The following is a 56,559-nucleotide window of genomic DNA, read 5'->3' as shown; positions in this document are numbered from 1 at the left end:
GCCCTGCTGTTCGCCGTGCTCGGCCATGTGGTGGACTGGCTCTCCAGCGTCTCTCCCGCGGCCCTGTGGGCCGAGCGCCGCACGGAGCTCATCGGCATCACCGTGTTGCTGCTCGGCTCGGTGGCCCTGGTGGCGCTGCAGACCAGCGTCAAGCACCAGGTGCTGGCTATCAACTTTCCGCTGCGCCTGCGCTGGAATTTCCACCGGCTGATGCTCGGCCAGAGCATGGCCTTCTATGCCGACGAGTTCGCGGGCCGCATCACCACCAAGATCATGCAGACCGCGCTGGCGGTGCGCGACATGATCTTCACCACCACCGATGTGGTGGTGGGCATGGGCGTGTACCTGGTGACCATCCTGGCGTTGCTGGCGGGGTTCGACGCCCGGCTGTTGATGCCCTTCGTACTCTGGATGGTGGCCTACGGCCTGGCCTGCTGGTACTTCGTGCCGCGCCTGGGCAAGGTGGGCAAGGCCCAGGCGGATGCGCGCTCGGCCATGACAGGGCGCATCACCGACGCCTACACCAACATCGCCACCGTCAAGCTGTTCTCGCACACGCGGCGCGAGTCGGAGTTCGCGCGCGCCGCGATGGACGCCTTCAAGCTCACCGGCTATGCGCAGATGCGCCTGGTGAGCCAGTTCGAGATCGTCAACCACATCCTGGTGGTGGGCATGATCCTGGGCGCCTGCGGCACGGCGCTGTGGCTGTGGTCGTTGGGCCAGGTGGGCGCCGGCGCCGTGGCCGCCGTGACGGCGATGACGCTGCGCGTATCGGGCCACGCCCACTGGGTGATGTGGGAGATGACCACGCTGTTCGAGAGCGTGGGCACCATCCAGGACGGCATCAACACCCTGACGCGCCCGCGCGCCGTGGTGGATGCGCCCGATGCCAAGCCGCTGCAGGTGACGCAGGGCGAAGTGAAGTTCGAGGATGCGACCTTTGCCTATGGCAATGGCCGGCCGGTGATCGACCAACTGAACCTGACCATCCGCCCCGGCGAGAAGATCGGGCTGATCGGCCGCTCCGGTGCCGGCAAGTCCACGCTGGTGAACCTGCTGCTGCGCTTTCACGATGTGCGCTCGGGCCGGGTGCTGATCGACGGGCAGGACATCAGCCAGGTCACGCAGGACAGCCTGCGCCGCTCCATCGGCATGGTGACGCAGGACACCTCGCTGCTGCACCGCTCCATGCGCGACAACATCCTCTACGGCCGCCCCGACGCCAGCGAAGAGGACCTGCAGGCCGCCGCCCAGCGCGCCGAGGCCTCTGAATTCATCGCCACGCTGAGCGACCTGCAGGGCCGCACGGGCTACGAGGCGCATGTGGGCGAGCGCGGCGTCAAGCTCTCGGGCGGGCAGCGCCAGCGCGTGGCGATCGCGCGCGTGATGCTCAAGGACGCGCCCATCCTGCTGCTCGACGAGGCCACCAGCGCCCTCGACTCCGAGGTGGAGGCGGCGATCCAACAGAGCCTGGACGGCCTGATGCAGGGCAAGACGGTGATCGCGATTGCCCACCGCCTGTCCACCATCGCGGCCATGGACCGGCTGATCGTGCTGGATGCCGGGCGCATCATCGAGGAAGGCACGCATGCGCAGCTGCTGGCGCAGGGCGGCGTGTATGCGCGGCTGTGGGGGCACCAGAGCGGTGGCTTCCTCGGCGAGACCGACGAAGAGGAATCCAGCGCACTGATGCCTGGGTGACAGGCGCGGGCATGCGTGTCGCGCAGGCGGCTGCTCACCGCCAAGGTGCCCCCTAACGTGCACGGCACGGCGGCCACTCCGGCAGCCCATTCTTTGTGGAGATCCCTGCATGATCAAGATTACGGCCCTGTACCGCTGGCACGAAGGCGCCCGCTTCGACCACGACTACTACCACGGCGAGCACATGCGCATCGCGCGCGAGGCGCTCGGCCCGCTGGGCCTGGTGCGGCTGGAGAGCGACCGCGTGATGTACCCCGGCCCGCCGCGCCCCGGGCAGGTGGTGGCACTGACCAATGCCTTCTTCGAGACGGTGGAACAGGCCCAGGCGGCGGCGCAGCAGACCGCGCCGGTGCTCACGGCCGACGTGCCCAACTACACCGACATCAAGCCGGAGTCGTACATGGCGCTGATGAAGGCGCACCCCTTGGGCGCCTGAGCCTACATGCCGCGCCGCTCCTTGGCACGGTAGACCTCGATGGTGCCCACCGCCGCAGCCTGGTTGCCCCAGCTGTTGCGCACGAAGGTGGCGACGGCGGCCACATCCTCATCTGTCAGCACATGGCGAAACGGCGGCATGCCATGGGGGCGCGGGTTGCCGGCCGTGGCCGGCAGGTAGCCGCCCTGCAGCACCACGCGCACCAGGTTGGTGGTGTCGGCCAGCACCACGGCGCGGTTGCCGGCCAGCGCGGGGAAGGCGCCGGGCCCGCCCTGCCCCTGGCCCTGGTCGCCATGGCATTGCGCACACTGCTGCTCGTAGACCTTGGCGCCGCGCGCCATGGCCGATGCGGCGGGTGGCGCAGCGGGCGGTGGCGACACGGTGTGCTGCGGCAGGTCCTGCAGATACACCGCCATGGCGCGCGCATCGGCATCGGTCAGATACTGGGTGCTGCGAAACACCACCTCGGCCATGGGGCCCATCACCGAGCCGTGGGGTGCGACGCCGGTCTTGAGCAGGGCCACCACGTCCTGTACCGGCCACTCCTTCACGCCCGCCTCGGCCGCGGCATTGAGCGCCGGGGCATACCAGTTCTGCACCGGGATCAAGCCGCCGTTGAAGGCCAGGGCTTCCGTCGTGGCGCCCAGGGCGTTGCGCGGCGTGTGGCAGGCCGTGCAGTGGCCCAGGCCGTTGACCAGGTAGGCGCCGCGGTTGTACTCGGCCGTCAGCATGGGTGCGGCCACCGCCGCGCCCGGCGCAAAGAACAGCGCCCGCCAGACGGCCAGCGCGGCCTGCGTGCTGTACGGAAAGCGCAGCGCATGCGGCCGGTTGGCCTGGTCCACGGCGGGCTGGCTCTGCAGGTAGGCGTAGATGGCGTCCGAATCCTCGCGCGTGACCTGGGTGTAGTTGGGGTACGGGAACGCCGGGTACAGCAGGCGCCCGTCGCGCGAGCGGCCATGGTGCATGGCGCGCCAGAACTCGGCGGACGACCACTGGCCGATGCCGCTGGCCTTGTCGGGCGTGAGGTTGGAACTGTGCACCACGCCAAACGGTGTCTCGATGCCGCGCCCACCCGCGAACGGCGCACCGCCCTGGCTGGTATGGCAGGCCATGCAGTTGCCCACGCGCGCCAGGTATTCGCCGCGCGCCACCCGCTCGGGGCTGGAGGCAAAGGCCTCCGGGGTGGAAGGAAGCGGCTCCTCGCCGCGCAGGTTCAGGGTGATCACGGCGGCTGCGGCAATGCCCAGCGCAGCCAGGGTGAAGGAAATGGAGCGCAGGAGGGTGCGTGTTTTCATGGCATCCCCCTCAGCCTGCGGCCACGGGCACGCCATCCACCCCGCCGCAGCGCACGGGCAGGGGCTGGGCCAGGCGGGCCGCTGGCTTGCCACCGCCCGGCACGGGCTGGGCGGCCAGCCAGGCGGATACGGCGCTCACGTCGTCGGGCGTGAGCTGGCGCGCGATGTCGGCCATGCAGTCGGGCGCATGGGCGCGGCGCTGGCCGGTCTTCCAGGCGCCGAGCTGGCTGTTGAGGTAGTCGCGCGGCAGGCCCAAGAGGCCGGGGATGAAGGGGTTCACCCCCGTCATGGCCTGGCCATGGCACTGCACGCAGGCCGGAATGCCGCGCGCCGCATCGCCCTGCTGCACCAGCAGGCGGCCTTTTTCCAGCGCAGCGGGTGGCGCCTGGGGTGCGGGCGGTGGGGCATAGGGCACCTCGAGCGCAGCGAAGTGCGCCGCCATCTCGCGCAGGTAGTCGTCGGTCAGGTGCTCGATGAGGCTGGTCATCTGCGGGTAGCTGCGCCGCCCGTCGCGGAAGTTGAGGAGCTGGTTGGCCAGGTAGCCGGCCGGCTTGCCCGCGATGCGCGGAAAGTAGCCCTCCGGCGTGGCGCGGCCTTCCTTGCCGTGGCAGGTGACGCAGGCCAGCACGCGCGGCGCCATGCCGCTGGCCACGGGAGTGGCGGCCACAGGGACTGCTGGGGTCGCCGGTTGCGCCACCGCACAGCCCAGGCTGGCGGCCATCCACAGCGGGACAACAAGGGGACGCAGCAGGCTGCGCAAACGATCGATCATGGGGAGGCTGCTTCTTTTGGGATTGCAAAGGACTTTACGCCCGACCTCAAAAACAGTACAGATTCAGTTTCGGGTTAAAAATACGGATCAGTTTGGACCAGATCAAAACATCCCCTGTATGAAACGCTACGAGCGCCACGCCGATGCCATCGCCCAGCTCATCCACAGCGGTGCGCTGCGCCCGGGCGACCGCGTGCCGTCGGTGCGCGAGGCCAGCCGCACCCGGGGCATCAGCCCCTCCACGGTATTCGAGGCGTACTACCTGCTGGAGGCGCAGGGCCTGATCCATGCGCGCCCGCGCTCGGGCTACTACGTCAGCACGCACCTGCCCACGGAAGCCGGGCAGACGACGGCTCCGGCCGAGCCCCTGCCCTCGCAACCGGCGGCGGGCTCGACCGGCGTGGCCATCAGCGACCTGGTGTTCGAGGTGCTGGGCTCGGCGCGCGACCGCGGCCTGGTGCCACTGGGTTCGGCCTTTCCGGGGCTGGAGCTGTTCCCGTTCGAGCGGCTGGCGCGCTGCCTGTCGGGCGGCATGCGCAAGCTTGACCCCTGGAGCATCGTGCAAAGCCTGCCGCCCGGCGACGAGCGCCTGCGCCAGCAGATCGCATTGCGCTACGGCCTGCACGGCACGGCGGTAGACACGAGCGAGCTCATCATCACCAACGGCGCCATGGAGGCGCTCAACCTGTGCCTGGAGGCCGTGACCCGGCCGGGCGACATTGTGGTGGTCGAATCGCCCACCTTCTACGCCGCACTGCAGGCGCTGGAGCGGCTGAACCTGAAAGCCGTGGAGGTGGCGACCCACCCGCGCGAGGGCATCGACCTGGCTGCGCTGGCCCAGGCCCTGGCGCGCCACCCGGTCAAGGCCTGCTGGCTGATGCCGAGTTTTCAGAACCCGCTGGGCAGCCTGATGCCCCAGGAGAGCAAGCGCGCCCTGGTGGCCCTGCTCGCGCGCCACCAGGTGCCGCTGATCGAGGACGACGTGTATGGCGAACTGCACTTTGGCCCCGAGCGCCCGCCCCCGGCCAAGGCCTTCGACACCGAAGGCCTGGTGATGCACTGCAGCTCGTTCAGCAAATGCCTGGCGCCCGGCTACCGCGTGGGCTGGGTGGCGGCGGGCCGCTTTGCCACCGCCGTGCAGCGCCTGAAACTCATGACCACGCTGGCGGCAGCCACACCGTCGCAGCAGGCCCTGTCCGAGTTCCTGGCCCAGGGCGGCTACGACCGGCACCTGCGCCAGCTGCGGCGCAGCCTGGCCCGCCAGCAGGAGCGTGCGCTGGCCGCCATTGCGCGGCATTTTCCGGCCGGTACGCGGGTATCGCGGCCCGAGGGCGGGTACTTTCTGTGGGTGGAGCTGCCGCCGACGGTCAATGCCCTTACCCTGCACCGCCAGGCCCTGGCCCAGGGCATCAGCCTGGCGCCCGGCCAGATCTTCTCGGCCGACCAGCGCTTTGCGCACTGTGTGCGCATCAACTACGGGCACCCGGCGCAGGACCGGTTCGAGGAAGCACTGGCCACGGTGGGGCGGCTGGCAGCGCAATTGGCGCAGGGTTGAGGGTCCATGCCGTTTTTTGGTGCGATGCAGCAGCACATCTGCGCCCCCCGATCAGAAACCTGCACGACAAGTTCTTGCATTTAGCTGACAAATCCCCGCTGGCGTTGGATACACCCAACTTCGGGTTCGCCCCTCTTCTGGCATGGCTATTGCACGGCATACTGACCGCCGCCCGGCTTGCGGGCTGCGCGCTGCGCAGGCCCCACCCGGGCCTTCCGTGCATCCAACACCGCCCACCATGCCACCACCCCAGCGTGTCCCGATCCTGACCGTGGAAGACGAAGACGACTGGATCGTCTCGTTTGCGTTCGGCCCCCAGGGCACCGACCGCCTGACGCTCAAACGCACCCCCCGGCTGGAGTTCATGCTGCGCCCCGAGCAGCGCGGCGTGTTCGTCGGCGCCGGCATGGGCACCCGCCCTGCCCCGCTGGTCGCCGTGCAATGGGGCAGCAAGAGCGTGGACGTGGTCTCCACCGAGCGCCGCTACAGCCTCGACATCAGCAAGGTGGACGGCAATCTGCTGGCCGCTGCGCTGCAGGTGCTGGGGAAGATGAACTTTGACCAGAGGTTTCAGCTGGCGGGGGTGTGAGGCACCCGCCGCGAATCCTTCATGCCACTCCCGGGTAGCTTCAGCGCGTCATTTTGAAGAGCGCATTCACCACAGCCACCTGGGATTCGTCCAGCGATGTCGCCGCCACGGTGCCAAAGGCCATGCGGTCGTCGATGGGCCAGATCTGACCGGGGTTGTTCGCGGTCACGTCAGCCGCCAGTGCGGCAGCACGCAGGCTGCCGAAACGGGCATCACTGCGGCCATCGATCTGCTGGTCCAGCGCACCGGCCAGCGAATAGGTCACGTTGCGGATTTCCATCAGGTTGCGCGGCATCGCCACATAGGTGCCGACCGCAGCGGCCGGCTCCGACCAGTTCAGGCTGCTGAAGCACACCTGAACCTCTTGTGGGTTGCCATTGCTATCCAGGTAAACGTAGCGGTCCTGCTGCCCTTCGGTGCGCCCCGTGGGGATACGGATGCCCGCAGCCAGGAAGGCATTGAGCATGTCAGCGCCGCACAGAGGCGTGCCGACAGGCGTCACCGCACCATTGACCCGGCCTGTGGGTGTCAGCGCGTTGTCACCGGGCGGGCGACCCACGCCGTTGAAATACGCCTCGTAAGCCAGTTGCCAACCCTGGATGAAGTCCGTGGACAGGCGTTGGTTGGCAGCAGAGCGCTGCAGGTCGCGGCCCACGGCCACGGCGCCGATCAACAGGCCGATGACGACCAGAACGACGCTCAGCTCCAAGAGCGAGAAACCACGCTGGCGGCGCACACGGGTGCGGCAACTGGATGCAGTGTGAAGTGAGGTCATGGTAGGCGACTCGGTAAGCGTGAAATCAATGGCCAATCGCATCGGCTGCCAGTGTGTTGTTGTTGATCGAGATCGACAGGTCTGTCATGGCACTCGTCCGGGCGGCAAAATCAGTGTGCACCCTCTCGGCCTCATCCAGTGAGGCAACCGCATCAACCTGTGCAAATGCCGCCAGTCCGACGCTGATCCCCGCCGCCACAATGCCCGCCGCAGCCAGCCCGATCTGGAAGGACCTGGCGCCGGCACTCAGCGTGGTGTCCCCCACGGCGGACACCATTTCCTTGGCGGCATCGAGCACGCCGGCGGCAGCACCCGCAATGCCTGCGGCAGCGGCGGCAACGTCTGCCTCGGCGAGTTTGACGGATATGAACAACTGGTCACGGTAGTCGTACAGCGAGCGTTCCAGCACGAAGGCACCCATGGCCGCATTGAAGTGGGCGTGGGAGATTGCGGACAACGCGGCACCGCAATTCAATTCGGCAAACAACTCTGCGTGGCTGGCAGCCATGACGATGTCGTCGTAGGTGTTGGTGACGCGCGTTGCGGCTGCCTCAAAGGTCGGCGCAGCGCTGGTCGCAGTGGCATTTGCGCCATCAAACGCTTGCCCTTCACCATTGGCATCCAGCATCCCCGGAGCAGCGATCACGAACGCCACCGAATGCCTCACGCCACCCAGCGTGGTGGCGAGGCCTCCGGCAGGCGCAGGGATGACGACACTCCCCAGGTTCAGCGCAAGACAGGCGTCGACCAGCGTGGTCGACTTGCCTGCCAGCGGGCACGGTGGATCGTTGGCGGCATCGCACAAGGGATTGAAGATGGGAGCTGCAGGCGGCGCGGATTGCGTCGCGGGCTGGGTCGCCCCCAGCAGGACCGCCGTGGACTGGGGAATGGGCGGCGCGGTGGCGTTGGGACCATCCGCATTCTGAGGCCGGGGCTTCGGCGTGCGGATGCGCAATGGGTTCATCCGGTCACGGGCAACAGCCAGATCCTGGTCCAGTTGAGCGGTTGCCGCATTGGGCTGGCGGTAGACGCCATAGCGCAACGCCTTCGCCTCCAGGCTGGGAATCCCCAACGCTCGCCACGGCAGGAAACCCACCTGGCGCAGCCCCGCGCCGTCGGAGCAAGCCTCCACGCCATTGGCGTCCGCCGCAGGGCAAGGCAGGCGGTAGTTGGCATGCAGGAAGCCCACAAGGGCATCTCGCGCCTGCTGCTGGGCCGTTGTCTGCACCGACGTGACGCGCTGGCGCTCAGCCAGCTGCCAAAGGATCACCGCAGCGGGCAGGATGATCCCCAGGGCCAGAAGCACCACCGACAGTTCGACAAGGGTAAAGCCCCTCACTTTGCGCTTCATGGATTGAGCCCCTTCTCGTCCAGATTGATGGCATTGGTGAGGGCATTCGTGAACGACTCATAGACCTGGATGGCGTAGGTGTCCGCAGCGATGCGCTTCTGCCGCGAGACCTCCAGCGCTGCATTTGCCTCATCAAGTTCTTGGGCCGCGAGCACGGTTTCAGCAATCGATGCGGCCAGGTTCACTGCGGCAATCGCAACGGTAAAAGCGGTCACCCCCTCGGTGTTCGCGGCCGACGCAATGCTCAGCACCCCCCCGGCTGTCGCAAGCGCCAGGCCCATCGCGGCAACCGCCACACCCGTCTCTGCGCTTTGAACAGCCGACTCTGACGCGGTGATGTCGAACAATCGCAGAGACCAATACTCCTGCATCACCCGTGCGGTGTCGTAAGCGGCATAGGCCCCCTGCGCCGCCGCCTGCATTTCGCTCAGGCGGGCCGCGCATCCAATGCGTGCGCTCAGGTCAGATGGACCGACCGCCAGGCTCAGATCGTCGAAATCGTGGGTCTGGGGGCGCCCTGGAAAATCGAATTTCCACGCAGGATTGGCGCCTGCGGCATTGTTGCCATCGAAACGGTTGTTCTCACCGGGATGAACGAGGACGTAAGCCACAGGAATGGAGTCCGTCGCATTCCCCGCAGACAGCGCACCTGTCGCCATGGGGTTGGCAGCGTACTGGCGCAGCACGGCGCACCAGTCCAGGCCGTTGAACACGGCGCGGCGGATGTTTTTTGCCCTGCCAATGGCATTGGTCGCATTCGCCAAGGCGGAGGTCACGCCTGCGCTAGGTGTAAGCCCCGCCTGGTGCGCGGGCACAGCAAGGCCGGTGAACTCGATATACAAGTCCGGGGAAGCCAGTTTTGGGGCGGTCGTGGTATTGAGCGCCAGGTCCATGGACCCACCGCGGTTGACGCCATAGTGGATCTGGTTGAATTGGCTGCCCAGGCCCAGGGTGCGCCACGGCAGGAACACCGCGTCGGCATCGCCGCAGGCCTGGACCCCCTGGGCATCTGAAGCAGGGCACGGCATGGTGCTGTTGGCAAGCACGAAACCTTCCACGGCCGCCTGGGCTTCCGCCAGTTGGGCCAGCATGGCGGGCCGCTGCAGAGGCTCACGCGTGGAAACGACCCAGCGCCACACCAGGACGCCAAGGATGCCGATGACGGCCATTGCCACGGCCAGTTCCACCAAGGACAGGCCGCGCTCCCGGCGCAGAAGAAAGCGCTTCATCGGGTGCCTCCCTTCTGGTCGGCGCGCAGGAGGATTTCCATGGCCCGTTCAATCGGCATGGGCGTAACGGCCCCATTGTTGGTGATGTTGCAAGGTGGCGGGTTGTCCTGCTGGGTCTTGAGCTGCTGGTAGAGGGCCTGGGCATCCGTTTCCCGCTTCTGGGCCACTGTCAGCTCGCTTTGCAGAACCGCGAGTTCTTTGCGCAGCCTGATGGGCAAAAGGAATTTCGCGTTCGGGTCAGGGCTAGTCCTGGACCAACCAAACAGATCCACGACACCAGACAGTACATTGGAGGAAGTGTTGACAGGCCCCAAGGGGCACAGTCCATTGCTCAAAGAGCAACCCTGCTGGATTTCAGTGGCTCCGTTGAAGCGCCGGTAGAGTCCGGCGTCAACCAAAGCGTTGTAGGCCGTTTGGAAAGCCGTGGCCGCTGGCCCCAGGTTAGCCTGGGCGGTGGCCAGATCGCTCTGAGCGGTGGCAAGGTTGGTCTGGGCGTTGTTGCGCTCAGTCACGGCCTTGTCGTACTCTGCCTGCAGCGCCACGGGGTCATTGAGCAGCGTGCGCTGCGAGGTTTTCTCCAGCATGGTCTTTTGCAGCGCCGCCTTGGCAACGGGATCGGTCGCGGCGGCAATCTGCACATTCAGCGCGGCGATGTCCATATTGAGTTGGGTCAGCAATGCTGTTCTGTTGGTGATCATGTTCCCGTAGGACGTGACTTCACCGCTCCAGGATGTCACCGCAGCCTGGTAGTCCGCGATCCGGTAGTCCGCGTTGGTTTTGGCCGCCGTGTAGTCGCTCCAGGTGGTGGCTGCCGTCTGCAAGGTCGCCACCCTGTCATCGATGTTCGTGGAGGTGGCGCCCGCTTTCACATACGCGATCAACAGGTTGATGGCATTGGTCCTGTTGGTGTCTGCATTGTTCACGTCATTGGTTTTGCTCGTGACCGCAGCCTGTTTCGCTTGCCTGGCTGCGATGGCATTGTCCCACTCGGTCTTGGCCGCATTGACCGAAGAGCTGAGGTCGATGGTGGGGCACACCGCGCTCAGGTCGGCACTGCCATCGGCCAAGGCCAGCGCGTTGCCGGCCATCACGGCGGCGACCACGTTCGCCGCGATGGACGCAATATTGAGGTATATCACCCCGCCCGACAGCGCCGCTGCCGTCGCATGGATTCCGATCGCCGCGCAGGCATTCACGGCCAGGCCCAGCGAAGCTGCACAGATCACGGTGTCGGCAACGGCATTGCCGGCGTCCGATATCGTTTCCAGAACCAGGGCCCCTGTTTCCACGGCGGTAATGGCAGCGCCCAGCGCAGCAAACGCCACGGCCTGTATGGCGGAGGCGATGTTGCCCTCGCGCATGTCGTGCACCTGCGTGATCACATCCACCCCCAGGGCCATGGTGTTGATGGAGTCGATCAACGGGTAGCAATGGAATGCGGACAGCAGGCTGGCATGCGAGCGCTCCAGCACGATGTCGTTGTAGAGAGCCAGCACTGGCCGGCGGCCCGGGTCTTCGACCATGCTGTCGCTCCCGGTGTTGGCTCCGTCAAACAGGTTGCCGTCGCCATTGGCATCCCCATTGCCCGGATGCACTAACGCATAGGCCACGGTTCTGACAGGTGTCGAGTTCACCTCCGCCATGCCGGCAGCTGGAGCGATGGCTCGCCCTGCGTCCAGCCGCTGACAGAAGTCCGGCAGCGTGAGGACGTTGGCGGTATAGGTGCCGCCTGTGGCGGTGGTCTCGCGCATGGTGGCGAAGGTGCGACCGGTTTCGTCATACTCCAGCGGCCTCCAGGAGTCGTCCAGCACCGTCAGGCTGTTCGTGCCTGTCCCACGCTGCACGAGGTAGCGCAACTGGCCCACATCCACACCAGCATCGATACCCGCCAGGGCCATGGTGACCGTTGGCAGCCATCCACTTTGGTTGCCGGCGCCACAGTCCGACACGCCATCGCGGTCGATGTCAGGGCAAGGCAGGCTCCCGGCCACCGTGACGTATGCAACGAGGGCCCGGTCCGCTTGCGAAAGGGCCTGGCGCTCCTGGCGGGCGGTGTTCACGGCCGAGCGTTCGCGCCACTGCAGGTAGCCGATGGTTGCAAGGCCCGCCATCACGGAGATCAGCAGCAGCACCTGCACGAGGCCGAACCCGCGTGAGCGGCCGGGCGCTCTGCGTGCGCGGTGGGCTTTGGAGTGGTTTGTCAGCATGGGAGGTATCTAGGCAAACGCCGTTACGGCAGGCTTTTGCGCAGCCAGCCGGCGACCTGGGCCGGGGACTCAGCCACGACCACATCGTCGGAACCGAAGCGCAGGGGCGCCGAGGGGCTCGCAGCACAAGTGCTGACAGGCACGTGGGGAGCATCAAATCGGCTCCCGTCGTTGTCCTTGTCATCCAGCGGCACGATCACCCAATAGGCAGCAACCATGACCAGGTTGCCAGCGCAGTCAATGGCGCCAGCGGGCCCGCCATCTCCGGTGAGGTAGGTTCTGGCCGTTGCCGCCGTTTTCCTGGATGCCGTGTTCAATGCCGCAATCAAGTCTGTGGTCTCACGGTAGTTGGGGCTGGCACTGGCATTGGGGTTGGAAGGATCAGGCACAGGGTCCCCGGTCCGCTCCTTCACCACGGCAAGGTCTGCATCAGCGGTATCCACGACATTGGGGTCACGGAACACCGAATAGCGGGCACGCAACAGCGGCACCGGAAGCTCCAGCCCCACGCTCACATAGGGGAACCAACCGACCTGCGTACCTGTGGTGCAGACCCCTGCGGTCAGTGCCTCGTAGCCAGTGCCGGCAACGCTGCTGTCAGGGCATGGAAGCCGCCCGTGGCGCAGCGCAAAAGCGCGGACGATGGATTGCAGCTGTTGTGCTTCGGCCCGGCCCCGTTCGATCTGCTGTTGCGCGGTCACGGTTTCGTACCCGCTGAACGCAGCCCACGACATCAGCCCCGCCACCACCAGCGCCACGGCAAGCTCCACCATAGTGAAGCCCCCCTGCGCAACACGTTGCGCGGGGGGGTTGCCGCGGGGTGCGGCACAGGTCATTGCGCCTTCCCTGCGGGCGTGGCCCGGCGCGCATAGGTCTGCACGTTGGCGGCCGCAACGCTCATGGCTTCGCTAACGCGGGGCAATTCTTCAAGAATGACGCGACGCCGGGCCACGTCCTTGGGGTCCAGGCTGTTGGAGATGGTCTTCAGTTCGCGGTTGAGCGCCTGGACCTTGGCACTGCCTTCCAGCATCACCCGCAATGCCTGAAAGTAACGCGGATCGAGCTCACCCTGCGACAGGGACTCCAGCTCGTTGAGCGCTGCAATCACTTCGGTGGGCGAGGCGTCAGGCCCCTGTGCCGTCAGCGCAGCAAAACGTGCGCGCACCTCATTCAACCGTTTGCGGCGTTCCTGCGAGCTCATGCCGGAAGCTGGGGCCACAACCGCACTTTCAGCCTGCACCGGTGCTTGGGCAGCGGGCGCGCCAGCCATCGCCAGATCCCGGCCCTGTTCCTTCACACCAGGAACGGTTGCTGCGGGCGATGCCGCCGCGCCTGCCGCACCAGCAGCTACCGGCTCGGGCGCGCCCGCGCTCCCTGTCCACACGCCTACGGCAAAAACCAGCGCCAGCACGAGCAGGCCAGCGGCACCGCCGATCAAAACACCCTTGCGCATCATTGCTCCGTCCCGATTTTCATACCCACGCCAGCAAGGCGGCGTGGAGCAAGCGACTCACACGCCCATAGCACGCTGCAAAACGCCGTATCAGAGGCGAAAAGGCGTTCAGCCTTCATTGCCCGCCCCCCAGCGTATGCCCGACGGACTGCCGCACCAGGTCATACACCGGCAGCAGCAGCGCCACGATGAGGAACAGGAACAGCCCACCAGCGATCAGGATGATCACCGGCTTCAGGATTTCGGCGAGCGACTTGACGACCACTTCCAGGCGCTTGCGGTAGTCCGCAGCCAGGTGGGCCAGTTGCTGGTCCAGGCTGCCGGACTCCTCGCCCACCGAGATCATGCGCACCGCCATGGCCGGGAACCCGCCCACGCGCCGCATCGACGACGACACCGACTCGCCACGCGACACCGATTCGGCCACCTGGATCAGGCGGGTGCGGTAGTAGCGGTTCTTGGTGGCGCGGCCCAGAATGCGCAGGCTGGACACGAGGTCCACCCCTGCCCTCACCAGGATGGACAGATGCTCCGTCATGTGCGCCATGCCCGAGGACACCAGCAGCGTGCGCGAGATCGGCAGGCGGTGCAGCAGGTTGTAGGTGGCCAGCTGAAAGCTTTCCGAACGCTTGAACAGCACCGTGCCGACGATGACCACGATGGCCACCACAAGCAGCACCCAGGGCAGGTGGGTGGAGAGCATGTTCGCGAACGACACCAGGCCCTCGGTGATGGGTGGCAGCTTGGCCTGCATCTGCTTGAACAAGCGCGCCATGTTGGGCACCACGTAGTAGATCCAGAAGATCGCCACGCCGATGATGGTGCTGAACACGAAGGCCGGGTAGATCAGCGCGGTCTTGATGTCGCGCTTGATGTTGATCATGCGCTCCACATGCTCGGCCGCCTCGCCCAGCATGCGGTCCAGCGTACCCGTCTGGTCGCCGATGGAGACCAGGTTGCGCACGGTCTCGGGGAACACGTCGGGGTGGCGGTTGAAAGCCTCGGTCATGCCCACGCCGGCATTCAGGTCGTCGAGCATGTTGCGGGCCACGTAGGCCATGGCGCGGTTCTCGCTGGTGTCGCTTTCGTCCACCAGGGTTTGCAGCGCATCCAGGGCCGGCACGCCGGCACGCATCATGAGGCCCATGTCGCGCAGAAAACCCGCCAGGTCTTCGCCGCGCACCTGGCGGCGAAACACGTGCATGAGCATCTCGGAGAAGAACGCCAGCCAGGCCGGAAAGCGGAACAGGCTGAGCACCGTGCCATCGGTGTCCGACTCGATGCGCATGCGCACCGACACCTCGCGCTTGACCGCCAGGCGCAGCAGGCCGGAACGCACGCCGCCATGCGGCAGCAGCACGCGGTAGTAGTAGGTATTGAGGGATGAGGCCATGGGTGGTGTCCGCCGAAACGACTCAGTCCTCGCCCACCGTGCGCAGGATCTCTTCCATGGTGGTCTCCCCCGCCAGCACGCGGTTGCGCGCCAGGGTCAGGATGGGGCGCATGCCCGCACCCATGGCGCGCTGGCGGATTTCCGCACGGGTGGCGTCGGAGGCGATGGCGTCGGCCAGGTCGCGGTTCACAACCAGCATCTCGTACACCGGCAACCGGCCCAGGTAGCCGCTGTCACGGCAATGGTGGCAACCCGCGCCGTGGAACACCTGCGGCGCCGAATCGGGGTTGGTCAGGCCCAGCCAGCGGCGCTCATCGTCGGTCGCCAGGCGCGGCTTGGCGCAGTGCGGGCAGATGCGGCGCACCAGGCGCTGGTTGATCACCGCCACCAGGTTTTCGGCAATGGTTTCGGTGTCCACGCCCAGCAGCTTGAGCCGGGGCATCACGCCGAAGATGCTGCCCACGTGCAGGGTGGAGAGGACCAGGTGGCCGGTGGACGAGGCATCGAGCGCGGCACGCGCGGTCTCGGAGTCGCGGATTTCCCCCACCAGGATGATGTCCGGGTCGTGCCGCAGAAAGTGCCGCATGGCATTGGCGAACTCGTAGCCCGCGCGGCGGTTCACCTCGGTCTGGCAGGCCACGGGCACGCGGTATTCCACCGGGTCTTCGACGGTGAGCACGTTGCGCTCGATCAGCGGCTGCATGCGCAGCGCGGCATGCAGCGTAGTGCTCTTGCCCGAACCCGTGGGGCCGGTGATGAGGATCAGCCCGTGGGGCTTGGAGAAGGCCTTGGCCATCACAGCCACGTCTTCCTCCAGAAAGCCCAGGTCGGCCAGCTTGTCCAGGCTGCTGCGCTCGGGCAGCAGGCGCAGCACCATGCGTTCGCCGAACTCGGAGATCAGCGTGGACACACGGATCGTGAAGTTGTGCTCCATCACCTGTGCGGTGAAGCTGCCGTCCTGCGGCAGGCGCTGCTCGCTGGCGTCCATGTCGGCCTGCAGCTTGACGTAGACCACCAGGCGGTCGAGCGCGGGCGACAGGGCGAACACCGGGCGCAGCACGCCGTCCACCCGCAGCAGCACCGAGCGGCTGCGCGCCGTGGGCGCCAGGTGGATGTCGGTGGCGCGCTCGCGCACGGCCAGGTGCAGCATGTGCTCGAGCAGGCGCGCGGGGCTGTAGGCGCGGTCGATGTCGGCTTCGAGCTTGCGCACCTCGCTCTCGACCAGGCGCGTGGGCGGGTTGTCGGCAAAGTAGTAGTGCTGCTGGATGGCCTGGGCCACGCTGTCGAACTCGCCCTGGAAAAAATGGCACGACTTGCCCAGCTTGCGCATCACCAGTTCGCGCACGGCGTCGGGCTGGGCATCGCCCAGCACCACTTCGATCTGGCCTTCGTGCTCGCGCACCGGCAAAAAACCGTAGGTCAGGCACAGGGAGCGGTTGAACACCGCTGCCACGGCCGGGTCGGGCTCGGGCATCTCGGCGGCGTTCACGAACAGCAGGCCGCGCTGGCCAGCGAGTTGTCGGGCCACCTCGTTGGCGCTGGCAAAGCCCAGTTCCACGAGCAGGTTGCCCATGGGCACCTTCTCGATCTTCTGCTTTTGCAGCACGTAGTCGATCGCCACGGGCGAGACGACGCCGGCGCTCACCAGGGCGGCCCCCAGAGAGGGGCTCTTTTCCTGCAAGGCAGCCAGGCGGTCGGTGATCGTGGCGCCGGGTGGCAGCGACAAGGCGGCGTCTAGCACGGGGTCAGCGGGCGGATACATGCTGATGCTCCAAGATAAAGAATGTCAGGTCGTCTGGCTTGCCCGTGGGGGCCAGACCGTGTTGCTGCTGGAAGCGGGTGAGCGCCTCCCCCGTCTTGGAGCCAAAGAAGCCGTCGTCCGGTTCACGCGGATCAAGCAGGCCCAGGCCCTTGAGCTTGAGCTGCACATTGCGCGTGGCCTGCTGTGCCACCAGGATGTGGCGCGCCTCGCTGCGGCCCAGCCACGCCACCCAGGCATCCTTGCCCTCGGTGAACCGGCACACGCGGGGGTTGGGCTTGAGCGCATTGGCGGCCGTGGGCTGCGGCAGGCGCTGCACCTGCAGCACGTCCTCTGCCGAGGCAACGGCCTTGAGCTGGGCCTCGCAGGCGGTGCGCGGAGAGGTTTCGGCCACGCTCGACTGCGCAGGGGCTGCGGCCACTGCCGCGGTGGCGGGCTCGACAGCAGCCGGTGCAGCCACTGCGGGCACGGGCTCTGCCGCTGCGGGGATCTGTGCTGCAGGTACCGGTGCAATCGCAACGGCGGGAGCGTCGGGCGCAGGTTTCGGCGCAGGGGCCTGGGGAGATTTCGCGGCCACACTGGCTGCAGGCGGTGTGCCGCCATCGAAAGAGGACAGCCCCCAACTGGCCAGCGCCACGGTGGCCGTGGTGCCGGCGGCCAGGCCGGCGGCAATCCAGGCCCAGCGGCGACGCGGGCGTGCGACGGCGGCAGCGATGGTGGCGGCGTCATCGCCCAGCGCCGGCATGTCCGATACGGCGCGCTGCACCAACGCCTCGGTGATCACCGAGCCGCGGGTGCTGGCCAGCCCATAGAGGCAGCGGTCAAGCACCAGGTGGATCTGGCGCATGTTGCCCTGCGTGACGCGGTAGACGATGTCCACGGCGGCGGGCTCGATGGACAGGCGCCCCTCGGCCCCGGCAGCATTGACACGGAAGTCGAAGTACCGGGGCATCTCGTCCTTTTGCAGGCCGGACAGGCGGGCGTGCTTGACGATGCGGCTCTTGAGCTGGCGCAACTCGGGCGCGGCCAGGGTCTCTTCCAGCTCGGGCTGCCCCACCAGCAGGATCTGCAGCAGCTTCTCCTGCCCTGTTTCCAGGTTGCACAGCAGGCGCACGAGTTCGAGCGACTGCACGCTCAGGTTCTGCGCATCGTCGATCACCAGCAGGCTGGTTTCGTCGGCCTGGTGGCGCTCGATCAGGAATTCCGTCAGCCGGGCCAGGCCCTGCTCCACCGAGTCGCTGGGCGGCAGGCCGAAGTCGCTCTGGATGGCCGAAAGCAGTGCGCTGTCCTGCAGGAAGGTGTTGAGGATCAATGCCGAACGGCAGTTCTTGTCCTTGAGGGTATCGAGCAGGCGCCGCACCATGGTGCTCTTGCCCAGGCCCACCTCGCCGGTGAGCAGCACGAAGCCCTTGCGTGCCTCGATGCAGTGCGCGACCTCCGCGAAATCCTCTTCCAATCGGGGCGTAAAGAAGTACGACCCCGCGTCCGGCGTGGGAGGGAAGGGATTGCGCGACAGACCCAGCGTCGCGTAGACAGGGCTGGTGCTCATTGGCGGGCGTTGGGGGTGAACTGGCCCAGGGCAGAGCGCAGCGCGGCAGAGTCGGGGGACAGGCGCAGTGCGCCGTCCAGCGTGGCACGCGCCTCTTCGGGCTTGCCCTTGCGGCTGTGGATGCTGGCCAAGTTGATGGCCGCTTCCTCGTCACCGGGCATGCGGTCCAGGATGGCGCGGTACTGCTCGGCGGCGGCGGCATCGTTGCCACCGCGCAGGTCGAACCAGGCCTGGGCGCGCAGCAGGCCCAGGGAGCCGGCAGGCAGGCGCGACTTGAGGGCGGCCAGCTCCCGTTCGGCATCGGCGGTCTGGTTGTTCTTCATGGCGGCCACGAAGCGGGCGAAGCGCAGCTCCACCGGCGTGTCGTCCACCACCGGTGCGGGCGGCACCACCGCCACGGGCGGGGCGACTGCACGCATGGCACGGGCGGGGCGCGGCGCGGCCGGGCGGACGTCGCCCTGGCCGGTGGCAGCCTGCGCCACCACCACGGCGGGTGCGGGCACCGCTGCGGCAGATGGGGCTGGGGCGGCCTGGACCTGTGCGGCCGGTGCCGGCGCCATAGGCATGGGTGCCACCGCAGAAGGCATGGGAGCCGGCGCCGTGGCGGCAGACACCGCAGCGGGCTGCACGCTGGCGGCAGGCAAATCGACCACCGGCGTGGCGCCGCCAACCACCGGCACCTCCACCAGCGGCTGCGAGGCCGCCAGTGCCGGCAACGTGGCCACCGGCGAGGCAGGTGCCGCGACAGCCACCACGGGCGGCAGCGGCCTGGGTTGCTGCTGGCTTTGCCACAGCGCCCAGCCCAGGCCACCAGCGGCCACCACGATGGCAAAGGCCAGGGCACCATCCAGCCAGGCTGGGCGACCGCCGCGCGGGGCGGTGGCAGCGCGGGGCCGGGCCGAGGCAGCGGGCGCAGCAGGGGATGCCGCGGCCGTGTCCATGGATTTCAGTGCGTCGTGGATGAGGCTCATAGCACACGCACCCGCAGCACGATCACCAGCTCACGGCTGTTGTGCACCTTGTTCTCATTGCCGAACAACTTGCCCAGCAGCGGCACGTCGGAGACACCTGGGGCACCGCGGTCGTTGTTGGAATTGCGCTGGTCGATCAGGCCGCCCACCACGACCACGTCGCCATCGCCCACGTTCAGCGTGGTGGTCAGGCCCTTGTAGCTGACCTTGGGCAGCGATATGAGGTTCTCGCCGCCCACCGCCACCAGTTGCAGGCTGGCCGGGTCCACATCGCTCTGCATCGGGTTGAGCATCAGCTCGATGCGGCCGTCTTCACGCACCATGGGCAGCACGCCGACCATCACGCCCGAGAACACCGTATCGGTCTGCACGCTCGACGATGTGGTGGATGCGCCGCCGCCGGGTACCGTCTGAGTGGAGGCCGATTGCGATACGTAGCGCGAACTGGTACCCACCGACAGCAGCGCCGGCGTGCCGTTGCGCACCTGCACGTTGGGGTTGGACAGCACCTTGAGGTTGCCGAAGGCGCGCAGCGCGTTGATCACGATGCCGTAGTTGCTGCCCTGGTAGGAGGCGCCAAAGGCGGGGCCGGTCAGGCTGCCGATGAGCGCGGCCGGGATCGAGATGGCGCGTGCAGGGTAGCCGTTGCCTGCATTGGGCAGCGTGCCGCTGCTGCCGCCCAGCTGCATGGGCGAGGAGCCGAAGCCCGTGGCCAGGCGGCTGCGCAGCGAAGTCCAGTCCACGCCGAACTCGAAGTTGTCACCCAACTGCACGTCGATCAGCTGTGCCTCGACATAGACCTGCTTGCCCAGCACCTTGTGGATCTGGGCCAGCATCTTTTCCACCGTGCGCATCTTGGAAGGACGCGCCTTGACGTAGAGCGTGCCGGTCTGGGGGTTCAGGGTGAAGCCGCCCTCTTCCCGGATGGTGGTCACCGACGGGCCTTGTGCGCCGGGACCCCGGGCCACGTTCGCCGCGCCGGTTCCGTTGGGGGCAGGCGTTCCCGTCCAGGCCGAGGGCGTGGATGGGGAATAGCCCGGCGCCTGCGCGTTCGCGCCCTGCTGCTGCTGTTCCAGCCGGTCCTTGACGTCGTCTTCCAGAAGGGCCTTGAGCGCACTGGCCACGTCGGCGTAGGGGTCGGCAGAGCTGCCGCCGGAGCCCGACATGGTCAGGCTCCCCTGCTGGGCGCCCGAGCCGCCGCTGGAGCCACCGCCCCCACCGCCGCTGCTCCCCCCGCCGCCGCCATTGCTGCTGCCGAACACATTGCCGCCCGACCCCATCTGGATGCTGGACTTGGTGTTCAGGAAGTTGAGCGAGAAGAACTTTTCCTCGGTCAGGCTCACCCGCAGCGTGTTGCCGCGGAACTCGCCCGCCACATCGTAGGTGCGCATCACCTCGTTGAAGCCTTCGCGCAGGGTCACCTGGCGCAGGTACATGTCGGCCAGCTGGCCGCCGCGCAGCACGTTGGGGTCCACGATCAGGTTGAGGTTGCCGGCATCGGCGAATGCGCCCAGGATCTGGCTGATGCTGGCCTTGGACATGGCCACGTTGATCAGCTTGCCTTCCAGCGGATCGAACACGGGGGCCATCGGTGCGATCACCGGCGCCGGGGCGGGCCTGTTGAGCTCCGCCAGCAGCAGTTGCTGGTGTTCCAGCAGGCGCTTGGCCTCGGCCACCGCGTTCTCGCGCATCTGGTCCGCGGCTGCCGTGTCCGGAGCAGGCAGGCTGGCAACGCTGCGCGGTGGACTGTTGGCGCACCCGCTGAGGATGAACGCGGCACACACCAGAGCCAGGGGCTTGAAGATCGGAGGATGGGTCATATCGCTGTCCTTGGCACCGCTTGGGTGAGTCATGGATTTCTTGAAAATGGGTCGGTTCTTCTGTGCGCGATGCTCAGGCGGTCGGGCACACCCACAGGCCGCAGCGCAACAGGGACACGGCCTTGCCGGTATTCATCACGGCAGGCTCCTGATGGGGCCCTGGGCGTTGTCCGGGGCGGTCCCGGGCACACCGGCCTTGAACTGCTGGCTGCTGATGCTCGCCAGCGAACCATCGGGCCAGCGCAAGGTGCCCACCCGCAGCCCGACCTCGGGCAAGGTCAGCGTCTGGCGGCCCAGGCGCTCGGAGATGACGACCCGGTTGGGCTCCACCTTGGTGAGGCGGCCGCCTTCGGGCAGGCGCGCACCCTGGCGGGCCAGGCGGTCGTCGATCACGACGGTTTGGGTGTCTGCGGCCAGGTTGTCCAGGTGCAGCGACATCGAACGCACGGGCATCTGCACGCTGCCGACGATCTCGCGCCCCGGTGCGGGCAGCGCGATCAGGGTTTGCGGGTCCACGCCCCGGCCGGATGCCTGTTTCTGGACGCGGGCCATGGCGTCGAAAGCCTCGGCCACGCGCGCCTGGTCGGTGCGCAGCGCCTCGGGCAGGGCTGCCAGCGACATCTCGGGCGGACGCACATTGGGCGTGCGGGCCTGGACCAGTTGCACCACGCCGTACATCGCCCATCCGAGCAACGCGACGGCAACCACATTCAAGAGCAGTGCTGCGTATTTCATGGTTTCACGTTCCCGGGTGCGGCAGCCTTGGCAACCAGTTCATAGGAGAAAGCGCCTTGGGACTGCTCGGCGGGGTCCATGGCCTTGAGCGTCCAGCCGGCGGCGGACATCAGGCTCACCCAGCGGGTCACCGATGCCGAGGCTCCGGGCGCGACCACGCCATCCACGCGGAAGGCACGCGCACGGTTCTGGTTCTGCTGGGTCGCCTCCAGCTTCACGCGCACGATGCGGATGTCGCTGCCCGTGGACGCCTTGAGCACGGCCAGGAAGGCCATGGGGTCGTAACGGGCGCCCTCGTCCAGCGTGCGCGAAAAATCTGCGACCGGCAGCAATTGCTGCGGGGCCTGAACGGTGCTCACCGCCTGGATGCGCTGCTGCATGGCCGCAAGCTGCGCGCGCTGGCTCTGGCCTTGGTCGCGCTGGGCGTCGGCCTGCTGGCTGGTGAAGGCCCCAAGGGCCACCAGGGCAGCGCCAACCACCGCCGTGAGCGCCGTGATCGATGCCACCCAGCGTTCCGCGCGCCAGGCCACCCGCTCCGAAAAGGGATTGAGGGCATGCCGGCCTGCTGCATCGCGCGCCAACGCGGGCATCACCGTCTGCACGCGTTCGCCGGCCAGCGACAGCTCTGCCGCCTGCATCACCACGGGTGCACTGCCCAGCACGCCCTGCAGGGCCGATACGCAGATTTCGCCATCGGCGGGCTGGGTGCTCCACAAGGCACCCCACTCCACCGCATCGGCCCCCAGGCGGCTGAGCAGCGCGCTCTGGTTGGCCACCAGCACCTGGGCAGAACTGGTCATGGCCGAAGCGCCCGAACCCAGTGCCTGGGTGGAGGCGAACACCATGCCCTCTTCGCTCTGGGCAAAGCACATCAACCGGCGCTGCGAGAGCAGCAGGCGCGCCTGGCCGACGTCCACGCCATTGCACAGCAGGCCGCCGGTGGTCATCACCAGGCAGTGGTCGTTCTGCTCCTGCGCCCACTGCGAGCTGCGCTGCCACAGGTCCAGCGACACGGCCGAGAAGAAGGCCTGAAAGCCCCCAGGCACCTTGACCAGGCGGTGCATGATGATGTGGGCCGAGCCCTCCACCAGGCCCTGCGTGCGCACGCGCTTTTCGATCAGCGCCGTGGCGTATTCGGACTTGCCCTCGAAACGCCAGACATCGGTGAAGACGTCGTCAAGGTCCAGCACCACCAGCGCGGTGTGCGTGAGCCGGGGCCAGGCAGGCACGTCCTGCGCCTGGTGGCCATGGCAATGCACCCACCCGGCATTGGCAACCCGGTAAACATGTTCGGCGGCAGCGCTCATGGCATCGTCCTGGGCGGTGGGGCGACGGAAACCGTCTGGAAGTACAGCGTGCCGCTGGCACCCAGCGTCAGCCCCTTGTCACCCGGCTGCGGCATCTGGAAAAGACCCGTTTCCGGGGACAGGGTGGCGACCTCGAAGAGATCGGCAACGAAGATGGACCCCGCACCGCCGCGGCCAAGCTCGCCCAGGAACTGCGCGGCCTCCACGCGGGTAGCCGGCCCCGTCGTGCGGCGCAGCCTGCGCTCGCCCCACTGCGCGGGGTCGAACCCCAGGCGGTCTACCTGCTGCGCCACCTGCTTGAGCGATTGCACGAGGCGCTCGCGCTGCTCCACCTCGGGCATGAGGTTGCGGGCGCTGTCCAGGCTCTGGCGCAGTTGGGCGGCCTGCTGGCGCTCGAACGCCAGCTTCTTGAGCCCACTCTGCGCCAGCCAGGCACCACACGCCAGCAAGGCGGTGGCCAGGGCTAGGGCCCCGAGCTTGACGGTACGGGTGCCGTTCAATTACTGCTCCATGATCCAGTGGGCGGTCAGCAGGATGACCTGGTCTTCGTCCAGCTTGCGGCCATCGGTCGTACCGCCCGCGTTGCCGGACGTATTGACCACCGCCTGGCGCGTGTCGCTGGTGTTCATCTGCGTACTGTTGCCCGCCACGTTGATGGCCACGCCCTGGGTGTTGTTGGCCTCCCACTGGGTACCGGGCGCATTGGCTTCGGTCGCGGCCGTCTGGTGGGCCGGACGGCCCTGGATGCGGAAACGGCCTTCGCGGGAGTCGGGCTTGCCATCGATCACCTGGTCCATGTAGCGCGCCAGGTCGGGCGTGAGGCCGCGGATCACCATCACGTTGCCAGCACCGCTGGCCACGCCGGCGTCGTTGAACTGGAAGCAGACCTGCAGCTCGGCGGGGTTGCCGTTGGAGTCGATGTACAGGAAACGGTCTTCATGCCCTTCGCCGCGGCCAGGAGGCATGCGCACACCGGCGCGTGTCATCAGCTCGCGCAGATTCAGCGCTGCCAGGGCCTTGTCGCCCTGGCCGACGGTGTCTGCCGCATAGCCCTGGCCAGCGCAGATTTTGCGGCCACGGTCGGTGAAACTGGCGGGAATGCCGGGCACGGCCATGGAACCGGCGCGGGTGCAAGCGTTGTTGCTGTTGATCGATGTCTCGGAGCCATCGACCATGTACGTGGGCGCCTGCTGGCAGTCACCCACCACCACACCGGTGCGCTGGTAGTACTGGTCGTACGACATCTTCCACTGGTAGGCGAACTTGTTGATCGCCTTCTGGTACTCGGCATTGCGCTGCACATCCTTGGCGATGGCCACGGCACCGATGATCAGGCCGATGACGGCCAGCACGATGGCCAGCTCCACCAGGGTGAAACCTTGCTGGACCTTGCGGCCCAGCTTGCGAAAGGATTGCATCTGTTTCATCGAAATCTCCGACGAGGTATGGGTGAGTGTTGTTGAGAAAGAAAACAGCGAATGCACGCTTACTGGTTCATCTTGTAGATGGCCGTGACGATTTCCACTTGGTCTTCGTCCAAGCCATCGTTGTTGTTGGTACCAATCTTGTCGCGGTTGCTGCGGTTCCATTCAGCGCCAGGCGCATTGGTCGTAGCATGCGTTGCACCCTCCAGGCGGCGGAAGCGGCCTTCGCGCTCGTCGGGCTTGCCATCGATCATCTGGTCGAGCGAGCGAGCGAGATCCGGGGTGAGGCCGGTAATGACCATGACATTGCCTGACCCCTCGCCAGCACCTACGTCAGCGGCGCCAGCACCGAGTGCGATCGGCTTGTTCCACTGAAAACAGACCTGGATTTCCTGCGGGTTGCCATTGCTGTCGAGGTATACGTAGCGATCTTCCAGGCCCTCGGCACGGCCAGGCGGCATGCGGATTCCAGCGCGCGTCATCAGCGTCCGTAGATCACGCCCGACTGTTGCATCAAAGGCCCGGGCCATCCCCTGCCCCTTTGCGCCGCGGCAGATGGCTGCAGGAGCCGTCACGGCGGCAGCAGTCATGTCTCGGCCAGAGCGAACACCCCCTACCGCGAAGGCTTCGCCATTGACCATGTTCTGAGGCCCCGTCTGGTTGTCTCCAAGCACTACACCCGTGCGCTGGTAGTACTGGTTGTACGCCTGCTCCCACTGATCGATGAACTTGTTCTTGATCTTGGTGTACTCGGCGTTGCGCTGCACATCCTTGCCGATGGCCACCGCGCCGATGATCAAGCCAATGACAGCCAATACCACTGCCAACTCAACCAGGGTGAAGCCATGTTGGCGCCGAGCACCCGCGCGATGAGACTGAATAAATGAGTGTTTCATGATGGTCTTTCCGGGCGCGGCTTACTGGTTCATCTTGTAAATGGCTGTCAATGTCATGACTTGGTCTTCATCACGAGTAGCGCCTGCCCCGGTGGCAGTTCCGGTAGCGCCTTGACCATAGGAGTTGTTGCCGGCCCATTCCACACCAGGAGCGTTGTTCGTCGCGTTTGCGACACCACGCAAACGGAAGCGTCCTTCACGGGCGTCAGGCTTGCCATCGATCATTTGGTCGAGCATGCGGGCCAGATCGGGTGTCAGGCCTGCGATTACCATCACATTGCCCGCCCCCTCTGCTGAGGTTGGACGGTTCCACTGAAAGCACACTTGGATTTCCTGCGGAGAGCCGTTTGTGTCGGTATAGACATACAGATCCTCCTGCCCCTCGGCACGACCAGGGGGCATGCGAATGCCTGAGCGAGTCATGTAAAGGCGAAGGTTGTTATTTGCGACATCAAACGCATTAACTGCGTCTCGCACGGCAGTGTTTCCTTCGGGCGCATGTGCACAAACAGGTGCTGGCTCTGACCCCACCGCAATGGTGTTTGCCATGTCGCCACCGGACAACGGGTTGGTCCCTGTTGCCACGTACGCCACCCCATTCACCATGATCCGCGGCGCAACCTGGCTGTCCCCCACCACCACGCCCGTGCGCTGGTAGTACTGGTTGTAGGCCTGCTCCCACTGGTCAATGAACTTGTTCTTGATCTTGGTGTACTCGGCGTTGCGCTGCACATCCTTGCCGATGGCGACGGCGCCGATGATCAGGCCGATGACGGCCAGAACGACCGCCAGCTCCACCAGGGTGAAGCCCCCCTGTGCAGCCTGTTGGCCGGTCGAGCCATGTTTGCGCCGCGAAGGCAGGACGGAAAAAAGTGGTCGCATGATGTCCTCAGGCGTTGAAAAAGAGCACACAAAAAAGATTGCGGAATGTAACGACTGTAAACATTGCATAACTGAAGTCAAGAAAAAAACAATCGCTCTTTTGGGTGGTTTTCGCTCGATTTTTGCCACCCAGCCAGCACCCACATTTCGCCGTAAAAAAGAGGCTTTTTCATAGGAGAAATGACATCTGGACCAGTCTTGTTCGCGTCCTTGAAAGCGGTAGCGAAGCATCCCCCATCGCCTTGCAATTGGCCATAGTGCTTATGTATTAGAGAGGCCACAAACCACCAAATAAACAATTAAATTGGTCAATTGATAGATTTCATAAATCAATTTCGCACGGGAAATCGCGCTGAAAGACGCCAGAAATCTGTTAAGCGTCTGCACAGCAGAAAGCATGGAGGCGAAACGCCCGCAAATCGGGGCTCACCGGGCAGTTCAGACACGCCGACAGGGCCCCTTGGGCACCCCGGCGCAGACGCCCAGAAGTGGGCACTTGGCCCTGACTTTTTGCAGGCACCCGAACGGCATGTCCCGGGGCTGCGTCGCGCAGTCGAACGCCGGATGCGCTGCTCCGCAAGAGGGGGATCAGGGAGTTTCGGCACTGGGTGGAAACGGGCAATCACCGTGATCGGTGGACCCGGTGCGGGGGACCACCCCACCGGGTGGCGCGGCCCTGCTGCCGCGCCACGAGGAGGCCCGGGCAAGGGCCTCTGCGATGGGCCTTACATGGAGTTCACATGGGGGGTCACATGGGGATCAGGCCGAGCGCGAGCAGGCGGCCTGCGCCGCCCCACCGCACTATCGTCCCCATCGCAGGGGGGCTCCGCTCATTGTCGGTGGTGGCGCCGTGGCGCCCGGCTCACGCCCCGCTGCCAGCCAGCGCCGTCCACTTGCGCTCGCTGTGTGCGGACTCCACCACCCGCTCGATGAAGCGCACGCCGCGCGCGCCGTCTTCCACGCGCGGATAGTCGGCCGCCAGCGGGTCGGCCGGCTGGCCGGTGGCATGGGCGCGGATGTCGGCTGCCACGCCCAGGTAGACGTTGGCAAAAGCCTCGATGAAGGCCTCGGGATGGCCCGATGGGATGCGGCTCGCACGCAGCGCAGACGGGCTGAGCCAGGGTGCGCCGCGCGTGAGAATACGGCGCGGCCCGTCCACGGGCGAGTGCACCAGGTGGTTGGGGTCTTCCTGGCGCCAGGTGATGGTGCCCAGCGTGCCCGAGACCTGCAGGCGCAGGTCGTTCTCCAGCCCCGCCGCCACCTGCGATGCCACGATGACACCGCGCGCGCCATTGGCATAGCGCAGCAGCATCTGCGTGTCGTCGTCGAGCCGGCGGCCCGCACCGAAGGCGGTGAGGTCGGCGCACAGCCACTCGGGCTCCATGCCGGTGACGGTGGCGGCCAGGTTCTCGGCGTGTGAGCCGATGTCGCCCATGGTGCCCACGGCGCCGCTGCGCGCGGGGTCCAGCCGCCAGTCGGCCTGCTTGTTGCCGCCGCCCTCTTCCACCGCAGTGGCCAGCCAGCCCTGGTTGTATTCGACGGTCACCTTGCGCAGCGTGCCCAGGGCGCCGCTGTGCACCAGGTGGCGCGCCTCGCGCACAAGTGGATAGCCGGTGTAGTTGTAGGTCACGCCGAACACGGTGCCGGCCTTTCGCACGGCCGCCACCAGTTCATCGGCCTGGGCGCTGGTGTGCACCAGCGGCTTGTCGCACACCACATGGAAACCCGCCTGCACAAAGGCCAGGGCCACCGGGTGGTGCACATGGTTGGGGGTGACGATGCTCACCAGGTCGATGCGCTCGCCAGCGGGGCGGCGCATCTCATCGGTCAGCAGGTCCTGCCAGTTGCCGTGGTTGCGGTCGTCGGCCAGACCCAGGGCGGCACCCGAGGCGCGGGCCCGCTCGGGCGAGGACGAGAGCGCGCCGGCCACCAGCTCGAACTGCCCATCCAGCGCCATGGCCTTGCGGTGCACGGCACCAATGAAGGCGCCGTTGCCGCCGCCCACCATGGCGTAGCGCAGCTTGCGTTCAGAGGACATGGATACCCTTGTTGGTGTTATTTCGGTTGTTCGTCGCGGGCGAATACGGCGTCGAAGGCGCCAGCAGCGGGCTTGAAGTCGAGCCGCTTGCAGAACGCCGCGCTCTCGGTGGCGCCATGCACGCGGTCCATGCGGCTGTCCTCCCACTCCACGGAGAGGGGGCCCTGGTAGCCGATGTCGTTGAGGGCGACGATGATGGATTCAAAATCGATCATGCCGCGGCCCACGCTGCGAAAGTCCCAGTGGCGGCGCGCATCGCCAAAGCTGGTGTGCCCGCCGAACACGCCCACCGTGCCGTCGCCCTTACCCCACCACACGTCCTTCATATGGGCGTTGTAGACGCGATCGGCAAACTGGCGGATGAACTTCACATAGTCCACACCCTGGTAGGCCAGGTGGCTTGGGTCGTAGTTGAAGCCGAAGCGCCGGTGGCCCTTGACTGCGGCAATGGCGCGTTCTGCCGAGGCGATGTCGAAGGCGATCTCGGTGGGGTGCACCTCGAGCGCGAAGTTGATGTCGTGCTGCTCGAACACGTCGAGGATGGGGCCGAAGCGCTGGGCGAAGTCGGCAAAGCCCTTGTCCCAGTACGCCTGGCTGGTGGGCGGGAAGGCATAAATGGCATGCCATACCGACGAACCCGTGAAGCCGGTGACCGTCTTCACGCCAAACTTCGCGGCGGCCCGCGCCGTGTCGGCCAGCTCGCTGGCTGCGCGCTGGCGCACGCCTTCGGGCTCGCCATCGCCCCACACATGGGGCGGCAGGATGGACTGGTGGCGCTCGTCGATGCGGTCGCACACAGCCTGGCCCACCAGGTGGTTGCCGATGGCAAAGCACGCAAGGCCATGCTGGGCCAGCAGCGCATGCTTATCCTTCACGTAGCTATCGGAGGCCAACGCCTCCTGCACGTTGAAATGGTCGCCCCAGCAGGCCAGCTCCAGGCCGTCATAGCCCATGTTGCGTGCCAGCGGCGCGAGCTCGGCCAGCGGCAGGTCGGCCCACTGGCCGGTGAAGAGGGTGACGGGTCTTGGCATGGGGACTCCAGGGCGAGAAGCAGTTAAAGCTAGGTTGGTCGCTCTTGCGCGGCCTATACCAGGACCGCCGCGCAAGGGCCGCCCCGCCGCGCTGGCGGTGTCCCCCTTCCCGAACTACGCAGTAGTTCGAGAGAAGGGGGAAGGCGCGAAGCGACTCAGGGGGTTGTACTCAGAACGGAGAGTCAGGGAAGTAGAAGCTCTTGGCGTTCTCTTTGGTGATGAGCACCGAAGGAATGATGGTCGTGGGCGGCAGCTTTTCGCCCTTGATGCGCGCTTCGGCCGTGAGCTTGATCGAGTCGTAGATGAACTTGGGGCTGTACGACACATTGGCCTGGATCAGCGGGTTGCTGCCGTCGGCCAGCGTCTTGATCATGCCCTTGGCACCGGCGCCGCCGAACACCAGCTTGATGTCCTTGCGCTTGGCCTGCTCGATGGCCTTGAGCACGCCCACGGCCATGTCGTCGTCGGCCGCCCAGACGGCGTCGATCTTCGGGAAGCGCGTGAGGTAGTCCTGCATGACCTTGAAGGCATCGTCGCGGTTCCAGTTGGCATACTTGGCGTCCAGCAGCTTGATGTCGGGGTGGTTCTTCAGCACGGCGTTGAAGGCGTCCATGCGCTCGTTGTCCAGCGTGGTCGCAATGCCGCGCATGGCCACCACGTTGCCCTTGCCGCCCAGCGCCTTGGCGATGTACTCGGCCGGGATCTTGCCGAAGGCAGTGTTGTCACCGGCCACATAGGCGTCCTGCGCACTGGTGTCGGTCAGGCCGCGGTCCACCACCGTCACGTAGATGCCCTTGGCCTTAACCTGGGCGACCGGCTTGGTCAGCGCGGCCGATTCGAACGGGAAGATGACCAGGGCATTGATCTTGCTGACCGTGACCAGGTCCTGCAGCTGGTTGGCCTGCTCGGGCGCACCGCCGGCCGTCTTGACGATGACCTGCAGGCCGGGGTGGGCCTTTTCCAGGTCTTTCTTGGCCTGATTGGCCCAGTACACGATGCCGCCCGTGAAGCCGTGCGTGGCCGACGGAATGGCCACGCCCACCACGACCTTGTTGGCCTGGGCCACGGCGGGGCCGACCAGTGCCAGCGCGGCGGCGGCGCCCACGGCCGAGAGGGCCAGGCGGCGGGTGAAGGTAAGTTGGCTATTCATGATGCGTTGTCTCCTGTTGCTGTTGCTTTGATGAAAAAGGCCATGGAAGCTGGCCGGCTGGGGAACACCTCGAAAAACAAGTGCACGCAAAGAGTGGCTGGAAAACTCAGCGAAGCGGTCCTGGCTAGGCGCTGCGTCGCAGACAGTGCGATTAGCACGGCAAGACGCAGCAACAACGCCAGGAGAGTTGTTCCGGCCACTCCGTTACCTCTTGCCGCGTTGCATGAAGGCGACGGCTATGATCACGAAGCCTTGAACGGCCGCATTCAGGTACACGCTGATGATGCTGGTGAGGTTCAAAATATTGCTGATGACCGACAGCAGGATGGCGCCCACCACCGTGCCGGTGATGCTGCCCGCACCGCCCTTGAGGACCGTGCCGCCCACGATCACCGCGGCAATCGCCTCCAGCTCCCACAGCAGGCCCGTGGTGGGCGATGCCGAACCCAGGCGCGGCACGTAGAGCAGCGTGGCGATGCCCACGCACACCCCGAGCAGCATGTAGGTCAGGATCTTGATCTTGTGCACGTCCACCGCGGCGTACTGCGCCACCTGCTCGTTGGAGCCGATGGCCTGCACGTAGCGGCCGTAGGCCGTGCGGTTGAGGATCACACCGCCCACCAGCGCCACCAGCAGGAAGATCCACACCGGAATGGGCACGCCCAGCAGGTTGGCGTAGTACACGGGGCTGTAGATGTCTGACAGCTCGTTGTCCAGCGTGATGGCGCCGCCGTTCGAGAAGTAGGTGAGGTAGGCGCGAAAGATGCCCAGCGTGCCCAAGGTCACGATGAAGGGCTCGATGCGCCCCTTGGTGATCAGAAGGCCATGCACCAGACCGAACACCGCCCCCAGAACCACGGCCAGCAGCATGCCCACCACCACGGCGGCCATGGGCGAACCCAGCAGGGGCGCCATGGCGTTCATGAACAGGATGACCGAGCCCGCGATCAGCGCTGCCATGGAGCCCACCGACAGGTCGATCCCGCCCGAGATGATGACGAAGCACATGCCCACCGCGATGATGCCGATGAAGGCGGTGCGCGTGAGCACGTTCATCACGTTGTCGTAGGTGGCGAAGTTGCTGTTGAGCAGCGTGCCGGCAATGCACAGCAGCACCAGGCCGATGATGGGGCCCAGCCCGTGCAGCCTGCCCCACCAGGCGCCTGCTGTGGCATGGCGACTGCTGGCCGCCTGCGGGGTGGCGGCGTTTTCAGCGGGTACGTCAACGGGTACCTGTGGCATGGACGATCAACTCCTCTTCGGTCAAATGGGGTTCTTGCAGCGTGGTCTGCAGCCGCCCGGCGCGCATCACCGCCACGCGGTGGCACAGGCCGATCAGCTCCATCAGCTCGGACGAAATCACGATCACCGCCAGGCCCTGCGCTGCCAGGCGCTGCACCAGGTGGTAGATCTCGCGCTTGGCGCCCACATCCACGCCGCGCGTGGGCTCGTCGAGCACCACCACGCTGGGGCCGGGGTGCAGCACCTTGGCCAGCGCAAGTTTTTGCTGGTTGCCACCCGACAGCGACGATGCGCGCACGTCGAGCGAGCCGGTGCGAATGCCGAATTCCTGCACCGCATCGCGCAGCGCGGCCTGCTCGGCCGCCGGGTCGAGCCAGGGCTGGGCATAGCGCTCCAGCGCCATCAGCGTGAGGTTGGGACGCAGGGCGAAGTGCACGTGCAGGCCCTTGCCCTTGCGGTCTTCGCTCAGGTAGGTGAGGCCGTGGCGCGCCGCGTCGCGCGGGCTTTTGAGCTGCACGGGCTTGCCTGCCAGCTCCACCGAGCCGGCAGAGCGCGGGCGCAGGCCCAGCAGGCCCTCGAACAGCTCGGTGCGGCCGGCGCCCACCAGGCCGGCAAAACCCAGGATCTCGCCGCGCCGCACTTCAAAATCCACGTCCTGCGCCCAGCCGGGCACCGTGAGGCCGCGCACCTGGAGGATGGGCTCGCCCGCCGGGGCGGGCAGCTTGGCGGGGAACAGGTCGGCCAGCTCGCGGCCCACCATCAGGTTGGCCATCTGCCGGCGCGTGACGCTGGCCGTGGGCTCGCGCGCCACCAGCAGGCCGTCGCGCATCACCACCACCTCGTCGGTGGTGCGCTCCACTTCGTCGAGCTTGTGCGAGATGTAGATGATGGTCACGCCCGCGGCCTTGAGCTCGGCCATCAGCGCGAACAGGCGCTCCGTCTCGCCGGGGGTGAGCGTGGCGGTGGGCTCGTCCATGATCAGGAGGCGCGCATTGCGGGCCAGCGCGCGGGCAATCTCCACCAACTGCTTTTCGGCCACGATGAGCTTCTTCACGCGCGTGCCGGGGTCCAGCGGCAGGCCGACCTGGGCCAGCGCGGCGCGGGTCTTCTCCCTCATCGCACGGTCGTCGAGGAAGAGTCCTTTCTTGATCTCATGACCCAGAAAGACGTTCTGCGCAATCGTCAGGTCGTCCGCCAGGTTGAACTCCTGGTGGATCAGCACGATGCCCTGCGCCTCGGCCGCGCGCGAGCCACCGCCGGGGGCGCGCACGGCGCCATCGACCACCACCTCTCCGGTCGTGGGGCTTTCATACCCGGCCAGTATCTTCATCAGCGTGGACTTGCCCGCGCCGTTCTCGCCCAGCAGGCCGTAGACGCGGCCCGGCTGCAGCGCGAAGCCCACGCCGTGCAGCACGCGCACGGGGCCGAACTGCTTGGTCACGTTGCGGAACTCGACGGCGACGCTCATCGTGCGGCCCCTCCCGAACGCGAGGATTGCGCCATGCTCTCCTGCATGGCCAGCACACCCGCACCCACCACGCCGGCATCGTCGGCCAGGGGGGCGTACTGGATCTCCAGGTGGCGCGTGGACAGGGCCAGCGAGCGGTGGTACACGCTCTGGCGCACCGAGGCCAGGAACAGCGGCCCCATGTCCGCCACCCGCCCTGCGATGAACACATGGGAGGGGTTGAAGAAGTTGACGATGGAGGCCAGCATCTGCCCCACCAGGTTGCCTGCGCGCTGGATGATGGCGTTGGCCGCCACGTCGCCCGCACGGCTGGCCTGGGCCACGTCCTCGGTGGTCAGGGTACCGGTGGCCTGCAGGCGCTCGGCCAGCAGCGCGCTTTCGCCCGCCTGGGCTGCGGCCAGCGCCATGCGCGCCATGGCGGGCGCGGCGGCCATGGCCTCCACGCAGCCCTGGTTGCCGCAGTGGCAACGCGGGCCGGCCTGGTCCACGCAGATATGGCCCACGTCACCCGCCGAGCCATTGGCGCCCCGGTACACCTGGCCATGGCAGACGATGCCGCAGCCGATGCCCGTGCCCACCTTGATGACCAGGAAGTTGGGCAGGTTGCGCTGCAGCCGCCAAAGCTCGCCCAGGGCCATCAGGTTCACATCGTTGTCGACGAACACCGGCGCGGCGAATGCCTCGCGCAGGTAGTCGCGGATGGAAAAGCCGTCCCAGTCGGGCATCAGCGGCGGGTTGACCAGTTGGCCGCTTTCAAAATCCACCGGCCCGGGCACGCCCATGCCGATGGCGATGACCTGCGAGGCTGGCAGCCCGCAGCGCGCCATCAGCTCGCGCATCAGGCCGCGCAGCCGCGCCAGGATCACGCCGGGGCCCTGGCGCACGTCGATGGGTTCGCGGTGCCGTGCCAGCACCGTCATATCGGGCCGCATGATGGCCACCTGCATGCTGGTGGCGCCCAGGTCGGCGCCGATCACCACGCCCAGGGTCTCGCTCAGGCGCAGGGTCTCGGCACGGCGCCCGCCGGAGGACTCCTGCAACCCCACTTCGTCGAGCAGGCCCTCGTCCAGCAAGGCCGCCACCCGTGCGTTGGCCTTGCTCTTGGAGTAGGCCAGCCGCTGCGCCAGCGCATGCCGCGACGCGCCCGCCGACCAGAAAATGGTCTGCAGAACGTCCAGGTCTTCAGTGCCGCAGTTGTGCCAGCGTGCCAAGGCTTGTCTCCTGTTCTTGTGGTCTGACCGCGGACCGCCGTAGTTGGATTTATCCGGGTCGCCTGCACCTTTGTTGGTGCGTGGGGCAAATACTATGCGGCCCACTTAGGCCACACAAGACTTAACTTAGACCTATTTACGGCCGAAGTTGAGGCAAGGGTTTAGTGTCGATTCCATGCGTGCTTGGCGAGCCACCACCATGCATGCCCGATGCCAACGCGCAAACCTGCGCCGGTGGACTGGGAACAACGACAGCTCAGAGGCTGGGAGTTTTTTAGCCGTGTCCGAATGGCGCGTCAAAACGCACTGGATCTAGGCGCAAAGCACAGCCATAGCGCGGGCTATGGCGAGCATTTGCAACGACGATCCGGGGTGTTTTGGCGTGCAAGGCGGGCATGGATGAAAGACTCTCAGCCTCTCAGGACAGCGGCTAGGCGCAAAGCTCAGGCGGCTGCATGCAGGACATAGCAAACCCATGGTTCCTGCCCCTTGGCCTTGAACACGGCCACGCCTTGCAGATGGTGCAGGGCCAGGGCGCACAGCTCGTCCATATCGCCGGGGCTGGCGCGCAGTTGCGGGGTCTCGAACACCTGGTAGCCGGTCTGGTCCGCCAATTCCCTGACCCGCGCAGCCCTGCTCCTTGACAGCGCAGGGAAGGCGTCGTTGGCCCATGCCCAGGCGAGACTTTCCGACGCGGGCAGGTAGGTGACGATGGGCGTCGCCTGGTACACGCGTGCCCGTCCACCCTCTCCGGCGAGCGTCAGCGTTGCCGCTTCCTCGTCGATGTTCCATGCAGAAAAGCCGGCAACGGCCTCGCTGAAGGCCGCCTGCCTGGCCCGGTACCCGTCCATGGCAATGCGCAACAAGTCTGCGAACCTGGCGTCTGCGGTGTCCTGATGGCGGCGATGGAGATGCATGGGAGTTCGGTCGATAGTATCCGGGTACCGTGGTGCCGCAGGCCGGCCGGTACGCAATCGGCCATTCAGCTCAGGCACCATCCCACGATCAGTACATTGCGCAAATTGTCCTGCACATTACCCCGTCGCTCTGCCCATTGACCGTATGCCACAAGCCGCAGTTCCCCGCTTCATCACCGCCAGGGCCCGGTGGCTGGCCTGGCTGTGCGCCCTGGGCGCGCTGGCGGCGCCGGTCGCGCGCTTTCTGCCGGCGGACCAGGCGCCCTCGCTGCAATGGCTGGTGGAGCTGCCGGCCCACTGGCAGTGGCTGTACCTGGTGGTGGGGGCGACCTCGCTGGTGCTGCTCATGTTCTTGGGGCGCAACGGCATGGGCAAGGGGTGGCTGGCCCTGCCGGCCTTGGTTCTGGGCGGCGTCTTCCTGTGGCAGCCGGCCACGCTGCCGCGCGGCGCCGAGCCGACCGACCCCGGCGCGGTACTGACCGTGGGCACCGCCAACCTCAATGCGGCAACCACCGACTTCGACCCGCTCACCCACTGGCTGGCCTCGGCCGATGCGCCCGATGTGGTGTTTCTGCAGGAGTTCACGGAGCTGGCACAGCAGGCGCTCATTCGCAGCCCCGCAGTGGTCGCGCGCTATCCCCATCGCCTGGCCGTGCCCCAGCCCGACCCGTTTGGCCTGGCCATCCTGTCGCGCCACCCCCTGTCGGGCCTGCAGACGCTGCAGCCGCAGGACCTGCGCGACACCCTGCGGCTGCGCGCCACCGTGGACTGGAATGGCAGGGCCGTGCACCTGAGCGCCCTGCACCCCATGCCGCCATTGGATGAAGGCTTCGCCCAGGCCCGCGACCGGGCCCTGGTGCAGGAGGCGCAGCACCTCACAGCGCAACCGGGCGGACTGGCACTGATGGCCGGGGACCTGAACACCACCCCCTGGGCACGCGGACTGTTCGCGGTGGATGGCAGCATGCGCCGCGCCAACGGCATGGCGCCCAGCTGGCCCAACGCCTTCGGCTGGCTGTCGGTGCTGCCGCTGGACCATGTGTTGGCATCGAGCGGCTGGCTAGTGGTGGGCGGGGGCACCGGGCCCGACCTGGGGTCGGACCATAGGCCCGTGGTCGTGCGGCTGACCGTCGCGCCTTAAGCGGCCTTCTTCGGTGCAGACGCCTTGGGCCTGGCCTTCTTCTGCGCTGCCTGCAGGTCATTGAAGTCTGCCGCCGCACGGAACAGCGCCTTCAGCGCCGCCTCATTGATCGCTGCGCCCTCATGCAGGTCAATGGCGCGCCGGGTGTTGCCCTCCAGGCTGGAGTTGAACAGGCCCTGGGGGTCGGGCAGCGAGGCGCCCTTGGCAAAGGTCATCTTCACGGCCTGCTTGTAGGTCTCGCCCGTGCACAGGATACCGGCATGCGACCAGACGGGCACGCCCATCCACTTGACCTCCTCGACCACATCGGGCACGGCCTCGTGCATGAGCTGGCGCAGGTGGGCCAGGGTGGCGCCGCGCCAGTCGGCCAGGTCGCGGATCTTGGTGTCGATGAGCGCCGATGCGGGTGTCTCGGCTTCCTGGGGCGCCGGTGCTGCAGCCATGGTGCGGTCTCCTGATGGCAGGCCAAGGCCTGCGACCCGGCAGTTTATCGGCTTGCAGGCGCCTGCGCCGGCTGCCGCCGTATGGTCCACAGCGCCGCCGCCATCAGCAGCACGCCCCCCAACTGCACCGGGCTCAGCGTGCGCCCGTACACCGCCCAGTCGACCAGCACCGCCGTGAGCGGGTAGACGAACTGCAGCACCGCGACCTTGCCCAGCGCCAGCCGGGCCATGCCGGCGAACAGGATCACGTAGGCCAGCCCCGTGTGCAGCACGCCCAGGCCCGTGAGCCAGGCCCAAGCCGCCGCCGTGTGGGGCCAGCCAAAGTCCAGCGGCGCCCAGGCCAGCAGCACGGCGCCCACAAGGCACTGCCAGAGCGACAGCGCAAATGGGCTGATGGGCGCGGGCGCACGGCTGGCCAGCAGCGTGACGGCGGCGTAGCAGAACGAGCCGCCCAGGCACATCAGCACCCCGGCCACATAGGCCCCGCCGTCGGCCGTGCCGGCGGGTATGCCATCGAGCAGCCCGGTGGTGAGCACCAGGCCGGCCAGAGCCGCCAGCGTGGCCGCCCATTGGATGCCCGAGATCTTCTCGCGCAGGAACAGCGCCCCGAAGACGATGACCCAGATGGGCTGCACATGGAAGATGACCGTGGCCACCGCGATGGAGGTGCGCGGAATGGCCGCGAAGAACAGCGCCCAATTGAGCACCATGAACACGCCCGTGGCGCAGGCCACCCAGCGGCTCCTGGCCTGGTGGCGCAGCAGCAGTTCGCGGCCCCGGCCCGTGGCCAGGCACCAGGCCACCAGGGCCAGCGCGCCGAACACGCAGCGGAACCACACCGTGACCAGCGGGTGTTGGCCGGCTTCCTCGACAAAGACGCCGATGGTGCCCAGCAGAATACCGCCGGCGATCATGAGCCATTGGCCTGTGCGCTCGCGGGCAATGGAGGCAGGGTCGGAAGTGCCAGTGAGGAGCGCGGCAGAGACGGGCAGTGCGGAGGCCTTTTGGTTCATGGCGCCGATGGTCCCGTCTTTGCCGCTTCAGGTAAAGCGCATAGTTCACCTTACAGCGATTCGATAATCGAATACATTGCCCACATGAACTACCCCGACCTGCAGATCGACTGGCTGCGCGCCTTTGTCGCCGTGTTGGACGCCGGCTCGCTCTCGGGCGCTGCACCGCTGGTGCACCGCTCGCAGTCGGCCGTGAGCATGCAGATCAAGAAGCTCGAAGGCGCCTTGGGCCGCCCGGTGCTGCTGCGCGGCCCGCGCCACCTGGAGCTGACGCCCTTGGGACAAGAGCTGCTCGCCTACGCGCGCCGCATGCTGGAGCTGCAGGCCGAGACGCATACCGCCCTGTTCGGCCCGCGGCTGGCGGGCCGGGTGCGCCTGGGTGTGCCGGACGACTATGCATCGACCTACCTCACCCCCGTGCTGCGCAGCTTTTCGCACCGCTACCAGGGGGTGGAGATCGAGCTGACCTGCGAGCAATCAACCTCGCTGATCCCGCGTGTGGTGCGCGGCGAGCTGGACCTGGCCCTGGTCTCGCGCGACAAGCCGCAGCGCGGGCGCTTTCTGTTCCAGGAGCCGCTGGTCTGGGTGGGTGCCGCGCAGTTCGAGGCCTGGCGGCGCGACCCGCTGCCGATTGCGGTGTACGAATCGGCCAGCCTGGCGCGCATCGCCACCCTGAAGGCCCTGGCCGCGCGGCGCCGCGCCTACCGCATCGTGTACCACAGCTCCAGCCTGGCGGGCCAGCTGGCCGCCGTGGAAAGCGGCCTGGCCGTGGCCGTGCTCACGCGCTGCAGCGTGCCGCCCAACCTGCAGATACTGCAGAGCCTGCCGGCCGAGTTCGACCTGCCCGCCCTCGATTCGATGGACGTATCAGTGCTGCGCAGCAAGGAGTCGCAGCGCTCACCCGCGGTGGATGCGATGTACGAGCAGATGGTGCGGACCTTGGCCCAATGAGCCAAGTGGGTGACAGCGCAGATCTCCCACAGGGGCGAGAATGCAGCACATTTCCCCCCGGAGACACCCATGACCATCCCCTCCACTGCCCTGCAACTGCGCTCGCTCGTGCAGCCTGATGCCACCTTGCAGATCAGCCTCGAACCCACCCCCGTGCCCACCCCGGGGCCCGACGAGGTACTGATCCAGATCCAGGCGACGCCGATCAACCCGTCGGACATCGGCCTGCTGTTCGGGCCGGCCGACCTGTCCACCGTGCAGGTGTCCGGCAGCGCCGAGCGGCCCGTGGTCACCGCGCGCATCCCGGACCGCGCCATGCCTGGCATGGCCGCACGCCTGGGCCAGAGCATGCCCGTGGGCAACGAGGGCGCGGGCCTGGTGGTGGCGGCAGGCTCCTCGCCCGCCGCCCAGGCCCTGCTTGGGCGCACCGTGGCGGTGATCGGTGGGGCCATGTACGCGCAGTACCGGGCCATGCCCGCCGCGCAGTGCCTGCCGCTGCCGGCCGGCACCACGGCGGCCGAGGGGGCGTCGTGCTTCGTCAACCCGCTCACGGCGCTGGGCATGGTGGAGACGATGAAGCGCGAGGGCCACACCGCCCTGGTGCACACCGCAGCGGCAAGCAACCTGGGCCAAATGCTCAACAAGGTCTGCCAGAAGGACGGGATCGGCCTGGTCAACATCGTGCGCAAGCCCGAACAGGCTGCGCTGCTGCGCGAGATCGGTGCCCAGTACGTCTGCGACAGCAGTGCGCCCGGCTTCATGGCCGAGCTGACCGATGCGCTGGCCGCGACGGGTGCCACCATCGCGTTCGACGCCACCGGCGGCGGCACGCTGGCCGGGCAGATTTTGCAGTGCATGGAAGCCGCCATCAACCGCAAGGCCACGGAGTACAGCCGCTATGGCTCGGCCGTGCACAAGCAGGTCTACCTGTACGGCCACCTGGACACCCGCTCGACCGAGATCCAGCGCAGCTTCGGCATGGCCTGGGGCGTGGGTGGCTGGCTGCTGTTCCCGTTTCTGCAGAAGATCGGCAACGACGCCGCCCAGGCGCTGCGCCAGCGCGTGGCGGCCGAGCTCAAGACCACGTTTGCCAGCCACTATGCGCGCACGGTGTCGCTGGCAGAGGCGCTGAGCGCCGGCGCCATTGCCTTCTACGGGCCGCGCAATACCGGTGCCAAGGTGTTGATCGATCCGTCGAAGTAGTCGGTGAGCGCCAACGGCGCTGAAATCAGGCGGCAGCCAGCACCAACTCCAGCAAGCGCTCATGCGGCCCCAGCAGCGCATCACCGCCGATCAGCCGCAGCGCCCCGCCCTGCCCCGTGACAACCAGCTGAGGTACACCACGCGCGCCCACGGCGCGCAGGGTGGCCTGCGAACTGCCCACGCGTTCGGCCATGGCGCGGTGCAATGCTGCATCGGGCGACAGGGCCTGCGCGGCCGCGTCGGCCAAGCCCAGGCTGGTCAGCACCTCGGCCAGCACCTGCGCATCGGCCGTGTCACGGCCATCGATGTAGCGGGCGCGCTGCAGGGCGTGCAGGGCATCCAGCTCGCGGTCAGGCGTGGTCTGCGCCACGGCGGTGAGTGCCAGGGTGGCGGGGCCGGAGTCAAAGCGCCCCGCAGGCGCGCCCAGAATGTTGTCGCGGTAGGCCTGGGTGAAGCGCTGGCCGGTGAGCTGTTCGATGCGCTGGTCGTTGGACCAGGCATAGGCGGCAAATTGCGCATCCATGGGGCGGGCACCAGCGCCTGCGAACAGGCCCGATGGCGCCAGGGTGACATGCACGCCGGGGGTCCCCTGCAGGCGGCCCAGGGCAGGCGCAGCGGCATAGCACCAGCCGCACAGGGGGTCAAACAGATACGTCACTGCCGTTGTCATGGTCTTGGGTCTTTTTCAGTAGGTTGGGAGAGCGCCGTTTCGAAAAGCGCCAGCTCTTCTTCCAGGGTGCCGCGGCTGCGGAAGTGGCGGTTGGCACGCTCGTACCAGTTCTCGGCGTCTTCCAGATCGCCCTCCTGCAGGTGCAGGATGCCATGGAGCCAGGCCGCCAGCAGGGAGCCATCGTGCTGCACCAGATCGTGCGCTTCGTTCCAGCGCCCGGCGCGCAGATGCAGCAAAACGGGTTGAAGTGGGTGCGTTGGCATGATCTGGTGGTCCATCACTTTGGGGGATTGGTAAACCTGTTGCTTACCACTTCATGTCGCCCTTGTTCACCTTGGCGCCGATATCGAGCGACAGGCCCATGGGCGCTGCGGGGTAGGCCTTCTTCATCGCCTCGATCAGCTCGGCGCTGGACTTGGTCGCAGCGGCGTTCTTCTCGAACGATTGCAGGTAGCCCTTGGTGTAGGTCACGGTCGTGACATCCAGCTTGGTGCCGGGCAGCATATGGCCGGGAACGACCACGGTGGGCTGCAGGGCGGCCATTTCATCGAGCTGGGCCACCCAGGCACTGCGCTCGGCCACGGTCTGGGTGTCAGCCGTCCACACATGCATGTTGCCGAACACACCGATGTTGCCCACCACGGCCTTCACCGAGGGGATCCAAGCATACGGGCGGTGCGCCAGCAGACCGTTGGTGCCACGGATTTCGACCACCTGGCCGTCCACCGTGAGGGTGTTGCCGGTGATGGCCTTGGGCAGCACAGGCGTGCGCGGCGCGTTGGCGCCCATCTTGGGGCCCCAGAACGCGAGCTTGCCGGCGAGCTTGGCGTTGATCTTTTCCAGCACGGCGGGGGTGGTCACCACCTCGGCCTGGGGGAAGAACTCCTTGAGCGTTTCCACGCCGAAGTAGTAATCCGGGTCGGCCTGGCTCACGTAGATGGTCTTGAGCGCTTTACCGCTGTCGAGCACGTTGGCGGCTATGCGCAGTGCGTCGGCGCGGGTGAAGCCAGCGTCGATGACCATGGCCTCCTTCTCGCCGTAGATCAGGGTGGAGTTGACATTGAAGCTGTTGCCGTCGGCGTTGTAGACCTTGATCTGCAACGGCTCGGCAGCCTGTGCGGCGGTGAAGGCGATGGCCAGGGTGGCAGCGATAACGGTGGTGCGGAACATGCGGAAATCTCCAGAAGTGGGTGGTGTTGCTCGGTACAGGCTGCAGTTTATTTGCGCCAATCGATCTAATAAACCGCTTAAACTGCGCATATTTGTTGCACAAATAGATCAAATATGGACCGCCTGACCGCGATGCGCGTGTTTGTGGAAGTGGCCACCAGCGGCAGCTTCAGCGCCACGGCCGACCGGCTCGACATGTCGCGCGCCATGGTCACGCGCTATGTGGGCGAGATGGAGCAGTGGCTGCAGGCCCGCCTGCTGCAGCGCACCACCCGCAGCGTGACGCTGACCGATGCGGGCGAGGCCTGCCTGCGCCGCTGCCAGCAGATGCTGGCGCTGGTGGAAGACATCGAGGAAGAGACCACCGCCACGGGTGAAGGCGAGCTGCGCGGCCAGTTGCGGCTGACCTGCAGCGTGTCGTTCGCCTATGCGCAGTTGGGCGCGGCGATTGCCGACTTTCTGGCACTGCACCCGCTGCTCAAGATCGACCTGGATGCGAGCGAAGGCGCGCTCAACCTGGTGGAGCGGCGCATCGACCTGGCCATCCGCATCAGCAGCGGGCCCGACCCGATGCTGATCGCCCGGCCGCTGGCGCGCTGCGATTCGGTGCTGGTGGCCTCGCCCGCCTACCTGGCGCGCCATGGCGTGCCCGCCCTGCCGGCCGACCTGGAACGCCACCGCTGCCTGAGCTATGCCAACTTCGGCAGGAGCGTGTGGGAGCTGGCCCGGGGCGGCGAGACCGCGCGCGTGGCCGTGTCCAGCCACTTCAGCGCCAACGAGGCCACCACCCTGCTGCGCGCCGCGTTGGCCGGGGGCGGCATTGCGCTGCAGCCCACCTACCTGGCCAACCCGCACATCGCCAGCGGGGAGCTGGCCGCCGTGCTGCCCGACTGGGGGTTGCCGGTGATGGCCATCAATGCGCTGTACACCTCACGCCGGCACCAGTCGCCTGCGGTGCGGGCCTTGCTCGATTTCCTGGTCGCGCGCTTCGCAGGCGCGCCCTGGTCGCTCTGAAATGAAAAAGGCCGGGGTGCGAGCCCCGGCCTTTACGTCAACCGATCAAGCCGCGTTCAAGGCAAGATCACCGTGGCCTTGGCCCGGTCGATCTGGGCCTGCGCATCGCGCGGCAGCAGCAGGCGCTGGGCCACCAGGGCGTTGGCGGCCTCGGTCACTGCGGCCACATAGCCGGCCTGGTTGCCGTACAGCTCTTCCAGCGACACCCGGCCATCGCCCGCGGCCAGGCGCGCCGCCCGCGTGGTGTGGAACGGGATGTAGCCGCCCGTGAGGTTGGCCAGGTCGGTAATACCAGGGGTGGCCACATAGTTGAACTCGAAGCTCGTGCCCAGTGGGGCGCGCGCCTCCACGCTCTGGATGCCGGCGCGGGTCAGGCCCGTGCGCGCGTCCACCTGGGGCACCAGGATCGCGTAGTCGCGGTTCAGGTTGCGCGGGGGCAGCAAGCTGGCGATGCCGGCCTCGTCCTGCGGGATGTACTGCGGGCCGAAGTCGAACAGCGGGAAGTTGTTGTGCCAGCCCAGGTAGTTGAAGTCGGGGATGGGCGTCTGCGCGCCATTCACGGCCCAGGTCAGCCCCTTCATGGCCGGGAAGGCCACCTGCGCAGGCCGCACCAGGGTGGCATCGGCCACCTTGGGCACCTGGCTGGCGGGCGGCGTGGTGCCGCGCACCACCCAGTCCTCCAACCCCAGGAACAGCGCGCGGAAAGTGTCGTTGAACTGCACCACCGTGCCCGTGGGGTACGGCGCGCGGCTCGGCGCATAGCTGATGCTGGCCGTGCCGCCGGCCCCGCCGTGCTGGGTGCTGGCGTAGTAGTAGATGCGCGCGTTGTCGGGCTGGGTCAGGTCCTTGAGACCATTGGCATCGGTCAGCACGGGCGAGCCCTGCAGCTGCCAGAACTCCGTGCCCGACAGGCCCAGGAAGAACTTGGGGCAGGTGCTGGTGGCGGCGCAGCGCTTCATCACCCCGCCCTGGCGGCCGCTGACGTCGTCCATGTAGTCCTTGTCCAGCCCGCGCGGCGCCGTCTGGCCGAAGGCGGTGTGGTCGGTGCGCAGCCCGCCGCCGCCACCGGGCACGGCGAAGCGGGTGTTGATGTTGGTCTGGCGTGCTGCCACGTGGGCGTACATGCCGTCGAACACCTTGCTGCCATCGAGCGCCTGGTTGAAGCCCAGGTGCAAGAAGGTCTTCATCGCGTTGCCCGACTGCGAGGTGCCCTGCCCCAGCGTGTGCGTGATGCGCCCGGCCACCGGGTTGGCCGTGCCGCTGGCGTCGGCCGCCTTGCTGCGGAAAAAGTGCACCGTGTCGCGCAGCGCCGCCAGGCCCACGCCCATGACTTTGGGGTCCTTGGCCACATAGACCAGTTCGTACAGGTAGGCCGGATCGAACCCGCCCTTGAGGCAGACGCTGGTGGGGCTGGGCGTGCCAGGGAAGGCTTTGGCGCCCGTGGCATCGCAGGTGGCGAACTTCCAGTCCGCAGGGGAGATGGTCACGTATGGATCGGTCTCGTTGGCGCGCCGCGTGAGCGAGTAGCCGGGCTGGGTGTTGTCCAGGCTGGCGGGCTCGTAGGGGATCATGCTGCCGTTGAACACGCCGCCGGGCAAGGTCATCGCGGGGCTGGCTGCGGTGGGCACCAGCTCGGCGCGGTACGGGCCGGTGATGCTGGTGCCGTCCTTGTTCTTCGCCACGGGCACCGTGGCCGTGAGGCGCGCCGCCGCGCTCTTGGGCACGTCGCCCTGCCAGGCGGAGTAGAGCATCACATAGCCGCGCTCCAGGTACACGGCGTCGCTGGGCGTGGCCGTGGGGTTGAGCATGGTGAGGATGTTGCCGCGGTTGGGCGCGTCGTAGCGCAAAACCCCGCTGGCCTTGGCCATGTCCTTGGGCTTCAACATCACGAATTCGGTCTTGTACTCGGCCATGCCGCGGGCGTTGACGGGCGCCAGCGCCAGGTCCTGGATGACGGTGTTCTTGGGATCGGCCGGGTCCACCTCGCCCGAGAGCGTGCCCGTAAGGCGCTCGTAGGCGCCCACCGTGCCAAAAGTGCCCGGGAAGTCCTCGCGGGCGGTGATCTCGAGCTTCATGGCCGGGGCCTTGCCGGTCAGGCCATCGTCGTTGCTGCTGCCGCCGCAGGCGGTGATGGCGGCTGCGGCCGCAGCCGTGAGAGCGATGGCGCCCCAGGTGGGAAGAGGATGTTTTCTCATGTGGCTTGTCTCCTGTGTGGTTGCTCTTGTGGTCTCTTGCTTGCGGGAAAAACGGGCATGCAGCGGCTTTGCACCTCGCTCACGGGGAGTCGGGTGTTCGGGCATGGCTGCGCCCATACCGGCGGCGCAGGCGCGCTGCCGATTGGCGTCTCATTCAGGGGTGGGCTGTGCGCGTCCTCAAAAACGCGGCACAGGGCTGCGTGCCGGCTGGGCACGCAGGTGGGCGGCTTACTCGGCTTCGATACCGGCGGCCTTGATGACCTTGCCCCACTTCACCGTTTCGGCGGCCTGGAATTTTGCGAGTTCGTCTGGCGTGGTCGTCCAGGCTTCGGAGCCGGCGGTGTCGAAGAAGGACTTGGCGGCCGCGCTCTTCGTGGCCGCCCCCATCAACTCGTTGAGGCGTGCCACCACGGCTGGCGGCGTGCCTGCGGGGGCGTAGGCGGCGAACCAGTAGCCCATGTCGTAGCCCTTGACGCCAGCCTCGTCGATAGTGGGCACGTCGGGCAGCTGCGAGCTGCGCTTTTGCGTGGAGTAGCCCAGGGCACGCAGCTTGCCGGCCTTGACCTGGGGCACGCCGGTGGATGTGTCGGTGATCATCAGGTCGATCTGCCCGCCCAGCAGGTCGGTGATGGCCAGCGGGTTGCTCTTGTAGGGCACGTGCAGAATGTCCACGCCCGCCAGCTGCTTGAGCATTTCGCCGGCCATGCGGCTCGACGAGCTGCCGCTGCCGAAACTGAGCTTGCCCGGCGCCTTTTTGGCTGCAGCCACGACATCCCCCACGCTCTTGTAGGCCGATGCGGCGTTGACCACCATCACCTGCCCGCCCTTGCCCAGGCCACTGATGGGCGCGAAGTCCTTCACCGGGTCGTACGAGAGCTTCTTGTACAGGTGCTCGTTGGCCGCATGCGTGGTGTTGGTGGTGATGAGGATGGTGTAGCCGTCGGCCGGCGCCTTGGCCACCGCCTGCGCGGCGATCATGCCGCTGGCGCCGGCCTTGTTGTCGATGACCACGGGCTGCTTGGTGTCGTTGGTGATGGACTGGCCGATGGCGCGCGCCAGCTGGTCGGTGGCGCTGCCGGCGGCAAACGGCACGACGAAGGTGATGGCCTTGGCCGGGTAGGCCTGGGCCATGGCCGTGCCGGCAAAGCCCAGCGATGCGGCCATGGCCATGGCGGCGGCAAGGGTGCGTCGGCGGGCCGGGGAATGGGGGTGGATATTGAAAGCGCTCATGTTGTCTCCTGGTGTTGTTGGTGAGGGTGAAGGAAGGAAATCGGGGTCAGCCCGGGCCCGCAAGATGCCCGGCCAGTGCCTGCGGCACCTGCACCGGCAGGTCGAGCAGCAGGTAGCTCAGCGCCTTGCCGTGGCTGTCGAGGTTCAGGGCGTCGTTGACGCCGCCATCGAGCACGTCGTCGAGCACGAAGTTCATGGCCTGCAGCTGCGGCAGCACGTAGCGCACCACGCGGCCCGGCTGGCGCTGCGCGAAATGGCGCGCCACGGCGGCTTCGGTGACTTCGCTCATGAGCACATCCCACAGCGCGGGGTGCCAGGCGATGACGCTGATGTTGGAGCGGTTGCCCTTGTCCCCGGTGCGGCTGTGCGCCAGGCGATAGAGCGGAACAGTGATGGTGTCGGTCATGCGGCCGCCCTTTCCTCTTGCACGATGGCATCGAACATGCGGTAGCCCGTGGGCACGGCCTCGCGCGGCACCAGGCACGACACGGTGCCCAGGCGCGGTCGCATGGCCGTGCGCACCCCGCCGCCGCCCGCAGGGCCGCAGGTGTACAGGGCCGTCACCTCACGCAGCAGGCGCTGGGCACTGGCATGGTCGCGGTGCTGCAGGGCCACGCGCAGGCGCACGTCGCGGGCACCGCCGTCGCCGGTGGCATCCAGCCAGCGGCCCGCATCGTCCCCCAGCACGCTGGTCACACCGATCAGGTCGATGCGCAGCGGGCCCAGGCCGGCCAGGCGCTCGCGCAGCACCTCGCCCGCCAGGCGGGCACGGGCCTCGGCCCGGGCGCCGGCATACGAAATCTCGCCCTCGGCGAACCAGCCCGATTCGAAGCACACATTGACCTTTAGCGTGGCCGGCCGCGCATGGCCGCGCACGCCTTCGAGCCGCACGGCATCGGGCCCCACCGCGGTGACGGTGGCCTCGGTGATGTCGGCCACCACGTCGGGGGTCAGGTAGGCGGCGGGGTCGTGCAGCTCGTACAGCAGTTGCTCCTTGACCGTGCGCTCGTCGATGCGCCCGCCGGTGCCCGGGGGCTTGGTGATGGTGCAGTGGCCGTCGGCGTCGATCTCGGCGATCGGGTAGCCCAGGTGGGCCATGCCGGGCACGTCCTTGTAGCCGGGGTCGGCAAAGTAGCCGCCGGTGACCTGGGCGCCGCATTCGAGCAGGTGGCCGGCCATGGTGGCGCGGGCCAGGCGGTCCCAATCGTCGAGCGCCCAGCCGAAGTGGGCCAGGGCTGGGCCCAGCACCAGGGAGGGGTCGGCCACGCGGCCGCAGACCACCACGTCGGCACCCTCGCGCAGTGCGCCGGCAATGGCCTGCGCGCCGATGTAGGCGTTGGCGCTGGCGATGGGTTCGGTGGGCATGGCAGCGCCCAGGGCGCCCTGCAGCAGGGCGCGGTGCGCCGGGCCGCTCAGGTCGTCGCCCTGCACCACCGCCACGCGCGGGCGGCGCAGGCCCAGCTCGGCCGCCAGTTGCACGATGCGCCGGGTCGCGCCCTCGGGGTTGGCCGCGCCGAAGTTGCTCACGATGCGCACACCGTGCGCCAGGCAGTCGCCCAGCACGGGGCGCAGCATGTCGACCAGCAGGGGTTCGTAGCCGGCGTCGGGGTCGCTGCGGCGGGCCAGTTGTGCCAGGGCCAGGGTGCGCTCGGCCAGGGTCTCGAAGATCAGCACGGCCGGCTTGCCGCTGGCGATCAGGGCCTGCACCACGGGCGCGGCAGCGTCCGTGCGGTCGCCCGAGAAGCCGGCGGCGCAGCCGACCAGCAGTGTTGCGTTGTTCGCCATGGGTGTCTTTGTCTCCTGGGTCGAATGTAGGCAGCTGCTGTTATTCTGTGAAATAGATTGTTGGTATCAATCCATCCGTTTTTCAGATCAATCCACCAGCGATGAGCAGCCACCACCTCTCCACCCGCCAGCTCGACGCCTTCCTGGCCCTGGCCGAACAGCGCAACTTCACGCGTGCCGCCGCCCAGTGCCACCTGTCGCAGCCGGCGTTCAGCGCCCTCATCCGCGCGCTGGAAGACGACCTGGGCCTGCGCCTGTTCGACCGCAGCACGCGGCATGTGGACCTCACGGGCGAGGGCCAGAACTTCCTGGAATCGGCCCGGCGCATTCGCAGCGAGATCACCACCGCCCTGGCCGCCGTGCGCGACGCCGCCACGCTGCAGCGCGGGCGCGTGGCCGTGGCGCTGCTGCCGTCGCTGGCCGCAGGCTGGCTGCCGGGGGTGCTGGCGGCCTATCGCAGCAGCTACCCGGGCATCGAGATCGACATTGCCGATGTGCTCTCGGAGCCCTGCATCGAGCGCGTGGCCAGCGGCAAGGCCGACTTTGCGCTGGCCGCCATCCGCGCCGACACCCCCGAGTTGCAGGCCGAGCCCTTTTGCAGCGACGACTTCCACCTGGTGTGCCGGGCCGACCACCCCCTGGCCCGCCGCAAGAAGGCCATCGCCCCCGCCGACCTGGCCGCCTGGCCCTTCATCCACCTGGCGCGCAACAGCAGCGTGCGCCAATACCTGGAAGCCGCCTTCCACCCCGAGGCCATGCACACACTGATGGAGGTGGAGCAATTGGCCACCGTGATGGGCATGGTGCGCGCGGGCCTGGGGATCAGTGTGGTGCCGGCGCTCACGCTGTTCCACTTCGACCAGCCGGGCATCGTCACGCGCCCGCTGGCCCTGCCCGGCCTGCTGCGCCAGATCTACCTGGTGCGCCGGCGCGACCGCAGTTTGTCGGTGGCGGCGCAGGCGCTGTATGCACTGGTGATGTCGCAGCGGCCGGGCCAGGGGTAGCCACCATCGGCCTGTCATTGCCAGGTCGTGCATGTTTGGTGATGGCATAGGCGAATGCCTACAAAATCTCTGGACAGGTGTCTTTATCATCGTGCGAAAAATGCGGTGCCGCACCGCCTTCCCCGGGCACGGCCCGATCACAGAACCAGGCACCCATGTCCTCCGGCATACCCACTACCCAAGCTTCACTCCTGTGCGCCGGCGGCGAAATGGCCGGATTGATCGCGCGCTTCGATTGGGCCTCGACCGAACTGGGGCCGCTCGAACACTGGCCCGCCCACCTCACGCTGGCGCTGGCCAACATGCTGCGCTGCCCCATGCCGATCGCCACCTTGTGGGGCGAATCGGGCGTGCTGATCTACAACGACCCCTACTCCAGGTTCTCGGGCGCACGCCACCCGGGCCTCCTGGGCATGAAGATCCGCGAGGCCTGGCCCGAGGCGGCCGATCTCAACGACCGGGTGCTCAAGGTCTGTCTGGCCGGCGGCACGCTCACGTATGAAGACCAGGAACTGAGCCTGAACCGCGACGGCGTGCACAAGCCGCTGTGGGTGGACCTGAACTACTCCCCCCTGGTGGACGACGCCGGCACCCCGGTGGGCGCCATGGCCCTGGTGGTGGAAACCACCGACAAGGTGCTGGCCGACCGGCGCCTGCTGATGGAGCGCGAGCGCTTTGCCACGCTGTTCGAGCAGTCGCCCAGCTTCATGGTGCTGCTGCAGGGCCCCACGCACCGCATCGAACTGGCCAACCCCAGGTACCTGGAGCTGGTGGGCGACCGCGCCCTGCTGGGCCGCACGGTGGCCGACGCTCTGCCCGAGGCCGCCGAGCAGGGCTACGTGGCCATGCTCGATGGCGTGTACGCGAGCGGCAGGGCCGCAACGGCCTTTGGCGCGCGTTTCGACATCCAGCAGCATGCGGGCGAGCCGGTGAGCGAGCGCTACCTGGATTTCGTGTACCAACCGATCCGCGACACCTCCGGCGCAGTGACCGGCATCTTCGTGGAGGGCCTGGACGTCACCGAGCGGGTGGCCGCAGAGGCCAAGCGCGACGCCTTGATCGAGTTCACCAGCCAGTTGCGCGGGCTGGACAACGTGGACGACATCAGCCTGGCGGCAGCCCGCATCCTGGGCCAGACGCTCAAGGTGAGCCGCGCGGGCTATGGCCGGGTGGAGCACGATACCGACATGCTGCATGTGCAATGCGACTGGACGGCCCCGGGGGTGCTGACGCTGCAGGGAGAGCTCTGTCTGCGGGACTTCGGCACCTTCATCGACTCGCTCAAGAACGACGAGTTCGTCAGGGTGACCGATGTGCGCAGCGACCCCCGTACCGCGGTGGCCGCCGCTGCGCTGGAGTCGCGCAGTGCCCGTGCGTTCATGAACATCCCCGTGGTGGAGCACGAACGCCTGGTGGCCGTGCTCTTCGTGAACCAGGACGACGTGCGCCAGTGGACCCAGGAAGAATGCGAGTTCATGCGCGAAATTGCGGGCCGCACCCGCACTGCCACCGAGCGCGTGCGCTCCGAAAGCGAGCTGCGCGGCAACGAAGCCCAGTTGCGCGAGATGAACGAGTCGCTGGAGCGCAAGGTGACCGAGCGCACCAACGAGCTGATGGAGGTGGAGGCCAAGTTCCGCCAGTCGCAGAAGATGGAGGCCATCGGCCAGCTCACCGGCGGCATTGCGCACGACTTCAACAACCTGCTGGCGGGCATGAGCGCCAGCCTGCAGGTGCTGGAAAAGCGCCTCGCCGCCAGAAACTACGACAACACCGAGCGCTACATCGGCATGGCGCAAAGCGCGGTGCGCCGGGCGGCCTCGCTGACCCAGCGCCTGCTGGCCTTCTCACGCCGCCAGACGCTGGACCCGCGCCCCACCGACGTGAACCGCCTGGTGGGGGGCATCGAGGAGATGGTGCGCCGCACGGTGGGCCCCTCGGTCGAGGTGGAGGTGGTGGGCGCGGGCGGCCTGTGGCTCACGCAGGTGGACCCCTCGCAGCTCGAAAACGCCGTGCTCAACCTGTGCATCAACGCGCGCGACGCCATGGCCCCCAACGGTGGGCGCCTGACCATCGAGACCGCCAACAAATGGCTGGACGACCGCGCTGCGGCCGAGCGCGAGCTGCCGCCCGGCCAGTACATCTCGCTGTGCGTGACCGACACCGGCGTGGGCATGGCGCCCGAGGTGATCGCACGCGCGTTCGATCCCTTCTTCACCACCAAGCCCATGGGCCAGGGCACGGGGCTCGGGTTGTCGATGGTCTACGGCTTCGTGCGCCAGTCGGGCGGGCAGGTGCGCATCTACTCGGTGCCCGGCGAGGGCACGACCATGTGCCTGTACCTGCCGCGCTATGTCGGTGATGCGGAGCAGGCTGGGCAAGACCCCCTGCCCAGCTTCGACCACCGGGGCGATGGCGAGGTGGTGCTGCTCATCGAGGACGAAGCCACCATCCGCGGCCTGATCGCCGAGGAGCTGGAAGACCTGGGCTACAACGTGATCTCGGTGGGCGACGGCCCTTCCGGCCTGCATGTGCTGCAATCCGAGCGCCGCATCGACCTGTTGCTGACCGATGTGGGCCTGCCCGGCGGCCTGAACGGCCGCCAGGTGGCCGACGCAGGCCGCGTGACGCGCCCGGACCTCAAGGTGCTGTTCATCACCGGCTACGCCGAGAACGCCGCCGTGGGCAATGGGCTGCTGGCGTTTGGCATGGAGGTGATCACCAAGCCGTTTGACGTGGCGGCCCTCGCCGCCAAGGTGCAGGAGATGATCGAGCGGTAGGGCCAGCAGCTTGGTTGCTGGCGCCCCAACCGCTGCACATCAGTCCGGGATCACTTCGAAGACGATGAACTGATTGGCCTGCGTGTCGGCGGTGAAATTGTTGTCCGCCGCCAGCACGAGGGTGCGGTGGCCATTGGGCAGGGTCTTGCCCCAGGTGATGGCCTCGATGTTGTCGAGCTTGACGCCCTGGTAGGTGATGGGCATTTCGAGCAGCAGCCTGCGTGTCATGGGCGTGTAGGCAGCAGTGCCTGCCAGGCTGGCCATGCTGGTCACGTTGGTCGTGGCATCGGTGATCTCGGTCAGCACCAGGCGGATGGTGTTGCCGATGCCCGAGGCAAAGGCGCGTTCGATCGCGATGAACTTCTTGTTGCCGCTGGCCAGAAACTCCGACAAACCGTTGTCCGGCCCGAACGGCGCGCCGGCCGGTGCATCCACCGGGATCTTGGGCAACTGGTACGCATACTGCGCCTTGGCCGCGCCCGTGGCCGGGTCCAGTGCGGTCACACGCACCACGCTGCCGGCCTGCACGGTGGTCAGCGGGCCGTCCTGGATCAGCGCGTCCTCATTGGCCACGAACACCGTGCCATCGGGCGCCACCGTCAGCGCCTCGAAGAGCTTGTTGCTGCGCGCGCCCGTGCTCGCGTTGTCCACGTAGTTGTAGATCGCGGGCATCTTGAACTCGCGCACGAACTTGCCGGCCGCCGTCATCTCGCGCACGAAGGGCTGGAACAGGGTGGCCGCCGTCGTGCCCCAGTTGCCCTCGGACGACCAGTACAGGTTGCCATTGGGCGCCAGGCGGATCGCCTCGGGGTCCACCGTGCGCGCGTTGGCAGGAAAGGTGGATCCGTCTTCGCGCTGCATGTAGGCCTGGCGGTTGACCTTGACCGTGACGGGGCCGGTGGCGGCGTAGTCGATGGAGAGGTTGTAAAAGCGCGGCGTGCCGCGCTCGCCGCCCCGGTCATCGGCGATGGCCCAGTAGCTGCCATCGGTCGCCAGGTCCAGCCCCGAGATGCCGCCGAACTCCACGCCCTCGAACAGCGTGCCGGTGGGCAGGGATGCGGTGCCGATCAGCTTGAGGGATGCAACGCGGGATTCGCCGTTGTCATCGTCGCTGCCGCCGCAGGCGGCCAGGGCCGTGGTCAGTGCGGCCAGGGCGAAGACGGCGGCCGAACGGCGCCAGGTGGTGTGTGCGAAGCCCATGGGAAGTGTCTTTCTGCGGGAGAGGGAGAAAGCACGCGAGCTTGGGGGCTGAATGCGTCAGGTGCGTGACACCTGGGGGCTGTTGCTGCCGCGAAACGGGCAGCGCCAAGCGGGGCTTCGCTCAGAAGGCGACCCGCGCAAACAGCTCCGGATACTCCACCACCGCGCCATCCCCGCACACCTGAAGCACCCCGCTGTACCCCACCGTAGGCGCGTCATACTGGTAGCGCACGGCATCCAGCCGCCGATAGACCTGCGGCAATTCCCGCAGCCGCAGGTCCGGGAACGACAGCCAGGCCGCAGGTGCCTGCGCCTCTTTCCCGACCCGCAAGGCCATGCGGCGGATCGCGATCATGTTGGTGGCGGGGCTGAAATTGAGGTCCATATCCGGGCATGCGCTGGCTGAAATACCGGTGTCTGCATCGGGTCCACCGCCCTGCCCCGTCTGCCAGCGGCCATCGGTATCGGGGTGAAAATGCAGATCCACCAAACGCTCGCCGCAATGGCCATTCACCTGGGCCGACTGCGTGACCCACTGCGCATCGACACGGACCACATAGCCCAGGTCGCATGCCAGCCCTTCGTCATGGAACACCGCCATGCCGCGCAGGTCCCAGCCGCCATCGGCGCGCTGGTGGACACGGCAGACATCGCTGCCAGTGCCGCCGCCAATGCGGCGCCAGAAGAAGCTGTGTAGCGGTGCGGCGGTCATGGCAACGGTCTGCGGCATAGGGGTTCCTCCTGCTATTCAATGCCAGGCGCCGCCGCGTTACTGCCTACTGCAGCAGCAAACCCATCTGCATCGCACCATGGTAGGTGCCATCGATGCACACGGCCTCGGGCTCGGTGCCCCAGGCGACGAAACCCAGGGACTCGTACAAGGCGTGAGCGGCCGGGTTGGGCAGGTACATGGTGAGGTGCACGCGGCGCGCGCCGGCCTGGCGAGCGTGGTCGATGGCCTGGAGCACCACCAGGCGCCCCAGGCCCTTGCGCCGGTGGGCGGGGGCCACGAAGGTGCCCCACAGCACAAGCTTGTGGCGCGACGAGGTGAATGGCCCCGATGGGGCCACGGCGGCTGTGGCGGCCAGCGCGGACCCGACAAAGGCGCCGAACACGGCGTTCGACGGAGCCGACAACTGGTCGCGAAAGCCCTGGAGGGGCCGAGCCAGTTCCTCCTGCATGCCCAGGCCCAAGGGTACGGGGTTGTCTGCAGCAACCTGCCGGCGCAGCGCGCTGAAGGCCTCGGCATCCTCGGCCGTGAGCCGGCGCACGGTGGTGCCATCGGCCAGCGCCATCACGCAGCCACCGGCACCTGTTTGCGCATGAACACGCTGTGCACATCCGGCGCATAGTCGCCAAACGGACCGCACTCTTGATAGCCCATGCGCGCGTACAGCGCCAGCGCCTCGGGCTGCAGGGGGCCCGTCTCCAGCGCAAAACGCTTACAGCCGCGCGCGACGGCCTGGGCTTCGACAAAGTCCAGCAATGCCCGGGCCAGCCCCTGGCCGCGCGCCTCGGGGCGCACGTACATGCGCTTGACCTCGCCGAAATCGGCGCCCAGCACCATGGCGCCGCAGCCCAGGGCCACGCCCTGCTCCGAGCGCGCCACGGCGAACAGCACGTGGGGCTGGTCGAGCGCGTTCAGGTCGATGCCGTGGTGGCTCTCGGGCGGGTACAGCGGTTTCTGGAAGGCGTCGAGGTCGTCGATGAGCTGCACCACGTCGGGTTGGCGGGGGGATTCCAATCGGATTTGCATGCCCGCTATCGTACGGGAATCGCAAGGGATCGCACCCCACCGCTGCCTTCAGTTCGGCCGATGCACCCACCAGTAGATGAGCCCCGACGCACAGGCCAGCCAGACCAGCACGATGGCCACCGCCGCAGCCCGGCTCTGGGGCCGCTCCAGCACGCTGGCTGCCTTGTCACGGGCCTCCTGCAGCACCGCAGGCGGCAGCATGCGGATGACGAGCAGCAGGCCGAGGGGGACGATCAGCATGTCGTCCAGGTAGCCCAGCACGGGGATGAAATCGGGGATCAGGTCGATGGGGCTGAGCGCATACGCAGCCACGGCAATGGCCAGGCAGCGCACAGGCCATGGCGTGCGCGCATCGCGGGCAGCGAAGTAGACGGCGACGACGTCGCGCTTTGTGCGGCGTGCCCAGTCTTTGGCGGTGTTCAGGAGGGACATGGCATGCGCAGTATCGCGCAGGCGCAGAGGCCTTTTCGCGCCAGTGGCTCGGCAGCGCGGGCCATGCCCTTTACCGCGCAGCCGGCATCACTCCCCCGTCTTGAGGTACCTGGCGCACAGCTGGCCGATGGCGTCGCACAGCACCTCGGTGGCAGGGGGCGTTCCCGCCACCATGGGCAGTTCGATGGCTTCGCGGTGCACCCAGTCGTCGCCCTCCACTTGTGAGAAGCTGACGGACAGGTTGGCCCAGTCGAACACGCGGGGCTTGAGCGTTACCGCACCGCTGCGGCTCAGGTACGACTTGGTGCGCGAAATGGTCAGAGACCGGAAATAGCCGTCGTAATCCAGGTACAGCAAACTGGGCGGCACGCGCGCGTCTGCACCCAACGCAAGGCGCTCGACCACCTCCTTCAGGCAGGTGCGCAGCCACTCTGGATATTGACTGGGCTCCCAGTCGGTGGGGCCGTCAATCAGCCCGGGGGCGCGCTCCCAGGTGGCGCGCTGGGCTGCGCCGTCGGGTGCGGTCTTGGCCTTTGCAGGCTTCTTGGGCGATGCACTGGTGGCAAGGGCTGCCACCTGGGTCTCGTACCCGGTGCCCTTGAACAGACGCACGTCTGCCGCCACCAGCTTGCCCCGCGCAGCCAACGCCTCGGCCAGCACGGCGGCAACATCCAGGTTGCCGGCGTTCACCGCCAGGCGCAGCGGGGTGCGCCCGCGGGCGTTGGCGGCTGCGGGGTCCAGGCCCCAGTCGAGCAGCTGGCGGGTCGTGGCGACAGGGTCGCCAAATCGGTGCCAGGTGGCCGAAATGCCTGCGCGGCTGCCGGCCAGGCCCTCCACGTCGCCAGCGATGAACATCAGCGCATTGGAGCCGCTTGGGTTGGTGGCGTGCACATTGGCGCCGCGCTCCTTGAGCAACTGCAGCAGCGGCAAGCTGCCCAGGTAAGCCGCCATGAGCACCGGCGTGTACATCTCGCGCTGGTCCATGGCTTCGATGTCGGCACCGGCCTTGAGCAGCATGTCGATGGCTTGCAAGACCATGTCGGCGTGGCCTTCATCCGCATCGTCGCGGAACGGTATGTCGGAAATCTCGCCCCGCATGTCGCGCAGCCCCAGTGCGATGCAGATGGCGGGCTCTTTGGTCTGCTTCGGATCGCCCCCTGCCGCCAGCACCAGGCCCAGCTTCTCCAGCACACGATGGTGCTCCCCGGAATAGGTGGACAACTGCCCACAGCACACGGCCAGCGGCGTGGAATTGCGGTTCTTGCGCCTGTTGGGATCGGCACCGTGCTCCAGCAGCAGGCGCAGCAGCGCCACCTGGGCATCCACGCGACGGGCTACAGAGGCATCGTCGTCACTGCCCGAAAATGCCCAATGGTTGCTGCACACCCACTGGGCCGCAGGGTACTGGGACACGCTGAT

At 67.3% G+C, this 56,559-nt stretch carries 51 protein-coding genes (2 of these 51 running past the window's edge); 10 read left to right on the top strand and 41 right to left on the bottom strand.

The window, feature by feature from the left end:
* Both U5N23_RS07230 and U5N23_RS07225 read left to right on the top strand, forming a co-directional pair.
* Positions 1-1,701, top strand: the 3' portion of a protein-coding gene (locus U5N23_RS07230; RefSeq protein WP_322592127.1) for an ABC transporter ATP-binding protein. 159 nt of this gene lie to the left of the window's left edge; the window shows 1,701 of its 1,860 coding nt (coding positions 160-1,860); the start codon falls outside the window, past its left edge; its stop codon occupies positions 1,699-1,701.
* Positions 1,702-1,810: 109 nt separating this feature from the next.
* Entirely contained in the window at positions 1,811-2,137 is a 327-nt protein-coding gene (locus tag U5N23_RS07225; RefSeq protein ID WP_322592126.1) for an EthD family reductase, read from the top strand.
* Positions 2,138-2,139: 2 nt separating this feature from the next.
* Here U5N23_RS07225 and U5N23_RS07220 read toward each other — a convergent pair whose 3' ends face one another.
* Both U5N23_RS07220 and U5N23_RS07215 read right to left on the bottom strand, forming a co-directional pair.
* Entirely contained in the window at positions 2,140-3,432 is a 1,293-nt protein-coding gene (locus tag U5N23_RS07220) for a cytochrome c (RefSeq protein ID WP_322592125.1), read from the bottom strand.
* 10 nt (positions 3,433-3,442) lie between these two features.
* On the bottom strand, positions 3,443-4,204 hold the full coding sequence (locus tag U5N23_RS07215) for a c-type cytochrome (RefSeq protein ID WP_322592124.1): 762 nt from the start codon (positions 4,202-4,204) through the stop codon (positions 3,443-3,445).
* A 118-nt stretch (positions 4,205-4,322) separates the two neighbouring features.
* Here U5N23_RS07215 and U5N23_RS07210 point away from each other — a divergent pair, with 118 nt between their 5' ends.
* Together U5N23_RS07210 and U5N23_RS07205 are read left to right on the top strand one after the other, a co-directional pair.
* Entirely contained in the window at positions 4,323-5,759 is a 1,437-nt protein-coding gene (locus U5N23_RS07210) for a PLP-dependent aminotransferase family protein (protein WP_322592123.1), read from the top strand.
* A 238-nt stretch (positions 5,760-5,997) separates the two neighbouring features.
* The gene (locus tag U5N23_RS07205; RefSeq protein ID WP_322592122.1) at positions 5,998-6,348 is read left to right on the top strand and encodes a hypothetical protein; all 351 of its coding nucleotides are present in this window, start codon (positions 5,998-6,000) and stop codon (positions 6,346-6,348) included.
* Positions 6,349-6,388: 40 nt separating this feature from the next.
* Here the strand turns inward: U5N23_RS07205 and U5N23_RS07200 are convergent, their stop codons facing one another.
* From U5N23_RS07200 to U5N23_RS07085, 24 genes are all read right to left on the bottom strand, one after another.
* Entirely contained in the window at positions 6,389-7,123 is a 735-nt protein-coding gene (locus tag U5N23_RS07200; RefSeq protein ID WP_322592121.1) for a prepilin-type N-terminal cleavage/methylation domain-containing protein, read from the bottom strand.
* Positions 7,124-7,148: 25 nt separating this feature from the next.
* Positions 7,149-8,474, bottom strand: coding sequence for a type II secretion system protein (locus U5N23_RS07195; protein ID WP_322592120.1), 1,326 nt, complete (start codon positions 8,472-8,474; stop codon positions 7,149-7,151).
* Positions 8,471-9,703 (bottom strand): prepilin-type N-terminal cleavage/methylation domain-containing protein, encoded by a 1,233-nt coding sequence (locus U5N23_RS07190; protein WP_322592119.1) that lies wholly within the window; start codon positions 9,701-9,703, stop codon positions 8,471-8,473. Before U5N23_RS07190 ends, U5N23_RS07195 begins: the two co-directional genes overlap by 4 nt.
* Positions 9,700-11,910, bottom strand: coding sequence for a hypothetical protein (locus tag U5N23_RS07185; RefSeq protein WP_322592118.1), 2,211 nt, complete (start codon positions 11,908-11,910; stop codon positions 9,700-9,702). The genes U5N23_RS07190 and U5N23_RS07185 overlap by 4 nt, the downstream gene beginning before the upstream one ends.
* Positions 11,911-11,933: 23 nt before the next feature.
* Complete coding sequence (locus tag U5N23_RS07180) at positions 11,934-12,746, bottom strand: prepilin-type N-terminal cleavage/methylation domain-containing protein (RefSeq protein ID WP_322592117.1); 813 nt, start codon at positions 12,744-12,746, stop codon at positions 11,934-11,936.
* Positions 12,743-13,363: a hypothetical protein gene (locus U5N23_RS07175; protein ID WP_322592116.1), complete on the bottom strand. Its 621-nt coding sequence runs from the start codon at positions 13,361-13,363 to the stop codon at positions 12,743-12,745. The genes U5N23_RS07180 and U5N23_RS07175 overlap by 4 nt, the downstream gene beginning before the upstream one ends.
* Positions 13,364-13,478: 115 nt before the next feature.
* Positions 13,479-14,756 carry a type II secretion system F family protein gene (locus U5N23_RS07170; protein ID WP_322592115.1) on the bottom strand — a complete coding sequence of 426 codons (1,278 nt, stop codon included), beginning with the start codon at positions 14,754-14,756 and terminating at the stop codon, positions 13,479-13,481.
* Between the two features lie 22 nt (positions 14,757-14,778).
* On the bottom strand, positions 14,779-16,518 hold the full coding sequence (locus U5N23_RS07165; protein ID WP_322592114.1) for a GspE/PulE family protein: 1,740 nt from the start codon (positions 16,516-16,518) through the stop codon (positions 14,779-14,781).
* Positions 16,502-18,064 carry an ExeA family protein gene (locus U5N23_RS07160; RefSeq protein ID WP_322592113.1) on the bottom strand — a complete coding sequence of 521 codons (1,563 nt, stop codon included), beginning with the start codon at positions 18,062-18,064 and terminating at the stop codon, positions 16,502-16,504. Before U5N23_RS07160 ends, U5N23_RS07165 begins: the two co-directional genes overlap by 17 nt.
* Entirely contained in the window at positions 18,061-19,035 is a 975-nt protein-coding gene (locus tag U5N23_RS07155; RefSeq protein WP_322592112.1) for a tetratricopeptide repeat protein, read from the bottom strand. The genes U5N23_RS07160 and U5N23_RS07155 overlap by 4 nt, the downstream gene beginning before the upstream one ends.
* Positions 19,032-20,855: a pilus (MSHA type) biogenesis protein MshL gene (mshL, locus tag U5N23_RS07150; protein ID WP_322592111.1), complete on the bottom strand. Its 1,824-nt coding sequence runs from the start codon at positions 20,853-20,855 to the stop codon at positions 19,032-19,034. Before mshL ends, U5N23_RS07155 begins: the two co-directional genes overlap by 4 nt.
* Positions 20,856-20,990: 135 nt before the next feature.
* Positions 20,991-21,590 (bottom strand): hypothetical protein, encoded by a 600-nt coding sequence (locus U5N23_RS07145; RefSeq protein ID WP_322592110.1) that lies wholly within the window; start codon positions 21,588-21,590, stop codon positions 20,991-20,993.
* Positions 21,587-22,897 (bottom strand): hypothetical protein, encoded by a 1,311-nt coding sequence (locus U5N23_RS07140; protein WP_322592109.1) that lies wholly within the window; start codon positions 22,895-22,897, stop codon positions 21,587-21,589. Before U5N23_RS07140 ends, U5N23_RS07145 begins: the two co-directional genes overlap by 4 nt.
* Positions 22,894-23,397: a hypothetical protein gene (locus tag U5N23_RS07135; protein ID WP_322592108.1), complete on the bottom strand. Its 504-nt coding sequence runs from the start codon at positions 23,395-23,397 to the stop codon at positions 22,894-22,896. The genes U5N23_RS07140 and U5N23_RS07135 overlap by 4 nt, the downstream gene beginning before the upstream one ends.
* Positions 23,398-24,324 (bottom strand): prepilin-type N-terminal cleavage/methylation domain-containing protein, encoded by a 927-nt coding sequence (locus tag U5N23_RS07130; protein ID WP_322592107.1) that lies wholly within the window; start codon positions 24,322-24,324, stop codon positions 23,398-23,400.
* Positions 24,325-24,383: 59 nt separating this feature from the next.
* Positions 24,384-25,217: a prepilin-type N-terminal cleavage/methylation domain-containing protein gene (locus U5N23_RS07125; RefSeq protein ID WP_322592106.1), complete on the bottom strand. Its 834-nt coding sequence runs from the start codon at positions 25,215-25,217 to the stop codon at positions 24,384-24,386.
* A gap of 21 nt (positions 25,218-25,238) precedes the next feature.
* Complete coding sequence (locus U5N23_RS07120; protein WP_322592350.1) at positions 25,239-26,099, bottom strand: type II secretion system protein; 861 nt, start codon at positions 26,097-26,099, stop codon at positions 25,239-25,241.
* A gap of 862 nt (positions 26,100-26,961) precedes the next feature.
* On the bottom strand, positions 26,962-28,137 hold the full coding sequence (locus U5N23_RS07115) for a Gfo/Idh/MocA family oxidoreductase (RefSeq protein ID WP_322592105.1): 1,176 nt from the start codon (positions 28,135-28,137) through the stop codon (positions 26,962-26,964).
* Between the two features lie 17 nt (positions 28,138-28,154).
* On the bottom strand, positions 28,155-29,168 hold the full coding sequence (locus U5N23_RS07110) for a sugar phosphate isomerase/epimerase (protein ID WP_322592104.1): 1,014 nt from the start codon (positions 29,166-29,168) through the stop codon (positions 28,155-28,157).
* A gap of 169 nt (positions 29,169-29,337) precedes the next feature.
* Positions 29,338-30,318 carry a substrate-binding domain-containing protein gene (locus tag U5N23_RS07105; RefSeq protein WP_322592103.1) on the bottom strand — a complete coding sequence of 327 codons (981 nt, stop codon included), beginning with the start codon at positions 30,316-30,318 and terminating at the stop codon, positions 29,338-29,340.
* Between the two features lie 204 nt (positions 30,319-30,522).
* Positions 30,523-31,560: an ABC transporter permease gene (locus U5N23_RS07100; protein ID WP_322592102.1), complete on the bottom strand. Its 1,038-nt coding sequence runs from the start codon at positions 31,558-31,560 to the stop codon at positions 30,523-30,525.
* On the bottom strand, positions 31,541-33,028 hold the full coding sequence (locus U5N23_RS07095) for a sugar ABC transporter ATP-binding protein (protein WP_322592101.1): 1,488 nt from the start codon (positions 33,026-33,028) through the stop codon (positions 31,541-31,543). Before U5N23_RS07095 ends, U5N23_RS07100 begins: the two co-directional genes overlap by 20 nt.
* Positions 33,025-34,239, bottom strand: a complete 1,215-nt coding sequence (locus U5N23_RS07090) for an ROK family transcriptional regulator (protein ID WP_416208585.1) — start codon at positions 34,237-34,239, stop codon at positions 33,025-33,027. Before U5N23_RS07090 ends, U5N23_RS07095 begins: the two co-directional genes overlap by 4 nt.
* 443 nt (positions 34,240-34,682) lie before the next feature.
* Positions 34,683-35,156 (bottom strand): DUF6882 domain-containing protein, encoded by a 474-nt coding sequence (locus tag U5N23_RS07085; RefSeq protein WP_322592100.1) that lies wholly within the window; start codon positions 35,154-35,156, stop codon positions 34,683-34,685.
* Between the two features lie 145 nt (positions 35,157-35,301).
* Here U5N23_RS07085 and U5N23_RS07080 point away from each other — a divergent pair, with 145 nt between their 5' ends.
* Complete coding sequence (locus U5N23_RS07080) at positions 35,302-36,297, top strand: endonuclease/exonuclease/phosphatase family protein (RefSeq protein WP_322592099.1); 996 nt, start codon at positions 35,302-35,304, stop codon at positions 36,295-36,297.
* Here the strand turns inward: U5N23_RS07080 and U5N23_RS07075 are convergent.
* Positions 36,294-36,740, bottom strand: coding sequence for a DUF1801 domain-containing protein (locus U5N23_RS07075; protein ID WP_322592098.1), 447 nt, complete (start codon positions 36,738-36,740; stop codon positions 36,294-36,296). The genes U5N23_RS07080 and U5N23_RS07075 overlap by 4 nt on opposite strands.
* 44 nt (positions 36,741-36,784) lie before the next feature.
* The gene (locus U5N23_RS07070; protein WP_322592097.1) at positions 36,785-37,753 is read right to left on the bottom strand and encodes a DMT family transporter; all 969 of its coding nucleotides are present in this window, start codon (positions 37,751-37,753) and stop codon (positions 36,785-36,787) included.
* Between the two features lie 84 nt (positions 37,754-37,837).
* Here U5N23_RS07070 and U5N23_RS07065 point away from each other — a divergent pair, with 84 nt between their 5' ends.
* Both U5N23_RS07065 and U5N23_RS07060 read left to right on the top strand, forming a co-directional pair.
* The gene (locus U5N23_RS07065; RefSeq protein ID WP_322592096.1) at positions 37,838-38,704 is read left to right on the top strand and encodes a LysR family transcriptional regulator; all 867 of its coding nucleotides are present in this window, start codon (positions 37,838-37,840) and stop codon (positions 38,702-38,704) included.
* A 69-nt stretch (positions 38,705-38,773) separates the two neighbouring features.
* Complete coding sequence (locus U5N23_RS07060; RefSeq protein ID WP_322592095.1) at positions 38,774-39,907, top strand: zinc-binding dehydrogenase; 1,134 nt, start codon at positions 38,774-38,776, stop codon at positions 39,905-39,907.
* Positions 39,908-39,932: 25 nt separating this feature from the next.
* Here U5N23_RS07060 and U5N23_RS07055 read toward each other — a convergent pair whose 3' ends face one another.
* Genes U5N23_RS07055 through U5N23_RS07045 form a run of 3 tightly spaced genes read right to left on the bottom strand, consistent with a single transcriptional unit; the run spans position 39,933 to position 41,747 of the window.
* Entirely contained in the window at positions 39,933-40,577 is a 645-nt protein-coding gene (locus tag U5N23_RS07055) for a DsbA family protein (protein ID WP_322592094.1), read from the bottom strand.
* A complete protein-coding gene (locus tag U5N23_RS07050; RefSeq protein WP_322592093.1) occupies positions 40,574-40,840 on the bottom strand; it encodes a hypothetical protein in 267 nt (88 codons plus the stop codon). Before U5N23_RS07050 ends, U5N23_RS07055 begins: the two co-directional genes overlap by 4 nt.
* 43 nt (positions 40,841-40,883) lie before the next feature.
* Positions 40,884-41,747 (bottom strand): MBL fold metallo-hydrolase, encoded by an 864-nt coding sequence (locus U5N23_RS07045; RefSeq protein ID WP_322592092.1) that lies wholly within the window; start codon positions 41,745-41,747, stop codon positions 40,884-40,886.
* A gap of 114 nt (positions 41,748-41,861) precedes the next feature.
* On the opposite strand from U5N23_RS07045, the gene U5N23_RS07040 reads away from it, so the two are divergent.
* The gene (locus U5N23_RS07040) at positions 41,862-42,761 is read left to right on the top strand and encodes a LysR family transcriptional regulator (RefSeq protein ID WP_322592091.1); all 900 of its coding nucleotides are present in this window, start codon (positions 41,862-41,864) and stop codon (positions 42,759-42,761) included.
* A gap of 56 nt (positions 42,762-42,817) precedes the next feature.
* Here U5N23_RS07040 and U5N23_RS07035 read toward each other — a convergent pair whose 3' ends face one another.
* The 4 genes from U5N23_RS07035 to U5N23_RS07020 form a co-directional block, all read right to left on the bottom strand.
* Positions 42,818-44,956, bottom strand: coding sequence for an alpha/beta hydrolase domain-containing protein (locus U5N23_RS07035; RefSeq protein WP_322592090.1), 2,139 nt, complete (start codon positions 44,954-44,956; stop codon positions 42,818-42,820).
* 228 nt (positions 44,957-45,184) lie between these two features.
* Positions 45,185-46,186: a Bug family tripartite tricarboxylate transporter substrate binding protein gene (locus tag U5N23_RS07030; RefSeq protein WP_416208584.1), complete on the bottom strand. Its 1,002-nt coding sequence runs from the start codon at positions 46,184-46,186 to the stop codon at positions 45,185-45,187.
* Between the two features lie 46 nt (positions 46,187-46,232).
* Positions 46,233-46,592 carry a hypothetical protein gene (locus U5N23_RS07025; protein ID WP_322592089.1) on the bottom strand — a complete coding sequence of 120 codons (360 nt, stop codon included), beginning with the start codon at positions 46,590-46,592 and terminating at the stop codon, positions 46,233-46,235.
* On the bottom strand, positions 46,589-47,971 hold the full coding sequence (locus U5N23_RS07020; protein ID WP_322592088.1) for an acyclic terpene utilization AtuA family protein: 1,383 nt from the start codon (positions 47,969-47,971) through the stop codon (positions 46,589-46,591). The genes U5N23_RS07025 and U5N23_RS07020 overlap by 4 nt, the downstream gene beginning before the upstream one ends.
* 101 nt (positions 47,972-48,072) lie before the next feature.
* On the opposite strand from U5N23_RS07020, the gene U5N23_RS07015 reads away from it, so the two are divergent.
* Together U5N23_RS07015 and U5N23_RS07010 are read left to right on the top strand one after the other, a co-directional pair.
* Positions 48,073-48,975 (top strand): LysR family transcriptional regulator, encoded by a 903-nt coding sequence (locus tag U5N23_RS07015; RefSeq protein ID WP_322592087.1) that lies wholly within the window; start codon positions 48,073-48,075, stop codon positions 48,973-48,975.
* A 209-nt stretch (positions 48,976-49,184) separates the two neighbouring features.
* Complete coding sequence (locus U5N23_RS07010) at positions 49,185-51,752, top strand: ATP-binding protein (protein ID WP_322592086.1); 2,568 nt, start codon at positions 49,185-49,187, stop codon at positions 51,750-51,752.
* Between the two features lie 39 nt (positions 51,753-51,791).
* Here the strand turns inward: U5N23_RS07010 and U5N23_RS07005 are convergent, their stop codons facing one another.
* From U5N23_RS07005 to U5N23_RS06980, 6 genes are all read right to left on the bottom strand, one after another.
* Positions 51,792-52,952 carry an esterase-like activity of phytase family protein gene (locus U5N23_RS07005; protein WP_322592085.1) on the bottom strand — a complete coding sequence of 387 codons (1,161 nt, stop codon included), beginning with the start codon at positions 52,950-52,952 and terminating at the stop codon, positions 51,792-51,794.
* Positions 52,953-53,073: 121 nt separating this feature from the next.
* A complete protein-coding gene (locus U5N23_RS07000) occupies positions 53,074-53,682 on the bottom strand; it encodes a putative glycolipid-binding domain-containing protein (protein WP_322592084.1) in 609 nt (202 codons plus the stop codon).
* A 46-nt stretch (positions 53,683-53,728) separates the two neighbouring features.
* A complete protein-coding gene (locus U5N23_RS06995; protein WP_322592083.1) occupies positions 53,729-54,247 on the bottom strand; it encodes a GNAT family N-acetyltransferase in 519 nt (172 codons plus the stop codon).
* A complete protein-coding gene (locus U5N23_RS06990) occupies positions 54,247-54,708 on the bottom strand; it encodes a GNAT family N-acetyltransferase (RefSeq protein WP_322592082.1) in 462 nt (153 codons plus the stop codon). Before U5N23_RS06990 ends, U5N23_RS06995 begins: the two co-directional genes overlap by 1 nt.
* 48 nt (positions 54,709-54,756) lie before the next feature.
* Positions 54,757-55,140 (bottom strand): YkvA family protein, encoded by a 384-nt coding sequence (locus U5N23_RS06985; protein WP_322592081.1) that lies wholly within the window; start codon positions 55,138-55,140, stop codon positions 54,757-54,759.
* Positions 55,141-55,227: 87 nt separating this feature from the next.
* Positions 55,228-56,559, bottom strand: partial view of a hypothetical protein gene (locus U5N23_RS06980; protein WP_322592080.1) — the 3' portion only. Its footprint extends 105 nt past the window's final position; 1,332 of the gene's 1,437 nt are visible here — the last part of the coding sequence; the start codon falls outside the window, past its right edge — the gene reads right to left on this strand; it ends in the stop codon at positions 55,228-55,230.

It is taken from the genome of Acidovorax sp., assembly GCF_034519795.1.
In the GTDB taxonomy this organism is placed as follows: domain Bacteria; phylum Pseudomonadota; class Gammaproteobacteria; order Burkholderiales; family Burkholderiaceae_C; genus Acidovorax.
This window is presented reverse-complemented; position numbering and strand designations above follow the sequence as displayed.

Bases quoted from the DNA above. Each gene is read 5' to 3' on its own strand.
- U5N23_RS07070 (WP_322592097.1), bottom strand. From the start codon at position 37,753: ATGAACCAAAAGGCCTCCGCACTGCCCGTCTCTGCCGCGCTCCTCACT.
- U5N23_RS07095 (WP_322592101.1), bottom strand. From the start codon at position 33,028: ATGAGCGTCGCCGTCGAGTTCCGCAACGTGACCAAGCAGTTCGGCCCC.
- U5N23_RS07130 (WP_322592107.1), bottom strand. From the start codon at position 24,324: ATGAAACAGATGCAATCCTTTCGCAAGCTGGGCCGCAAGGTCCAGCAA.
- U5N23_RS06985 (WP_322592081.1), bottom strand. From the start codon at position 55,140: ATGTCCCTCCTGAACACCGCCAAAGACTGGGCACGCCGCACAAAGCGC.
- U5N23_RS07140 (WP_322592109.1), bottom strand. From the start codon at position 22,897: ATGAGCGCTGCCGCCGAACATGTTTACCGGGTTGCCAATGCCGGGTGG.
- U5N23_RS06990 (WP_322592082.1), bottom strand. From the start codon at position 54,708: ATGCAAATCCGATTGGAATCCCCCCGCCAACCCGACGTGGTGCAGCTC.
- U5N23_RS07060 (WP_322592095.1), top strand. From the start codon at position 38,774: ATGACCATCCCCTCCACTGCCCTGCAACTGCGCTCGCTCGTGCAGCCT.
- U5N23_RS07195 (WP_322592120.1), bottom strand. From the start codon at position 8,474: ATGAAGCGCAAAGTGAGGGGCTTTACCCTTGTCGAACTGTCGGTGGTG.
- U5N23_RS07155 (WP_322592112.1), bottom strand. From the start codon at position 19,035: ATGAGCCTCATCCACGACGCACTGAAATCCATGGACACGGCCGCGGCA.
- U5N23_RS06995 (WP_322592083.1), bottom strand. From the start codon at position 54,247: ATGGCGCTGGCCGATGGCACCACCGTGCGCCGGCTCACGGCCGAGGAT.
- U5N23_RS07065 (WP_322592096.1), top strand. From the start codon at position 37,838: ATGAACTACCCCGACCTGCAGATCGACTGGCTGCGCGCCTTTGTCGCC.
- U5N23_RS07160 (WP_322592113.1), bottom strand. From the start codon at position 18,064: ATGAGCACCAGCCCTGTCTACGCGACGCTGGGTCTGTCGCGCAATCCC.
- U5N23_RS07005 (WP_322592085.1), bottom strand. From the start codon at position 52,952: ATGGGCTTCGCACACACCACCTGGCGCCGTTCGGCCGCCGTCTTCGCC.
- U5N23_RS07030 (WP_416208584.1), bottom strand. From the start codon at position 46,186: ATGAGCGCTTTCAATATCCACCCCCATTCCCCGGCCCGCCGACGCACC.
- U5N23_RS07075 (WP_322592098.1), bottom strand. From the start codon at position 36,740: ATGGCTGCAGCACCGGCGCCCCAGGAAGCCGAGACACCCGCATCGGCG.
- U5N23_RS07145 (WP_322592110.1), bottom strand. From the start codon at position 21,590: ATGAAATACGCAGCACTGCTCTTGAATGTGGTTGCCGTCGCGTTGCTC.
- U5N23_RS07040 (WP_322592091.1), top strand. From the start codon at position 41,862: ATGGACCGCCTGACCGCGATGCGCGTGTTTGTGGAAGTGGCCACCAGC.
- U5N23_RS07045 (WP_322592092.1), bottom strand. From the start codon at position 41,747: ATGTTCCGCACCACCGTTATCGCTGCCACCCTGGCCATCGCCTTCACC.
- U5N23_RS07020 (WP_322592088.1), bottom strand. From the start codon at position 47,971: ATGGCGAACAACGCAACACTGCTGGTCGGCTGCGCCGCCGGCTTCTCG.
- U5N23_RS07125 (WP_322592106.1), bottom strand. From the start codon at position 25,217: ATGAAACACTCATTTATTCAGTCTCATCGCGCGGGTGCTCGGCGCCAA.
- U5N23_RS07115 (WP_322592105.1), bottom strand. From the start codon at position 28,137: ATGTCCTCTGAACGCAAGCTGCGCTACGCCATGGTGGGCGGCGGCAAC.
- U5N23_RS07210 (WP_322592123.1), top strand. From the start codon at position 4,323: ATGAAACGCTACGAGCGCCACGCCGATGCCATCGCCCAGCTCATCCAC.
- U5N23_RS07100 (WP_322592102.1), bottom strand. From the start codon at position 31,560: ATGCCACAGGTACCCGTTGACGTACCCGCTGAAAACGCCGCCACCCCG.
- U5N23_RS07110 (WP_322592104.1), bottom strand. From the start codon at position 29,168: ATGCCAAGACCCGTCACCCTCTTCACCGGCCAGTGGGCCGACCTGCCG.
- U5N23_RS07185 (WP_322592118.1), bottom strand. From the start codon at position 11,910: ATGCTGACAAACCACTCCAAAGCCCACCGCGCACGCAGAGCGCCCGGC.
- U5N23_RS07105 (WP_322592103.1), bottom strand. From the start codon at position 30,318: ATGAATAGCCAACTTACCTTCACCCGCCGCCTGGCCCTCTCGGCCGTG.
- U5N23_RS07050 (WP_322592093.1), bottom strand. From the start codon at position 40,840: ATGCCAACGCACCCACTTCAACCCGTTTTGCTGCATCTGCGCGCCGGG.
- U5N23_RS07215 (WP_322592124.1), bottom strand. From the start codon at position 4,204: ATGATCGATCGTTTGCGCAGCCTGCTGCGTCCCCTTGTTGTCCCGCTG.
- U5N23_RS07120 (WP_322592350.1), bottom strand. From the start codon at position 26,099: ATGCGACCACTTTTTTCCGTCCTGCCTTCGCGGCGCAAACATGGCTCG.
- U5N23_RS07175 (WP_322592116.1), bottom strand. From the start codon at position 13,363: ATGCGCAAGGGTGTTTTGATCGGCGGTGCCGCTGGCCTGCTCGTGCTG.
- U5N23_RS07025 (WP_322592089.1), bottom strand. From the start codon at position 46,592: ATGACCGACACCATCACTGTTCCGCTCTATCGCCTGGCGCACAGCCGC.
- U5N23_RS07000 (WP_322592084.1), bottom strand. From the start codon at position 53,682: ATGCCGCAGACCGTTGCCATGACCGCCGCACCGCTACACAGCTTCTTC.
- U5N23_RS07035 (WP_322592090.1), bottom strand. From the start codon at position 44,956: ATGAGAAAACATCCTCTTCCCACCTGGGGCGCCATCGCTCTCACGGCT.
- U5N23_RS07015 (WP_322592087.1), top strand. From the start codon at position 48,073: ATGAGCAGCCACCACCTCTCCACCCGCCAGCTCGACGCCTTCCTGGCC.
- U5N23_RS07220 (WP_322592125.1), bottom strand. From the start codon at position 3,432: ATGAAAACACGCACCCTCCTGCGCTCCATTTCCTTCACCCTGGCTGCG.
- U5N23_RS07010 (WP_322592086.1), top strand. From the start codon at position 49,185: ATGGCCGGATTGATCGCGCGCTTCGATTGGGCCTCGACCGAACTGGGG.
- U5N23_RS07205 (WP_322592122.1), top strand. From the start codon at position 5,998: ATGCCACCACCCCAGCGTGTCCCGATCCTGACCGTGGAAGACGAAGAC.
- U5N23_RS07170 (WP_322592115.1), bottom strand. From the start codon at position 14,756: ATGGCCTCATCCCTCAATACCTACTACTACCGCGTGCTGCTGCCGCAT.
- U5N23_RS07080 (WP_322592099.1), top strand. From the start codon at position 35,302: ATGCCACAAGCCGCAGTTCCCCGCTTCATCACCGCCAGGGCCCGGTGG.
- U5N23_RS07200 (WP_322592121.1), bottom strand. From the start codon at position 7,123: ATGACCTCACTTCACACTGCATCCAGTTGCCGCACCCGTGTGCGCCGC.
- U5N23_RS07085 (WP_322592100.1), bottom strand. From the start codon at position 35,156: ATGCATCTCCATCGCCGCCATCAGGACACCGCAGACGCCAGGTTCGCA.
- U5N23_RS07055 (WP_322592094.1), bottom strand. From the start codon at position 40,577: ATGACAACGGCAGTGACGTATCTGTTTGACCCCCTGTGCGGCTGGTGC.
- U5N23_RS07225 (WP_322592126.1), top strand. From the start codon at position 1,811: ATGATCAAGATTACGGCCCTGTACCGCTGGCACGAAGGCGCCCGCTTC.
- U5N23_RS07180 (WP_322592117.1), bottom strand. From the start codon at position 12,746: ATGACCTGTGCCGCACCCCGCGGCAACCCCCCCGCGCAACGTGTTGCG.
- U5N23_RS07165 (WP_322592114.1), bottom strand. From the start codon at position 16,518: ATGTATCCGCCCGCTGACCCCGTGCTAGACGCCGCCTTGTCGCTGCCA.
- mshL (WP_322592111.1), bottom strand. From the start codon at position 20,855: ATGACCCATCCTCCGATCTTCAAGCCCCTGGCTCTGGTGTGTGCCGCG.
- U5N23_RS07190 (WP_322592119.1), bottom strand. From the start codon at position 9,703: ATGAAGCGCTTTCTTCTGCGCCGGGAGCGCGGCCTGTCCTTGGTGGAA.